The following is a 55,792-nucleotide window of genomic DNA, read 5'->3' as shown; positions in this document are numbered from 1 at the left end:
TGCCGCTTGACTTGGGTCCCCCGCCCGGCGCAAGTCAGGGCCAGAAAACAGGAGCCCGCCATGACCGACAAGCTGATCCTCCGCGCGCTGAAGGGCGAGGTGCTGCCCACCCCGCCGATCTGGATGATGCGTCAGGCCGGGCGCTACCTGCCGGAATATCGCGCAACGCGGGCCGAGGCGGGGGATTTCCTGAAACTCTGCTACAACCCGGATCTCGCCGCCGAGGTCACCTCGCAGCCGATCCGGCGCTTTGGGTTTGACGCCGCGATCCTGTTTGCTGATATCCTGCTGATCTGTCAGGCGCTTGGTGCCGATCTGTGGTTCGAGACCGGCGAAGGGCCACGCCTTTCCACCATTACCACGCGGGCGGAACTGGATGCCTTGAAGCCGGTCGATGCGATCCATGACACGCTTGCCCCGGTCTATCAGACCCTGCGCATCCTGGGCCGCGAATTGCCGCGCGAGACCACGCTGATCGGCTTTGCGGGCGCGCCCTGGACGGTTGCGACCTATATGATTGCCGGGCGCGGCAGCAAGGATCAGGGCGCGGCCCATGCGCTGAAATCCGCAGATCGCGCGACTTTTGCCGCGCTGATCGACCGGATCACCGAGGCCACGATCGAATATCTGTCCGAACAGGTGAAGGCGGGGGCCGAGGTGGTCAAGCTGTTCGACAGCTGGGCCGGCAGCCTGAAAGGCGATGATTTCACCGATTTCGCGATGAAACCCGCCGCGCGCATCATCGCGGAACTGAAATCGCGCCACCCCGAGCTGCCGATCATCGCCTTCCCGCGCGAGGCGGGGCAGGGCTATGTCGGCTTCGCCAAGGCCACCGGGGCCGATTGTGTGGCCATCGACAATTCGGTGACCCCGGAATGGGCGGCAGAGCATGTCCAGCCCGGCGGCTGCGTGCAGGGCAATCTGGCCCCGGGCCATATGGTGACCGGGGGCGACGCGCTGGTTTCCGAGACCCGCCGCGTGGTGAATGCCTTCCGCAAGGGGCCGCATATCTTCAATCTCGGCCATGGCATCACCCCCGATGCCGACCCCGAGAATGTGCGCCTGATGATCGAGACAGTGCGGGGGATGTAATCCATGCTGCTGCCGCTTTGGGCATGGTCCGCATTGGCGGCGGCCTTGGCGCAGACCGGGCGCAATGCCACGCAAAGCGGGCTGACCGCGCGGCTGGGCACGCTGGGCGCGACCAATGTGCGCTTCCTGTTCGGGCTGCCCTTTGCCGGCGTGTTCCTGCTGGCCGGGTTGCATCTGACCGGCGAGGCATTGCCCGATATGACGCCGCGCGCCGTAGGGTTTACCTTTGGCGGGGCGCTGGCGCAGATCGGTGCGACCGCGCTGATGCTCCAGGTCATGCGCTCGCAATCCTTCGGGCTGACCACGGCCTGGCTGAAGGTCGAGCCGGTGCTGGTGGCCCTTGTCGGCTGGCTGATCCTTGGCGATGCGCTGACCCTGCCGATGCTGGGAGCGATTGGGGTGGCGGTGCTGGGGGTGTTGATCCTGACGCTGAAACCGGAGCTGGGCCGCGCGATGCTGACCGGCACCGGGCCTGCGATGATGGGGCTGCTGGCGGGACTGGCCTTTGGCCTGTCGGCCATCGGCTTTCGCGGCGCGATCACCGCGCTGCCTGAGGGCAGTTTTCTGATCCGGTCGCTGACCATCCTTGCACTGTCACTGGCGATGCAGACTGCCATGTTGGTGGTCTGGCTGGGCGCGACCAACCGCCCGGCGCTGACGGGCAGTTTCGCGGCCTTCGCGCCGTCGCTGGCCGCAGGGTTCCTTGGCGCGCTGGCCTCGGCCTTCTGGTTCATCGCCTTTTCGCTGACCTCGGCCGCCAATGTCCGCACCCTTGCGCTGGTCGAGGTGATCTTTGCCCTGATCGTTGCGCGTGTCGCCTTCGGCCAAGGCGTCAATGCCCGCCAAGGACTTGGCATCGCCGTGCTTCTGGTCGGCGTCGCGCTGCTGTTACGGGTTTCCACCTGAAAAATCAGGTCAGCCTTGTTGACTTGATCGTGATCCGGGCGCAGGTTTGCCCGCGAGTCGGTTTGGGAGGCAGACATGGACTGGTCAAAGGTGCTGGCGACGCGCAGCACGCGGATGAAGGCGTCGGAAATCCGGGAGCTTCTGAAACTTCTGGATCAACCTGATATCATCTCTTTCGCGGGCGGCATTCCCGACCCGGCGCTGTTCCCGGCGGAGGCCTTTGCCTCAGCCTTTGCCGATGTGATGGCCGACAGCGCCGCAAGCGCGCTGCAATATTCGGTCTCCGAGGGTTACAAACCGCTGCGCGACTGGCTGGCGGTGGAAATGGGCAAGATCGGCATCCCCTGTGACGCCGACAATATCCTGATCACCTCCGGCTCGCAGCAGGCGCTGGATTATCTGGGCAAGCTGATGATTTCGCCGAAAGATACGGTGATGGTCGGCTGGCCCACCTATCTGGGCGCGCTTGGGGCCTATAACGCCTATGAGCCGCGCTATTCCCGCCTCGATCCCTTCTCCAACGCCGCTCCCGCTGCGGTGCAGGCCGAGGCTGCCGAGGCCGGTGGCCGGGTGAAATTTGCCTATCTTTCCGCCGATTTCTGCAACCCGACCGGCGAGACGATCAGCCGCGCCGGGCGCGAGGCACTGCTGGCGCAGGCCGATGCGCTGGATATCGCCATCGTGGAAGATGCCGCCTATCAGGCGCTGCGCTATGATGGCGAGGCGGTGCCGCCGATCCTTGCGCTGGATATCGAACGCTCCGGCGGAATCGAGAATACCCGGACAATCTATTGCGGATCCTTTTCCAAGACGCTGGCACCGGGCCTCCGCGTGGGTTGGGTCGTGGCCGCGAAAGAGGTGATCTCGCGGCTTGTGCTGCTGAAACAGGCCGCGGACCTGCATTCCTCGACGCTGAGCCAGATCGCCACCTATCGCGTGGCATCGGCGCAGTTTGACAGCCATGTCGCCAAGCTGCGCGCGGTTTATGGCGGGCGGCGCGACCGGATGGTGGCGGCGCTGGAACGCGAGATGCCGGAAGGTGTGCGCTTCACCCGGCCCGAAGGCGGCATGTTTGTCTGGTTGACCCTGCCGGAAGGCATGGACGGAGCCGAGCTGCTGGCGCGCGCCATTGCCGAACAGCGCGTGGCCTTTGTGCCGGGCGGGGCCTTCTTCGCCGATGGATCGAACCGCAACACGCTGCGCCTGTCATTCTCTTGCGCCTCAGATGAACAGATCGACGAGGGCATTGCGCGGATCGGTCGCTTGTTGCGCGGCTGATCCGGGGGCCGGTCACAAGCAGGGGTTTTCGGCGGGGCGCTTTCTGGGCGCCCCCTTTTTCGTTGTTTGGCACCCCTTCAACGTCTGCCTCACCGTTACAGAGATGCAGCCAGCCTTGTGCCCTGATCGATGGCGCGCTTGGCATCCAGCTCTGCTGCGACATCGGCGCCGCCGATGATGTGACATTGCAGGCCAAGCGCCGCGATCCCTTCGGCCAGACTGCGCTCGGGCAACTGGCCCGCGCAGATCACCACGGTATCGACGGGCAGGATCTGCGCCGCACCGTTCACCGTGATCGCCAGCCCTTCGGGCAAAACCTCATCATAGCTGACACCGCCTATCATCTTTACCCGCTTCATCTGCAAGGTGGCGCGGTGGATCCAGCCGGTGGTCTTGCCCAGTTTCCGTCCCGGTTTTTCGGGCTTGCGCTGCAACAGCCAGACCGCGCGGGCCGGTGCCTCGGGGCGGGGGCCTTCGGGGGCGATGCCGCCGCGCGCCTGATCCGGGTCGGTCACGCCCCATTCGCGCCGCCACAGCACGGGATCAAGCGCCGGGCTGGTGCCGTGATGGGTCAGATATTCGGCCACGTCAAAGCCGATGCCACCCGCGCCGATGACCGCCACGCGCGGTCCCACGGGCGCGCCGCGCAGCACCTCGCGATAGGATAGCACCTGCGGCGCATCCTCGCCCTTGATGCCTGCAGCGCGGGGGGTGATGCCGGTGGCCAGCACCACCGCATCGAAACCCGCCAGATCATCCGGCGTCACCTCGTGATTCAGCCGCAGGGTCAGGGGCGCGCGCGAGACCATGGTTTTGAACCAGTCAATCAGCCCCAGAAATTCTTCCTTGCCCGGCACTTGCGCCGCCAGATGCAGCTGCCCGCCAACCTGGTCCGCACGGTCGAACAGCGTTACGTCATGGCCGCGCCCGGTTGCCGTCAGCGCGGCCGACAGGCCCGCAGGGCCTGCGCCGACAACCGCAATCCGGCGCGGGGGGGCGGCGGGCGCGATCACCAGCTCTGTCTCGTGGCAAGCGCGCGGGTTCACAAGGCAGGAGGTCAGCTTGCCACTGAAGGTGTGATCCAGGCAGGCCTGATTGCAGGCAATGCAGGGCGCGATTTCGGCCGCACGCCCCGTGGCCGCCTTGGCCACGAAATCCGGGTCGGCCAGAAAGGGCCGCGCCATCGACACCATATCGGCCATGCCGCTGGCGATCAGGCCCTCGGCCACCTCTGGCGTATTGATCCGGTTCGAGGTGATAACCGGGATGCCGACCTCTGGCCGCAATTGCCCGGTCAGATGGGCGAAGGCCGCGCGCGGCACCGATGTGGCGATGGTGGGCACCCGCGCCTCATGCCAGCCGATCCCGGTATTGAGGACAGAGGCCCCGGCGCGTTCCACCGCGCGGGCCAGCGTCACCACCTCGTCCCAGCTTGATCCATCCTGGATCAGGTCGATCAGCGAGATGCGATAGATCAGGATTGCGTCTCCAATGGCCGCGCGCACCCGGCGCACCACCTCAAGGGGCAGGCGCATACGGTTCTCGTAACTGCCGCCCCAGCGATCCGTGCGCCGGTTCACATGGGTGACGAGGAACTGGTTGAGGAAGTAACCCTCGGACCCCATCACCTCCACTCCGTCATAGCCGGCTTCGATCGCGCGGGCGGCGGATGTGGCAATGTCGGCGATCTGTTTTTCGATCCCGTCTTCGTCCAACTCCTTGGGCGGAAAGGGTGAGATCGGCGATTTCACCGCCGATGCGGATACACAATCCGGCCCATAGGCATAGCGCCCGGCATGAAGGATCTGCATGGCGATCCGCCCGCCCGCCTCATGCACACGGGTCGTGACGATGCGGTGATGCGCAATATCCTGCGCCGTGAACAGGCCCGCAGCACCTGGAAACACGCCACCTTCGCGGTTGGGGGCCATGCCGCCGGTCACCATCAACCCGACACCACCGCGCGCCCGTGTGGCATAGAACTCGGCCACGCGGTTCCAGTCGCCGGTTTCCTCCAGCCCGGTATGCATCGACCCCATCATCACCCGGTTGCGCAGCGTCACGGCCCCCAGTGTGATCGGCTGCATGAGATGCGGGTAATGCGGAAGATCGGATGGCATGGCGCAGGCTCCCCCTTGGTTTGGATGCAGACTGGCAAAGGGGGGCGGCCCTGTCATGGACAACGCTGCGTCACGGGAAGAGCCCTGTGGCAAAGGGGGGGCGCATTTTCCGCTTGCGTGGCCAGCACTTCGGCCTATCTTCGCCCGCACCTCGGGGTGCCTGATGGCTGAGATGCGGCAACGCGAACCCGTAGAACCTGAACCGGTTAGGACCGGCGGAGGGAAGGTGTCAGGGCCCTCACGCCCAGCTCCATCTCCGCCCGTTCGTGAAATGGAGCAAGACTATGAAATCGCTTTATTTTGCTGCGGGTTTTCTGACCATTGCCGTTCCGGCCATGGCGGAGACCCCAGTGTTGGATGTGCTGACCTATGACAGCTTCGTCTCGGAATGGGGGCCGGGGCCAGCCATCAAGACGGCGTTCGAGGCCGAATGTGGCTGCACCCTGCGCTTCACGCCTGCGGGCGACGGTGCTGCGCTGCTGGCGCGGCTGCAATTGGAGGGCGCGAAAACCACCGCTGACGTTGTGGTCGGTCTGGATACCAACCTGACCGCTGCCGCCCGCAAGACCGGCCTTTTCGCGCCCCATGGCCAGACCCCCGACCTGTCGCTGCCGGTGCCCTTCGCGGATGCCGAATTTCTGCCCTATGACTGGGGGTGGTTCGCCTTCGTGCACAACAAGACGCTGGAGGCACCGAAAGATTTCAAATCCCTTGCCGCGTCGGATCTGAAGATCGTCATTCAGGATCCGCGCTCCTCGACCCCCGGCCTTGGGCTGCTGATGTGGCTGAAGGACGCCTACGGCGATGAGGCCGCGACGATCTGGAAAGATCTGGCCGACAATATCGTGACCGTCACCCCCGGCTGGTCCGAGGCTTACGGCATGTTTCTGGAAGGCGAGGCCGATCTGGTGCTCAGCTACACCACATCGCCCGCCTATCACCTGATTGCCGAGCAGGATGACAGCAAGACGGCGGCGGTTTTCTCTGAGGGCAACTACCTTCAGGTCGAGGTGATGGGGAAACTGGCCTCCAGCGATCAGCCAGAGCTGGCCGACCGTTTTCTGGCCTTCATGCTGAGCGATGCCGCTCAGTCCATCTTGCCCACTACCAACTGGATGTATCCGGCGCATACCCCGGCGGCGGGCCTGCCTGAAGGGTTCGAGACGCTGGTGCAACCCACAAGATCATTGTTGCTCAATGCAGATGAGGCCGAGGCGCTGCGCGCCCCGGCGCTGGACGAATGGCGCGCCGCGCTGGCGCGCTGATCGCGGCGGGGCTGGCGGCGCTGACGCTGGTTCCGGTTGCGGTGGTGATGATGCAGGCGGGCGGGCGCGGGGTTTCCGCGCCTGACCTTGCCGCCTTGCGGTTCACGCTGGTGCAGGCGGCCTTGTCGGCGCTGGCATCGGTTGCCTGTGCTGTGCCTTTGGCACGGGCGCTGGCGCGGCGACGTTTCCCGGGACGTGCGGTGTTGATCGTGATGCTGGGTGCGCCCTTCCTGCTGCCGGTGATCGTGGCGGTTCTGGGTCTGCTTGCGGTCTTTGGTCGGGCAGGGGTCTTCAACAGCGCGCTGCGCGGCATCGGCCTGCCGGAAGTGTCGATCTTCGGTCTGGGCGGCGTGGTGCTGGCGCATGTCTTTCTGAACATGCCGCTGGCGACCCGGATGCTGTTGCAGGGCTGGCAGGCGATCCCGGCTGAGCGGGTGCGTCTGGCCGAAAGTCTGGGCTTTGGCCCGCGCGACCATTGGTGCCATATCGAAAGGCCGATGCTGCGGGCGGTCTTGCCCGGCGCCTTGCTTGCGATCTTTGCCATCTGCCTGACCAGTTTCGCGGTTGTGCTGGTGCTGGGCGGCGGGCCATCGGCCACGACGGTGGAGCTTGCGATCTGGCAGGCGATCCGGTTCGAGTTTGACCTGCCGCGCGCGGCCTCGCTGGCCGTTTTGCAGGTGCTGGCCTGTGGTATGGCTGTGGGCGTGGCGGGGCTGTTCACCAGCGCCAGCGGTTTTGGTGCCGGGTTGGACCGGGCGATGGACCTGCCCGCGCCGGGCGGTTGGCGGCGGGGTGTCGATGCGGCGGTGATCGCCATGGCCGTGCTGTTTCTGGCCGCCCCCATGCTGGCGGTGTTGCAGCGGGGGGTGCCGGGATTGCTGAGCCTGCCCGCCTCGATCTGGTCTGCGGCGCTGGCCTCGCTGATCGTTGCGCTGCTGGCCGCCCCCATGGCGGTGGGGGCGGCGCTGGCGCTGGCCTTGGGGCGCGCGCAAGGCAGCCGCTGGCTGGAGCCTATGGCGATGCTGCCCATGGCCGGATCGCAGCTGGTGCTTGGCACCGGGTTGTTCCTGATCGCCTTTCCCTTCATTGCGCCACCCCGGATCGCGCTGCCGATCACGGTTCTGGTGACGGCGGTGATGGCGCTGCCTTTCGCCTACCGCATCCTTGCGCCGCAGGCGCGCAGCCTGCAGGCCGATTATGGCCGCCTTGCCGCCTCGCTGGACTTGCGCGGCTGGGCCGCGCTGCGGCTGTTGATCATCCCGCGCCTGCGTCGCCCGCTGGGCTTTGCGCTCGGGCTTTGTGCGGCGCTGGCGGCGGGGGATCTGGGGGTGGTAGCGTTGTTTGCAACCGAAGACGGGGTGACGCTGCCGCTGGCAATATCGCGGCTGATGGGGGCTTATCGGATGACGCAAGCCGCCGGGGCGGCGCTGGTTCTGGTGGCGCTGGCCTTCGGGCTGTTCTGGATCTGTGACAGATGGGGGCATGGTGGAACTGCGGATTGAGGGCCTGCGCATCACGCAGGATGATTTCACGCTGGTGGCGGACTGGGCGCTGGCGGCAGGAGGGCGCGTCGCGGTGATCGGCCCGTCAGGGGCAGGCAAATCCACGCTGCTGAACGCGATTGCGGGCTTCTTTCCGCTGACCGGGGGGCGTATCCTTTGGGACGGCACCCGGATCGACACCCTGCCTGCGGGGCAGCGGCCATTGTCGATCTTGTTTCAGGATCAGAACCTTTTCCCGCATCTGACCGTGGCGCAGAATCTCGGGATTGGCCTTGATCCTGCCTTGCGGCGGGTGGATTGGCAGGCGGTGGACCGGGTGCTGGACCGTGTCGGGCTGACGGGGCTTGGCGGGCGCAGGCCTGCGCAATTGTCGGGGGGGCAGCAAAGCCGGGCGGCGCTGGCGCGCGCGCTGCTCAGGGCACGGCCAATCCTGCTGCTGGATGAGCCTTTCGCGGCGCTTGGCCCCGCGCTGAAATCCGAGATGCTGGATCTGGTGGCGGAGCTCGCGGGCGGGGCGTTGGTCCTGATGGTCACGCATGACCCGAATGACGCGCGCCATTTCGCAAGCCAGACGGTGCTGGTGGCGGATGGCAGGGCAGAGGAACCGCAGGAGACGGGGGATCTGTTCGCCCATCCGCCCCCGGCGCTTGCGGCCTATCTGGGGGCAACCTATCCGACGTAAGGCAAAGGGTCCGCGGGCATTTGTTGCCTTTCCGCGGGATATCCGTCCAGAAATGGCCGATCTCGCATTGGCCGGTTTAGCACAGGCCAGTCTCGCATTGGCCAGTCTCGCACAGGCCAATCTCGCACAGGCCAATCTCGCACAGGCCAGTCTTGCATAGGGCCGGTCTCGCATCGGTCGGACCGGGGGGCGGCCTGTCTGGGTCAAGGCGAAGGGGCGGCAGGTGATCCCGCCGCCCCTTCCCATGTCATCAGATAAAGCGGTTCCAGAGGTTTTCCAGCCGTTCCTGACGGCCCGAACGCGGCTGCGGCTCCAGCCCCTCGGCGCTGACACGCGCAGCCGCCTGCTCTAGCGAGCCTTGCAGCATGGTCTGCGCGGCCGGGCTCTGCCAGCCGGCGTAACGCGCATCGCGCTGCGCCTCCAGGCTGCCATCTTCCAGGCAGGCCACGGCGGCCTTCAGCGCGCGGGCGCAGGTATCCATGCCGCCGACATGGGCCAGAACCAGATCTTCCGGGTCCAGCGACTGACGGCGCACCTTGCTGTCGAAATTGGTGCCGCCGGTGGTATAGCCGCCCGCGCGCAGGATCTCGTAGAAGGCCAGCGCCTTTTCGGCGTGGTTGTTGGGGAACTGGTCGGTATCCCAGCCGGATTGGTAATCGTTGCGGTTCATGTCGATGGACCCAAAGATCCCAAGCGCGGAGGCCAGCGCGATTTCATGCTCAAAGCTGTGACCGGCCAGAATGGCATGGCCTTGCTCGATATTCAGCTTCACTTCCTTTTCCAGCCCGAACTGCGCAAGGAAGCCGTAAACCGTCGCCACATCGTAATCATACTGGTGCTTGGTCGGTTCCTGCGGCTTCGGCTCGATCAGGATCGCGCCCTTGAAGCCGATCTTGTGCTTGTATTCCACCACCTGCTGCAAGAAGCGCCCGGCATGTTCGCGCTCGGCCTTCATATCGGTGTTCAACAGGGTCTCATACCCTTCGCGCCCGCCCCAAAGGACATAGTTCGCGCCGCCCAGTTTCAGCGTTGCATCCATATTTGCCTTCACCGACGCTGCCGCATAGGCATAGACATCCGGATCGGGGTTGGTGGCTGCCCCCGACATCCAGCGGCGATGGCTGAACATATTGGCGGTGCCCCAAAGCAGCTTGGTCTTGTGGCCTTCCTGCTTCTCGGCGATGTAATCGACGATTTCCTCAAGATTGCGCAGGGTCTCGGCGAAGGTCGCGCCCTCGGGCCGGGCATCGGCGTCGTGGAAGCAGTAGAAGGGCGCATTGAGGATATCGAACATCTCAAAGGCCACATCGGCCTTGAGCCGCGCGAGTTTCATGTCATCGCCGAACCACGGGCGTTCGAAGGTTTGGCCGCCGAAGGGGTCGCCGCCCGGCCAGGCAAAGCTGTGCCAATAGGCGACAGCAAAGCGCAGATGGTCTTCCATCCGCTTGCCCATCAACACCTCATCGGGGTTGTAATGGCGGAAGGCGAATTCGTTGGTCGAATCCGGGCCTTCGTATTTGATCTGCGGGATACCCTTGAAGAAGTCGGTCATGGTTCGTCCTGTCTGGTGGAACGCCCCGATCCCGCAGGATCGGGGCGCGGAAAGGGAAGGTGGGTCAGTAGGCCTGAGGCGGCTTCTTGCCCATGATGATCATGCCAAGGATGTCATCATCGGTGACCTCGGGCACATTCACGGTGCCGACGCGCTGGCCGTTCTTCATGACCACGGCGCGGTCACAGAGATCCATCACGGCATGGATGTCATGCTCGATCAGGAAGATGCCGAGGCCCTGTTTCTTCAACTCCTGGATCAGCTCGGCGACCATCTGGGTCTCGTGCGGGCCAAGGGCTGCGGTGGGTTCATCCATGATGAGGATGCGGGCGTTGAAATAGACCGCCCGCGCGATGGCCACCGATTGCCGCTGACCGCCCGACAGCGCCGAAACCGGCACGTTGAACTTGCGGAAATTGGGGTTGAGGCGCGCCATGATCTTGCGCGTCTCGGCCTCCATCGCGGCCTCATCCAGAAAGCCGCCCGGACCGACCAGCTCGCGCCCGAGAAACAGGTTCGAGGCCGCGTCGAGATTGTCCGCCAGCGCCAGCGTCTGGTAAATCGTCTCGATATTATAGGCGCGGGCGTCGCGCGGGTTCTCGATCACGGCCTTTTCGCCATTGATCAGGATCTCGCCGCTATCGGCGCGGTAGGCACCCGACAGGCATTTGATCAGCGTGGACTTGCCTGCGCCATTATGGCCCAGAAGCCCCACGACCTCGCCCGGATGCAGGTCGATCGAGACCCGATCGACCGCCTTAATTCCCCCGAAGGAAATCGAGATGTCACGCATCTCGACCAGCGGTGTTCCCTGTTGCTGGGTCATACCTTTTCCCCCGTGCGCTTGCGATACTGGATGTCGATCCAGACGGCGAGGACCAGCACAAGACCGACCACGATGTTCTGGAAGGGCGCGTCGACGCCGACCATGGCCATGCCCGATTGCAGCGATTGCATGATCAGCGCGCCAAGGATCGCGCCATAGATCGTGCCGACCCCGCCGGCGAGGGCGGTGCCGCCGATCACGGCGGCGGCGATCACGCGCAGCTCGTCCAGCGTGCCGATGTCGTTGGCGTGATTGGCCAGACGGGCCTGCGCCACCATGGCCGACAGGCCGCACAATGCGCCCATCAGCGCAAAGACCTTGACCGTCAGGAACTTGGTGTTGATGCCCGACAGTTCTGCCGCGTCAGGGTTGCCGCCGGTGGCAAAGATGTAGCGACCCAGCCGGGTGCGACGCGCCACCAGCGTCATCACGATGGCGATCACGATCAGGATCAGCACCGAGATCGGCAGGCCGTAATATTCGACATAGCCTTCCGGCAGCGCCTCGCCACGGGCCTCAAAGGCGCGCTTGATGCGGCCAATCGGCACTTCATAGCTGTTCAGGATGGTGATGAAGCCCATGATCGCGGCAACCGAGACCGCCATCAGCACGCCTTCGGCCCAAAGCGGCTTCACCGGAAACTCATGCGAGATCTTGGCCTGACGCCCGCGCCAGATCGCCCAAAGCGCCGCGGCAGACATCAGCAGGCCAAGGATCCAGGACAGGGTGGTGCCAAGCGTCCCTTCGACGCCGCCCAGCAGCAGGAAGGTCTGGTCCAGCGGCCCAAGCGTCTGGCCATCGGTCAGATACCAGCCGACATTGCGCCAGACCAGCAGCCCGCCCAGCGTGACGATGAAGGCGGGGATGCGCTGGTAACCCACCAGCCAGCCATTGAACCCCCCGATCAGTGTGCCGACCAGCAGCCCGCCCAGAATGGTCAGCGGCGCGATCAGCGGATGGCCGAGGCCAAGCCAGCTTGGCAGCATCTGCACCTGCAACACGCCCATCACCGCTGAACAGGTCGCAAGCAGGGCGCCCACGGACAGGTCGATATGGCGTGTCACGATCACGAAGACCATGCCGGTCGCCATGATGGCGACGGAGACGGTCTGGATCGACAGGTTGAAAATATTGCGGGCGGTCAGAAACCGGCCATCGGTGATGAAATTGAACACGAGGCAGATCACGACAAAAGCGCCGATCATGCCCAACAGGCGGGTGTCAATTTCAAGGGTTTTCAGAAACGAGGTTTTCGGCCCCGCGGGGGATCGTTCCGCATCACTCATGGAATATCCTGTGGCTGCACGCCGGAAAATTGCGCGCCATGAAAAAGGGGATGCCGCCCATGACGGCATCCCCGGTTGCGGAAATCAGTTGCAGGGGGCGGGGCCTGCGGAAACGCCCTGGCAGAGCGCATCCTTGGTGATCCAGCCTGCATCGACCACGACATTCAGGTTGTCCTTGGTGATCGGAACCGGCACCAGGAACTTCGCGGTCATCGCGGTGCCGGCGGGCGAAGTCCATTCGACTGCGCCGTCAACGCCCTTCATCTCGGTGCCACCGGCAAGCGCCACAGCGATCTCTGCCGCTGCCTTGCCCAGATCGCGCGAGTCCTTGAAGACCGACACGGTCTGGGTGCCAAGCGCCACGCGGTTCAGCGCGGCGTGGTCGGCGTCCTGGCCGGAAACCGGCACGACAAGGCCCTGCGCCGAAAGCGCGGCGATCGCGCCGCCAGCGGTGCCATCATTGGCCGCAACAACGGCGTCCACCTTGTTGTCATTGGCGGTCAGGGTCTGTTCGACAAAGCGCTGGGCGTTGGCGGGCAGCCAGCCATCGGTATAGCTTTCGCCGACGATCTTGATGTCGCCCGAGTCGATCGCTGCCTGCAGGATCTCTTGCTGACCGGCGCGCAGGAAATCTGCGTTCGGGTCGGTCGGTGATCCCTTCACGATGATGTAATTGCCCTTCGGTGCAACCTTGAACACCTCACGCGCCTGCATCCGGCCAACCTCGATATTGTCGAAGGTCAGGTAGAAGGCGCGGGGGTCTTCAATCAGCCGGTCATAGGCGACGATCGGCACGCCCTCGTCGGCGGCGGCCTGCACGGCCGGGCCGATGGCGGCAGCATCCTGCGCCAGCACGATCAGCGCATCGACGCCTTGAGCCATCAGGCTTTCGATATCGGCCAATTGCTTGGCCGAGGACGATTGCGCATCGGCGGAGACATATTTGGCGCCTGCGGCCTCCAATGCGGCCTTGATCGCGGCCTCATCGGTTTTCCAACGCTCTTCCTGGAAGTTCGACCAGGACACGCCCACGGTCAGACCTTCGGCGAGCGCTGCAGACGAGAAGCCAGCCGCCGCGATCACCGCGGCGAGGAAAATCTTTTGCATTCTATCCTCCCTGTTGCGGCCCGCCTTCCGGGGCTTCCCGGCGCGGGCCTGTCCGACATCGAGTCGGCACGGCCATAAAGTTGCCTTCAATAAATTCAGTTGTCAAAATAATATTGGTGGGTGAAGCTAAGAATGCTACGATATTGGACAGCAATCTTGCCGTATCGCAGCAATGCAGGCGCAGAACAGGGTGCAATGGCCTGTTTTTAGTTCAGGAGGCGAAGATAATGGCGCAAGAGCCGCCCACAGGCCAAGAAGCGGTTGCGCCGAAAGGGGTCGGGCCTTTGATCCCGCCGCTGTCGGAGACGCAGCGCCCCCTGCGCCAACAGGTATTCGAACGCGTGCGTGCGGCGGGCCTGATTCCGCGGGTGCAACTGGCGCGCGAGCTTGCGGTCTCGCCCGCCTCGGTGACCACCGCGACGGGCGAACTGATCGAGGCGGGCTTGATCGAAGAAATCGCGGCCCCGCGTGACGGTGAAAACAGCGGTCGGGGCCGCCCGGCTGTGGCCCTGGGCGTGCGGCCCGGTGCCCATCTGGTGGCGGGCATGAAGCTGTCAGACCGCGAGCATACCGCCGTTGTGGTTGATTTTGCTGGAAATCTTATCGCCGACGATGTGATCTCGCGCCGCCCCGGCCCCATGAGCATCGAAGAGATGATGGAGGCGGTGGACCTGTTGCTGGGCCGGGTTTGCACCAAGGCCGGGCTGGACCGTCGCGCGCTTTCCGCCATCGGGATGGGTGTGCCGGGCTTTGTGGATGTGGCCGAGGGAAGGGTGATGTGGTCCTCGGTTCTGGCAGAGCGGCAGGTGCCGCTGGCGCAGATCGTGTCGGATCGATTGGGCGTGCCGATCTATGTCGACAATGACGCAAATCTGGTGGCCTTGGCCGAATTGTGGTTCGGCGCAGGGCGCGGCCTTGGCGATTTTGCCGTGGTGACCATCGAGCATGGCGTCGGCATGGGATTTGTGATGAACCACCGCATCTATCGCGGCGCGAGGCGGCTGGGAATGGAGCTTGGCCATACCAAGGTGCAGCTCGACGGGGCGCTGTGCCGCTGTGGCCAGCGCGGCTGTCTGGAGGCCTATATCGCCGACTACGCGCTGGCGCGCGAGGCCTCGACCGCGTTGAACTGGGGGCATCACGAGGGTCAGCCGCTCAGCGTCTTGCTGGAAAGCCTTTATGATCATGCCAAGGCGGGCGATGCCATCGCACGGTCGATCTTTCGGCGCGCCGGGCGTTATCTGGCGGTCGGATTGGCCAATGTTGTCAATCTGTTCGACCCGGAACTCATCATCCTGTCGGGCGAGCGGATGCGCTATGACTACCTCTATGCCGCCGAAACGCTGGCCGAGATGGACAGCCTTGCCATTCGCAGCGGGCGGCCACGCCTGCCCATTGAAATCCACGCCTGGGGGGATCTGCTCTGGGCGCATGGCGCGGCGGCGCTTGCCTTGTCAGAGGTGACAGAGCGCCTTCTTTTGCCCCCCACGCGCGAAATGGCTGCGCAATAGATCAGCGCATCTCAGCCAGACGGACCAGCGCCGTCATTGCCGCATTCAGCGGTGCGGGCAAACCAAGCGCCTGCGCCTGCCGGGCGATTTCGCCGTTCAGATGTTCGATTTCGCTGGGGCGGTTGCGCGCCAGATCCTGCGCGGTGGAAGAGGTCTGGGCGGGCATGGTTTCCGCAATGCGCCAAAGCTGGTCCCAAAGGTCATCTGGCAGGGTGATGCCGCGCGCCTGCGCAACGGCGCTGCATTCGGCAACCAATCCGCGCATCAGATCGGGCACGCCCTCGGTTGCGATGATGTGGCCATAGGGTTGCTGTGTGACTGCGGAAATCGCATTCAGCGCACAATTTATGACCAGTTTTGTCCAGAGCGCGGTTTCCGCCTGATCGGAGACTTCGGTGGGGATGCCCGCCTTGCGCAGCCGGGCCGCAATCGCTTCGGCCTGCGGTGCGGTGCCCAGAACCAGCTCGCCCCGGCCGCGATGCAGCACATGTGCCGGCCCCATCATGGTGGAGGCGACATAGACCACGGTCGGAATCGCGCGGCGCCCCAGAACCGCCGACAGGCGGGCCGCGTTGGTGACGCCGTTCTGCAGGCTGAGGATCTGGGCCTCGGGCGCAAGATAAGGCGCGATCTGCGCGGCGGTCGCTTCGGTATCGGGGGATTTCACGCAAAACAGCACAAGATCCGCGCCCGCTACGGCAGCGGGGTCGGTGCTGGCCTGTGGATGGGTCAGGATCTTTTCCCCGGATTTTTCCAGCAGCAAACCACTGGCTACAACACCGTCACGCAGGGCAGGGCGGCCGATCAGAATCACATCCTCGCCCGCAAGTGCCAGCATCGCACCGTAATAGCAGCCGACCGCCCCCGCCCCCATGATCGCGATGCGCCCCGCCATGTCGACCTCCTGCTTGTTTTCGGACAGGACCATGGCGGGATTGGCGGCTGGGGGCAAGATGGGGGGCTAGGTGCATGGCGCGGCAGGGGGGGCCAACCGGCGGGACTGCGGCGGGAACCGATCTGGCATTCCCTGCGTTGAAATCCCGACGGCATCGCTTTCCGTCGTTTTCCCTGACTGTCCCAAACTGGCCCCGTCACAATCTGTGGCGGGGCTTCTTCAATGGGCGATGCGAGGTGCGGCGTCTGCTAAAGCCCTTCCTTGCGCAGCAGCTCTTCGACATAGGCGGCCTTGTCGGTGCCAAGTTCACCCGCCGCGCCGATCTCGGCCAGAAGATCATAGCCTTGCGTGGCGGCGATCAGCACCAGCGACAGGCGGGAAACATCCATATCTGCGGGAAAGATGCCTGCGTGCATCCCATCTTGCAGCGTCTGGATGATCTCGTCGCGCATCTTGCCGATGCCTTCGGCGATGGATTCGCGCACCGCAGGCTCGCGGCGGATATCCCATGCCTCTTTCCATAGCCGTTCGGCCACCAGCATGACCGGCCCGATCTCGTCGGCAAAGGCAGAACAGCAGCCCGACAGCATCGTGACCAGCCGCTCGCGCGGGGGAAGGCGATGCAACAGGGCAACGAATTGCGGCTCGAGGCGGCACCAGACCTCGCGCACGGCTTCGGCGCGCAATGCGTCAGCCGAGGAAAAATGATGGTGGATCTGGCCGGGCGAGCAATCAAGGGCCTGCGCAATGCGGCGCACCGTGGCCGCCGCCAGCCGTTCCCGGGCCACGATCTCCACCACCGCGTTCATGATCTGCCCGCGCCGCTCATCGCGCGCCATATATGCCACGCCGTTGCCTCCTGATTCAGCAATCTGGTGGATGTAGCACAGATAGCTGCAAAATCAAACTGGACGACCGTTCAAGTCGGGCATATGGGCCAGATACAATCTGCTCCTCTCTTTCTCTTGTTGCGGAACCCCCATGTCCGCCCAATTGATCTGCCGTCTTGCCACAACCGTGCGCCTGACCCGACCTCTGGCTGCCGCGCACTTGATTGGCCATCATGTGATGACCAGTACGGCGGTTGCCCTCCTGATCCTTTCGGGCACCGCCAGGGCGCAAGACGGCGAAACGCCGGCGCATGGGGCGGGCGTCATCGTGATCGAGCCCGAGTGCCTCGCCGTGACCTCGGATCGGCCCGGGCGGGCCTTTGCGTTTTCGGGCCTTTGAAACTTCGTGCAGGCCGTTGGACGGGCCGTTGTCACATGCGGGCAATATTCAGGCGGGCGTCAATGCGCCGCAGCCCAGTTCGGGCCGCGCCCGGCATCGGCGGCCAGATGTACCGACAGTTTCACCGCGGGCTCCGATGCCGCCTCCATCACCGCGCGGGCGGCTTCGGTCAGGCGGTCGGCCTGATCCTCGGCCACCTCGAACAACAATTCGTCATGCACCTGCAACAGCATCTTCGCATCGATCCCGGCAATGGCTGCGGGCATACGGATCATCGCGCGGCGGATCACATCGGCGGCGGTGCCCTGGATGGGCGCGTTGATCGCCGCACGCTTGGCGAAGCCCGCCCCGGGGCCTTTGGCGTTGATTTCGGGCGTGTTGATCTTGCGACCGAACAAGGTCTGCACATAGCCATGCGCCTTTGCGAAGGCCACGGTTTCATCCATATAGGCGCGGATGCCGGGGAAGCGTTCAAAATAGCGGTCGATAAACCCCTGTGCTTCCGCCCGCGGGATCCGCAGGTTGCGCGCCAGACCAAAGCCCGAAATGCCGTAGATGACGCCAAAGTTGATCGCCTTGGCCTGGCGGCGGATCATCGGGTCCATGCCTTCGACCGGCACGCCGAACATTTCCGATGCGGTCATCGCGTGGATGTCGAGCCCGTCCTTGAACGCCTGTTTCAAGGCCGGGATATCGGCGATATGGGCCAGAATCCGCAGCTCGATCTGGCTATAGTCAAGGCTTACCAGAACCCGGCCGGGTGCGGCCACAAAAGCCTCGCGGATACGACGGCCCTCATCGCTGCGCACAGGAATGTTTTGCAGGTTCGGATCGGTCGAGGCGAGGCGTCCGGTATTCGCCCCCGCGATGGAATAGCTGGTATGGACGCGGCCGGTATCGGGGTTGATATGGTCCTGCAAGCTGTCGGTATAGGTCGATTTCAGTTTGGCGATCTGGCGCCAGTCCAGCACCCGCGCCGCCAATCGCGCACCCTGCGGATGGGCATCCTGCATCGTGGTGATGTCTTCCAGCACATCCGCCCCGGTCGCATAGGCGCCGGTCTTGCCCTTTTCGCCGCCGGGCACCTGCATCTGGTCAAACAGGATCTCGCCCAATTGCTTTGGCGATCCCACGTTGAACTTGGAGCCTGCGATCTCGTGGATCTCTTCCTCAAGCTGCACCAGCTTTTGCGCGAAGGCGTTGGACATGCGCGCCAGCACGTCGCGGTCCACCTTGATCCCGGCCATTTCCATATCGGCCAGCACCGGCACCAGCGGGCGTTCCAGCGTCTCATAGACCGTGGTCACCTGTGCGCGGTGCAGTTGCGGGCGGAACAGTTGCCATAGGCGCAACGTCACATCGGCGTCTTCGGCGGCGTATTTCACCGCATCTGCAATCGCCACCTTGTCAAAGGTGATCTGGCTTTTGCCGCTGCCCAGAAGATCCTTGATCGGGATCGGGCGGTGGCCGAGATATTTCTCCGAGAGCACATCCATCCCATGGCCGTGCAGACCGGCGTGCATCGCGTAGCTTTGCAGCATGGTGTCCTCGATCGGGGCCATGCGGATGCCATGGCGTGCCATGATCTTGAAATCATACTTGATATTCTGGCCGATCTTGAGGATTGCATCATCCTCCAGCACCGGCTTCAGGGCGGCCAGCGCCACCTCCAGCGGCAACTGGCCTTCGGTCAAGGCGTCTGATGCGAACAGATCGCCGCCCCCTTGACGATGGCCCAGCGGGATATAGCAGGCGCGCCCCGCATCCACCGCCAGTGAAATGCCGACCAGATCGGCCTGCATTTCATCAAGGCTGGTGGTTTCGGTGTCGAATGCCACATGCCCTGCCGCGCGGATACGGGCGATCCAGGCTTCCAGCGCCTCGGGCGTGCTGATCGCCTCGTAATTGGCATGATCGAAGGGCAGGGCGGTGGCGGCTTCGGCCACTGGCGCGTCAGCGGTGACCGGAGCGGCCGCAGCCACCGGGGCTGCCACATTCATCCTGTCGGCCACCCGCTTGGTCAGGGTGCGAAACTCCATTGCGTTCAGGAAGCCCATCAGCACCTCGGGCTCGGGTGCTTTCACCTCCAGGCTTTCCAGCGTGAAATCCAGCGGCGTGTCGCATTTCAGCGTGACCAGATCGCGCGAGATGCGGATCTGATCGGCGAAATTCACCAGCGTCTCGCGGCGCTTGGGCTGCTTGATCTCGCCCGCCCGCGCCAGCAGCGTATCCAGATCGCCATATTCCTGAATGAGCAGGGCCGCGGTCTTGATTCCGATCCCCGGCGCGCCCGGCACGTTGTCAACGCTGTCGCCCGCCAGCGATTGCACATCGACCACACGTTCTGGCCCGACGCCGAATTTCTCGACCACCTCGTCACGGTCGATGGTCTTGTTCTTCATCGCGTCGAACATCACCACGCCATCGCCGACCAGCTGCATCAGATCCTTGTCGGAGGAGATGATGGTGACCCGCCCGCCCGCATCGCGCGCCTGAACAGAAAGGGTCGCGATGATGTCATCTGCCTCATAGCCCTCGGTCTCGATGCTGGCGATGTTGAATGCGCGGGTGGCCTCGCGCGTCAATGGGAATTGCGGGCGCAGATCCTCGGGCAGTTCGGGCCGGTTGGCCTTGTAGGCGGGAAAGAGGTCGTTGCGGAAGGTCTTCGACGAATGGTCGAAGATCACCGCGACATGGGTCGGCGCGTCGGGACCCTTGTTGCCTTCGACATAGCGGAACATCATGTTGCAAAAGCCCGCGACCGCGCCCACCGGCAGTCCATCGGTCTTGCGCGTCAAGGGGGGCAGCGCGTGATAGGCGCGAAAGATGAAGGCCGATCCGTCGATCAAATGCAGGTGGCAGCCTTTGCCGAATGTCATCTTGGTTCCTCCGCGCTTTGGCGGCAGATATGGCATGATCCGGCCGGGGTGTCACGGCATCGCGGCGCTTGTGCGCGTCGACCGGCGGGGGTCAGCCCTCGGTCAGCACCGCGCCGCGATCCAGCAGAAAGCGTTGCGCCAGCGGAATGGCTGCAGCACCCAGGCTGCGCGCCTCTGCCCCCACCGTGCCCTCGCGGATCAGCGGAGGGTCGATCCCCGACAGGTCCAGCCGCAGGAAGGCCGCATTCACCCGTGCCGTCAGGGCCGCGCGGATCCGCGGCGGCATCCAGCCATCGATCAGCACCGCGCCCAGTTCCAGCAGGGTCGAGGCGGAGAGGATCGCCGAGGCCAGCGCCTGCGCGGCTTCCTCCAGCCATTGATCCAGCACCCCCTCGCTGATTTGCCAGTTTTCGGGGCTTTCCCACAGCCCGTCCGAGGGCTCACCCGCCGCATCCATTGCCTGCGCAAGCGTGGAAAGCGACGCGACCGTCATCAGGCTGCGCATCCGTCCGTCGGGGCCGGGCACCGGCATTGGCCCCACGCCGGCCGCGTTGCCGGTGCGCCCGGTATGCAACTGCCCGTTCAGGACCAGCCCGCCCCCAATGAAGGTGCCAAAGTAGAAATACAGGAAATCATTGGGCTTTTCGCCGGTGCCAAAGACCAGTTCCGCCCCGCAGGCTGCGGTTGCGTCATTCTGGACCGTGACGGTCAGCCCGCCCGCGATGGCGCTGAGTTCGGCCTGAATGTCGCGGTTGCGCCAGGCGTCCATTTCGGCCTGCGGGGCCCCGATATAGGCCACCCAGGACCAAAGCTGAAACGGCATCGCGACACCGAGGCCTGCGATCCTGGGGCGCAATTCCGGGGGCAGGGCCAGGGTCAGATCCGGCAAAGCCTCGGCCACGAAGGCCAGCACATTGTCCGGCGTCGGATAGCGGTAAACCTTGCGACGGATGTCGCGCAGCGCGCCGGTGAAATCGACAAGGCACAGATCGGCCGAGCGCCGCCCGATCTTCAACCCCAGAAACAGCGCGCCATCGGCGGCCAGAGACATGGGCACAGAAGGTTGACCAATCCGGCCGCGCATCGGCGTGCCGCGCGCGAGCAGCCCGTCCTGTTCCAACGCCCGCATGATGACCGATACCGTCTGCGCCGAAAGCCCGGTCATGCGCGCGATATCGGATTTTGCCAGCGCCCCATGCTGGCGCACCAGCGTCAGCACCAGCCGTTCATTATGCGCCCGCATCCCCGACTGGTTGGAGCCAAGCAGGCCCGCGCCCTGAGGCGTGGCCTCGGGTCCGGTCCGGTCCTGGATGTCTTCGGCGTTGCGCAAGCTATCCTCCCCTGTCGCCCGCAGCCCTCATTTGTGTTTTCGCAGCTGACCGCAAGGGTCAGCCCATGTCCCCCGCGCGAATGACACCCTTGCGCAACAGCACATTGGCGAAAAGCGCCGCTTCGCTGGTCGCGATGATCGTATGGGCCGCGCGGATGCGCGGGTAAAGGTCGGCCCCCGCCAGCGGCTGCACCCGGACACCGCGCGCGGCGGCCAGCGCATCGATGCGCTGATGGATCGCGCCGCTTTGCGCGGGGTCGTTGTTCAGGCTGGCGCGCAGGATCGGTGCGGGCACGTCCTCATCCAGCGGCAGCACGGTCAGAATCGCCTCCAGCACCGCCTCCAGCCCGTGACCATCGGCGCGCAGCAGGCGCTGCGCATGGGCCTGTGCCGGGTAATTGCCATCCACCAGCGCGATCTCGTCGCCATGCCCCATCGCCCGCAAAGTAAAGAGCAGCTCTGGCCCCAGAAGGGGCGGAATGCCGATCAGCATGATGGTGCCTCGTCCTTGCGCGGGAATGCCCGGATTTCGGGCGATCTGCGGATTTCATCCCGCCAGATTGTGAGGCGGGCGCACGGCTGTCAATATTAAATCAGACTGATTTATTTATCTTGACGCGCGGCGGGGAATCGGTTTCCCTTTGCCCTGATCGCGACGAGAGAGGCGGCGCGGTTCATTTTGATGACGGGGTGTGCCCCTGCATTTCCTTGGGAGGAAAACATGAAACTGAAAGCAAAAGCCCTTGCGGGTGTGGCCGGCCTGGCAATGATGGCTGCGGCCCCGGCATTGGCGGATGGCGTGTCCGCCTGCCTGATCACCAAGACCGACACCAACCCCTTCTTCGTGAAGATGAAAGAGGGTGCCGAGGCCAAGGCCGCCGAGCTGGGCGTGACCCTGAAGGCTTATGCCGGCAAGATCGACGGCGACCACGAGGCGCAGGTTGCCGCCATCGAGGCCTGCATCGCGGATGGTGCCAAGGGGATCCTGATCACCGCCTCGGACACCAAGGCCATCGTGGATTCGGTGAAGGCGGCCCGCGATGCGGGCATTCTGGTCATCGCGCTGGACACCCCGCTGGATCCGGTGGATGCGGCAGACGCGACCTTTGCGACCGACAACTTCAAGGCGGGCGAGCTGATCGGCCAATGGGCCAAGGCCACGCTGGGTGACAAGGCCGCGGATGCCAAGATCGCGCTGCTGGATCTGAACATCTCGCAGCCTTCGGTGGACGTTCTGCGCGACCAGGGCTTCCTGCAGGGCTTTGGGATCGATCTGGCAGATCCGAACAAATGGGGCGACGAAACCGATCCGCGCATCGTCGGCAACGAGACCACCAATGGCAACGAAGAGGGCGGCCTGAAGGCCATGGAAACCCTGCTGGCCAAGGACGCGGACATCAACGTGGTCTATACCATCAACGAGCCGTCGGCTGCCGGTGCCTATGAGGCGCTGAAGGCCGTGGGCCGTGACAAGGACGTGCTGATCGTCTCTGTCGATGGTGGCTGCCCGGGTGTGGCCAATGTGAAAGATGGCGTGATCGGCGCGACTTCGCAGCAATACCCGCTGATGATGGCCTCGCTGGGCATCGAGGCGATTGCCAAATTCGCTGCCGATGGCAGCAAGCCGGCACCGACCGAAGGCAAGTCCTTCTATGATACCGGCGTGACCCTGATCACCGACAAGCCCGCCGCCGGCGTCGACTCGATCGATACCGTCAAAGGCACGGAGCTGTGCTGGGGCTGATATTGCCTGCCCGGCGCTGCCCTTATCGGGCGCGCCGGGTCTGTTAGGGTCTTCGGGCCAGTGCCGGGTCAGTGACAGTCTGTGTTCTGGGGCGGCACCTTGACCCGGAGGCGCCGCCCTGCCGCTATCTGTATTCGTCTGCTCGCAAGGTCGATCCCCGTTCACCGGACCGCCATCCGCCAAAGCGCCCCTGTGGCGCCGGAACGGTCCGGGCCGAAGACCGTTCCGGCCCGCGCATCACCGCCAGAAACCCGCTTCAAAAGGGTTCGTAAGGGGGAAATCCACATGCCATCCGACGTCAAACCGGCAAACACGTTTGAAGAGGGCCTGAAGGGCGCCTCTGAACGGGTTGCCGAATTCCAAGAAGAGAAGGGCCTGCTGAAGCGGGTTCAGCACTGGTTGCACCAGACACCTTCCGCCGTGCCGCTGTTCGTGCTGATCGTTGCACTGGTGGTTTTCGGCTTCCTGTCGCCCAACTTTTTCAAGGCGGCGACGCTTTCAACCATCCTGCAACAGATCGCCATTGTCGGCATTCTGGGCTGTGCGCAATCTCTGGTCATCCTGACCGCCGGGATCGACCTGTCGGTCGGGGCCATTGCGGTCTTTTCCTCGGTGCTGATGGGGCAGATGTCGTTCCGCTATGGGATCCCGGCACCGCTGGCCATCGGGATCGGGTTGCTGCTTGGCACCGCGATGGGCTTTGTAAACGGCTGGCTGGTCGCCAAGGTGAAACTGCCGCCCTTCATCGTCACGCTGGGCACATGGCAGATCCTGCTGGCCTCGAACTTCATCTTTTCGGCCAATGAAACCATCCGCTCCTCCGATATCGCGAAGGATGCGCCCGCGCTGCAATTCTGGGGCCAGTCGATCCAGCCGGGCGGGATCAAGGTGCTTTATGCCGTCTTCCTGATGGTCGCGCTGGTGGCGATCCTGGCTTATATCCTGCGCCACACCGCCTGGGGCCGCCATGTCTATGCCGTGGGCGACGATCCCGATGCGGCCGAACTTGCGGGCGTGCGCACCAAGCGCGTGCTGATCGAGGTCTATGCCTTGGCAGGGTTCTTCTGCGCCATTGCGGGCTGGGTGATGATCGGGCGCTTCGGGTCGGTTTCGCCGACCGCCTCTACCGGCCAGCTTGGCAATATCCAGTCGATCACCGCCGTGGTGATCGGGGGGATCAGCCTCTTTGGCGGGCGCGGCTCCATCGTCGGCATGTTCTTCGGGGCGCTGATCGTGGGGGTCTTCGAGATGGGCCTGAAAATGGTCGGCACCGATCCGCAATGGACCTTCTTCCTGATTGGTTTGCTCATCATCCTCGCTGTGGCGGTGGATCAATGGATCAGAAAGGCTTCGGCATGACGCAAGAACCTCTTCTCAAGGCGCGTGGTCTGGTCAAGCGTTACGGCAAGGTGACTGCGCTCGACCATTGCGACTTCGATCTGATGCCGGGCGAGATTCTGGCGGTGATCGGCGACAATGGCGCGGGGAAATCCTCGCTCATCAAGGCGCTGTCGGGGGCCGTGCAACCCGATGAGGGCGAGATCACGCTGGACGGCAAGCCGGTCAGTTTTGGCAGCCCGCTGGATGCGCGCGCCCATGGTATCGAATGCGTTTATCAGACGCTGGCCATGTCGCCCGCCTTGTCGATTGCCGATAACATGTTCATGGGGCGCGAGCTGCGCAAACCCGGGATCATGGGCAGCCTGCTGCGCAAGCTCGACCGTCCGGCGATGGAAAAGTTTGCCCGCGAAAAGCTGAATGAGCTGGGTCTGATGACGATCCAGAACATCAACCAGCCGGTCGAGACGCTTTCGGGCGGCCAGCGGCAGGGGGTGGCGGTGGCGCGGGCGGCGGCCTTCGGCTCCAAGGTGGTGATCCTGGATGAGCCGACGGCGGCGCTTGGCGTCAAGGAAAGCCGCCGCGTGCTGGAACTGATCCGCGATGTGCGCGCGCGGGGCATTCCGATCATCCTCATCAGCCACAACATGCCGCATGTCTTCGAGGTGGCCGACCGCATCCATATCCACCGGCTGGGCCGCAGGCTCTGTGTCATCAAGCCGGGCGATTATTCGATGTCGGATGCCGTGGCCTTCATGACCGGGGCGAAATTGCCCGAAGGCGTGAGCGAGGCGGCATGACACCGGAAGATCTGGCCGCGCTGATCCGTCAGCGGGCCGAAGCCATGGGGCAGGGCCAAAGTCGGGGGCGGTTCATCACCGCCCTTGCCGGCCCGCCCGGCGCGGGCAAGTCGACGCTTGCCAGCGCGGTGGTTGCGGCACTTGGTGCCGGTGCGCGCGTTGTGCCGATGGATGGCTTCCATCTCGACAATGCTGTGCTGACCGCGCACGGGCTTTTGCCGCGCAAGGGCTGCCCGGAAAGTTTCGATGCGGGGGGCTTTGTCCATCTGATCCGCCGCTTGCGGGCCGAGGATGAGGTGGTGATCCCGACCTTTGACCGCAAGCTGGATCTGGCCCGCGCGGGCGGCGACGTGGTGCGGACTGATGACCGGATTCTGGTGGTCGAGGGCAATTATCTGCTGCTCGATGCCGACCCTTGGGCGCAGGCGCGCGGGCTTTACGATCTGACCGTGGCGCTGGATGTGCCCGAGGCGGAGCTGGAACGGCGGTTGATCCGGCGCTGGCTGCATCACGGGCTGGACCTGCCCGCCGCCAAGGCGCGGGCGCTGTCCAACGACATTCCCAATGCGCATCGCGTGGTGCGGGGCAGCGTGGCGGCAGAGATCACGCTGCGGCAATGACCGGCTGCTTCGGCCCCCGGTTTTTGCCCCCCTCCATTTCCGCGCTGTATGGCTTCACCCTTGCCATCGCGCCCCTGCGGTTTCATGTAAGGGAAAATGAGAAGGGGCGCGCGATGACAGCGGATACACGCATACCGGAAGTGCAGATCATCTGGGAAGACGGGGCCGACCGTGATCTGCCGCTGCCCAGCTATGAAACCCCCGGCGCGGCGGGGGCCGATCTGCGCGCCAATCTGCCCGAGGCCGATCGCGCCACCGGCATCACCCTTGCGCCCATGGAACGCCGTCTGATCCCCACCGGCATCCGGATCGAGATCCCGGCAGGCTATGAGGCACAGGTGCGCCCGCGTTCCGGCCTGTCGCTGAAACACGGGATTTCGATGCCCAATACCCCCGGCACCATAGACAGCGATTATCGCGGCCCGCTGGGGGTGCCGGTGATCAACCTCGGCGCCGAGCCCTATACCCTGCAGCATGGCGACCGCATCGCGCAGATGATCGTGGTGCCGGTGGTGCAGGCGCGCTTTGCCGTGGTCGAACATCTGAGCGAGACCGCGCGCGGTGCGGGTGGCTTCGGCTCCACCGGCAAACGCTGACCGGGCGATGATCCCGGTTCTTGCCGCCTTTGCCGCAATCTGGTTCATCGGCCGCATCATGGCTGTGCCCGCGCGGCAACGGCTGGGGCTGATCGGGGTTCTTTGGGCGGCCGTGGTTCTGGCGCTTCTGCTGCTGCCCGAGGGTGGCTTGCGGCAGGCGCTTGGGGGCGATGCGCGCTATTGGCTGGTGCTGGGCGGCCTTGCGGCAACGGTGCTGGGCTACCGTGCCGCCCTTGCCACACTGCGCCGCCGCTCGGCCCCGCCGGTCGAGGCCACGCCCGCGCCGCTGTTCCGCGAGGCAGAGGTCAATCGCTATTCCCGCCACCTGCTGATGCGCGAGATCGGCGGACCGGGGCAGGCGCGGCTGAAGGCCGCGCGGGTGCTGGTGCTGGGGGCGGGGGGGCTTGGTAGCCCGGTCTGCCTTTACCTTGCCGCCGCAGGCGTGGGCCGCATCACTGTGGTCGATGATGATGGCATCGACAGTTCCAACCTGCAACGTCAGATCATCCATCGCGATGCCGGGATCGGCAGCCCCAAGGCGCTGTCGGCGGCGGCGGCGATGCGCGCCCTGAACCCGTTTATCGAGGTCACCCCGCTTGTGACCCGGCTGGAGGAAAGCGGCGCGGCGGCGGCTCTGGCAGACCACGATCTGGTGCTGGATGGCAGCGACAATTTCGCGACCCGCTATCTGCTGAACCGTCTGGCGGCGCAGGCGGGCATTCCGCTGATTTCCGGCGCGATGACGCCCTGGGAGGGGCAGGTGTCGCTGTTCGACCCCGCGCGCGGCACGGCCTGTTACGCCTGCGTCTTTCCCGAGGCCCCGCCGCCTGGAACGGTGCCCGCATGTTCCGAGGCTGGCGTTGCAGCCCCCTTGCCCGGCATCATCGGGTCGATGATGGCGATGGAGGCCGTGAAACACCTGACCGGCGCCGGCCAGACTCTGGCCGGGCGCCTGCTGATGCATGACGCGCTGAACTGCGAGACGCGGGTGATCAAGGTGAAGCCGCGTGCAGGGTGTCCGGTTTGTGGTGGGGGAGTGACGGTGGCGCGCGCGTGAGGGAGGAAGAGCCCTAGCGGACGGTCTGAGGTCCGTCCAAGTCATAATGCCCCATCAAACCTCCTTCAACCTGCCTAGCAAGGTCTTCAGTTTTGCGCTCCCCGTTCAGACGTAACACCGGAGCAGATTGCTTGCTCAGCCAGTTCTGGTGCTGTGCAATATTTCGTCCGCTGAACCCCGGGTCGTCGTAGCGTGATGCCCAATCCCGAAACGCCATGTGGGCCTCATACATATCGCCACCCGGCAAAATGCGAGGTCCATGGCGTGCCGCCTCTCGTTGGTCGAGGCGCTGGAGGCGCATATGGGTTGGGGTATGCAGGAATACGATCAGATCCACATCCTGAATGAGTGCGTCACCCCATCCGATGAATGATCCCGTAAGAACCCAGCCCGCGCGCGTATCCTGACGATCTTGTATCAGTCGGACCCGCTCTTCTGGGGGGCGTTTCGCACTGAACGGCGGATCGGTCGGCATCCAATAGTAATCGTCCACATCAATTTGCGGGACATTGAAACGTTGCGACAGCGCGCCGCCCAAAGTCGAAACTCCTGAACATGACGCCCCTGTCAGATAGACGCGCGGCTTTTGTGACATCGTCCGCCCCTTATCGTAGCTCAGTGTGATTGCTCATTGCTATGACCCGCACAGTGCGTGCATGGCAGCTCTCACTAACCTATACTAGATCCGCTTGCAGGGGGGGCGTCGTGATCGACGCATTGCACCCTTGGCCACCCCTTGCCACAATGGAACCGCACGGAGATCGCATATGAGACAGAAGGGCCGGTTGGTGAGGGGACCTGCAGATTACATACTCCTCGCTATGCAATGGGTTATCCTGCTCTGGGGGATTTTCACGGCTTTAATGGCGCTACACCTTTATACTATCGAAAACGCTTACCTTTCAGCACTTCCACCAGCCCCTCCCAATGTGGATTATTTCTTGCCGCCGACCGCGCACAGATTGGTTGTCGGCCTCTGCACCGGGTTCGCAACGATGGGCATCGGGGGCATACTCTTCTATTTGCGGCGGTTGTATCTCGCACGCTGACTGTCCAGCCTGTCCGCAGAGCAGACATCCGCCTTTACTCTTGCAAGCAAGACCAGATCGGCCTGCGGGCTTGGATCCACGGGCTTCCCTGTTCTATGCCGGCGAGACCTCAGGGTCGTATCAAACGCGTACCGACCACTCCGCTCATATCGCGAAAACGCTCCAAGCCCCACCTCCACTTGCCACCGACCTGACGCAGCGCCATAGTCGCGCGCAAATGCTCTGTGACAGGGGGACCCCGATGAAACTGACCGCAGCACTGCCTGCCGCTTTGGCCACCCTTGCGCTTGGCCTGACCGCAACCGCAACACTGGCCCAAGGCCTGCCCGATCTTGCCGGGCGCGAGGTGGTGGTGGTGACCGAAAACGCCTATCCTCCGCTGCAATTCATCGATGCCGAGGGCAAGCCGGTCGGTTGGGAATATGACGCGGTGGCGGCGTTGGCCAAGGCGCTGAACTTTACCGTGAAATATGAAAACACCAGCTGGGATGCGATGATCCCCGGGGTTTCCACCGGCCAGTATGACATGGGGATGACCGGCATCACCATCCGCGAGGACCGCAAGGAACAGGTCGATTTCTCGACGCCCTATATGACCTCGGAAATGGTCATGCTGGTGCGCGGCGACGAGACGCGGTTCTCGGATGCCAAAAGTTTTGCCGCCGATGCCGATCTGCTGATGGCGGCACAACCCGGCACCACGCCCTTCTATGTCGGCGTCTATGAGGTGCTGGATGGCAATGAGGCCAATCCGCGCATCAAGATGTTCGAGACCTTCGGGGCCGGTGTCGCGGCACTTCGGGCGGGCGATGTCGATCTGGTGCTGACCGACAGCACCGGCGGCAATGGCTATGTCGCGGCCTCGGACGGCGCGCTGAAGATCGTGGGCGAGAAACTGGGGGCGGAAGAGTTCGGCTTCATCTTCCCCAAAGGCTCCGATCTGGTGGCCCCGATCGATGCGGGCATTGCGGCGCTGCGCGCCGATGGCACGCTGGATGCGCTGAACCAGAAATGGTTCGTTGATTACACGATGGGGCAATGAGGGGTTTTCTGGCCTCAAAGGTATGAAGACCCAAGATAAACCGGATTTTCCGTGGTGGCTCGTCGTGCTCTGTGCGGCGGGCCTTTGGCTGTTCTATGAGGTTTGGGCCAGCCCGCTTTACGCCCAGATCATGCAGAAACTGGCCAAGGGGATCGGCATCACCCTGACGGTCACTGTATTGGGCTTCACCGCCGCCGCAGCCCTTGGGCTGCTGCTGGCGCTTGGGGCAGGATCGCGGTTTATCGTCATCCGGCAGGCCGTGCGGCTTTATGTCGAGGTGGTGCGCGGCGTGCCGATCATTGTCTTGCTGCTCTATGTGGCCTTTGCCGCTACCCCGGCACTGGTCTGGTTGTGGAATGCAGCGGGTCTGCCCGAGGCGCGGGCGCGCGACGTGCCGCTGCTGTGGCGGGCGGGGATCGCGCTGACCATCGCCTATTCCGCCTTTCTGGCCGAGGTGTTCCGGGCGGGCCTCGCCTCGGTCGACCGGGGCCAGATCGAGGCGGCCGAGGCGCTTGGCCTGAATGGCTGGTTGCGCTTTCGGCTGATCGTGTTTCCGCAGGCCTTTCGGACCATCCTGCCGCCCTTGGGCAATGATTTCGTGGCGATGGTGAAGGACAGTTCGCTGGTCAGTGTGCTGGGCGTGGCGGATGTCACCCAATTGGCCAAGGTGACCGCGGCCGGGAATTTCCGCTATTTCGAGACCTATAATATCGCGGCACTGATCTATCTGACGCTGACAGTGGGGCTTTCGCTCATCCTGCGGCGGCTGGAACAGCGGCTGCGCGGACCCGAGCGGCGATAGGCCAGCGATCTGGTGTTCAACGCTGGACCTCGGCGGCGCGGGTGATAGGCTGCCGCCAAAGGAGACCCGCCTGATGACCAATCCGCTGCTTGCCCCCTGGACCGCCGCCTTCGAGATGCCGCCCTTCGCGGAGATCCGCGACACGGATTTCGCGCCTGCCTTTGACGCGGGGCTGGCCGAGGCGCGCGCGGCGATCGCCGCGATTGCCGACAATCCCGAGGCACCGAGTTTCGCCAATACCATCGAGGCGATGGAGGCGGCGGAGGCCACGCTCGACCGGGTGTCGGGCGTGTTCTACAATCTGGCCAGCGCCGACAGCACCGAGGCGCGCGAGGCGCTGATGCGTGATCTGGCCCCGAAGATGAGCGCGTTTTCATCCGAGGTCACCAATAACGCCGCCCTTTTCGCGCGGATCGAGATGCTCTGGCAGACCCGCGCAGACCTGGGTCTGAATGATGAACAGGCCCGCGTGCTGGAGCTGTATCATCAGATGTTCGTGCGGTCCGGTGCCCGTCTGCAAGGGGCGGAGGCCGCGCGACTGACCGAGGTGAAGGCGCGTCTGGCCGTGTTGGGCACCGCCTTCAGCCAGAACATTCTGGCCGAGGAACGCGACTGGTATATGGAACTGGCCGAGGCCGATCTGGCTGGCCTGCCCGATTTCGTGGTGGATGCGGCCCGCGCGGCAGGGTCCGAAAAGGGTCTGAACAGCCCGATCATCACCACCAGCCGCTCGCTGATCGTGCCCTTCCTGCAATTCTCGCCCAAGCGGGCCCTGCGCGAAAAGGCCTATGAGGCCTGGGTGGCGCGCGGCGCCAATGGCAATGCGCATGACAATCGCGCGGTTGCGGCCGAGATCCTTGCGCTGCGCCATGAGCGGGCGCAGCTACTGGGCTATGCCAGCTTTGCCGATTTCAAGCTGGAGCCTGAAATGGCCAAGACCCCTGCGGCGGTGCGCGATCTGTTGCTGCGGGTCTGGACACCTGCCCGGGCCAAGGCCGAAGAGGACGCGAAGATCCTGGAAGCCATGTTGCATGCCGATGGCGTGGCGGGGCCGCTGGAGCCCTGGGATTGGCGCTATTATTCCGAAAAGCGCCGCAAGGCCGAGCATGATTTGGATGAGGCCGCGCTGAAGCCCTATCTCAGCCTTGACGCGATGATCGCCGCCTGTTTCGACTGTGCGCATCGCCTGTTCGGCCTCGATTTCACGCCGCTGGACGGCGCGCTCTATCACCCCGATGCCCGCGCTTGGGATGTGCGGCGCGACGGCAAGCATGTCGCGGTCTTCATCGGCGACTATTTCGCGCGCGGGTCCAAACGGTCTGGCGCCTGGTGCTCGGCGATGCGCAGCCAGAAGCGTGCGGGCGGGCAGGAGATCACGCCCATCGTGGTGAATGTCTGCAATTTCGCCAAGGGCGATCCCTGCCTGCTGTCCTATGACGATGCGCGTACGCTGTTCCATGAATTTGGCCATGCGCTGCATCAGATGCTGTCCAATGTGACTTATGGCTTCATCAGCGGCACCTCGGTCGCGCGCGATTTCGTGGAACTGCCAAGCCAGCTTTACGAGCATTGGCTGGAAGTGCCCGAGGTGCTGGAAGACCATGCCCGCCACTGGCAGACCGGCGCGCCGATGCCGGCCGATATGCTGAAACGCCTGCTGGATGCGGGCACTTATGATCAGGGCTTTGCCACCGTGGAGTTCGTGGCCAGCGCCATGGTCGATCTGGCTTTCCACGAAGGCCCGGCCCCGGCCGATCCGATGCAGAAACAGGCCGAGGTGCTGGCCGGGCTGGGCCTGCCCCATGCGATCCGGATGCGGCACGCGACCCCGCATTTCGCGCATGTCTTTTCGGGCGACGGCTATTCCTCGGGCTATTACAGCTACATGTGGTCGGAGGTGATGGACGCCGATGCCTTTGCAGCCTTCGAGGAAACCGGCAATGCCTTTGACCCGGACACGGCGGCCAGGTTGGAGCGGTTCATCCTGTCCGCGGGCGGATCGCGCCCGGCAGAGGATCTGTATCTGGCGTTTCGCGGCCGGATGCCGGGTGTCGAGGCGCTGCTGAAAGGACGTGGCCTGCTGGACGCGGCCTGAGCGCGGTCAGCGCGGGGGACTTCACGTCCCCCGCACCCCCTGTGGAGTATTTTCACAAGCAGCAATGCAGGGGCGGGGTGATTTGATCAGCCCCTTGGGCGCAGGCTGCTGGGCGGGGCACCGAAAGACCTTGTGAAGGCGCGGGTCAGAGTGGCGGCGCTGGTGAAGCCGGTACGCAGCGCGATTTCGGCCAGCGGGTGGCGGGTGTCGGTCAGCAAGCGGCGCGCGGCTTGCAAGCGCAGCGACAGGCCATAGGCACCGGGTGTCAGGCCGAGATTGATGCGGAAAAGCTGCTCCAGGCGGCGAGGGGACAGGTTCAGCGCAGCGGCTGTGTCAGCGGCGGATTCTGGCGCATCCAGCCGTGCCTCCATCCGTGCAATCGCTTGCGCCACGCGCGGATCAAGGCGCGGGTCGGGGCGGGTCGCGGTGATCTGCGGCTCGGATGCGGGGCGCGGGGTGGTCACGAAGCTGGCAGCCACTTGCAAGGCGACGGCCGCGCCCTGACGGCTGCGGATCAGATGCAGCATGAGGTCGGTCGCGGGGGCGGCACCGCCTGCGGTGAAGTAGCGATCCGACAGGATGAAGCGGTCCGGCACCACCTCGATCTCCGGATGGCTGGCGGCGAAATCCTCCAGATCCTCCCAATGCACCGTGGCGCGCTGGCCATCGAGCAGGCCCGCGCGCGCCAGCACCCAGCCGCCGGCATCAATGCCGCCAATGGCGCGAAAGCGCGGGGCAAGCCGGCGCAGGTCGCGCAGTAGGGGCTTCGTTGCGACCTCGGACTGGCGATAACCCGCGATGACGATCAGCGCCTCGGCCCCTTCGGCGGCGCGCAAGGGCCCGGAGGCAGGCAATTCGATCCCGCAGGTCAGCGGCACCGCCTGACCCGAGGGCGAGACAACGCGCCAGCGATAGGCCTCGCGCCCTAGATGCCGGTTGGCGGCGCGCAAGGGATCCAGCGTCGCCGCAACCTCAAGGATCGAGGATTGCGGCAGGACCAGCAGGGCGAGGCTGAGCACCTGCTGCGATGCGGCGAAGATCGTTGCGGTTTTCGACATGCCTCTTTCGTAAATTGCAAAGCTGCGCCCGTCCAGCACGATAAGCTGGCCGCAACAGAGGAGATCCATGATGCCCTTGGCCATGAACCGCGAAGTCTTCATCACCTGCGCCGTGACCGGCTCTGGCGGCACACAGGACCGCAGCCCGCATGTGCCGCGCAGCCCGGCGCAGATTGCCGAAAGCGCGATTGCGGCAGCCAGGGCGGGGGCGGCGGTCGTGCATTGCCATGTGCGCGATCCCGAAACCGGCAAGCCCGCCCGTGACCCGGCGCTGTATCGCGAGGTGACCGAGCGCATTCGTGACAGCTCGGTCGATGTGGTGCTGAACCTGACCGCCGGGATGGGGGGCGATCTGCTGTTTGACGGCACCGAAAACATGACCCGGATGTCACCGCGATCCGATATGGCGGGGGCGGAAGAGCGCGTCGCGCATGTCGTCGAATGCCGCCCCGAGATCTGCACGCTGGATTGCGGCACCATGAACTTTGCCGAGGCCGATTATGTGATGGTCAACACGCCGGGCATGTTGCGCGACATGGCCGCGCGCATGGTAGCGGCAGGCACAAGGATCGAGATCGAGGCCTTTGACACCGGCCATCTGTGGTTCGCCAAGCAATTGGCGCATGAGGGGATCATCCCCGATCCGGTGCTGGTGCAGCTGTGCATGGGCGTGCCATGGGGCGCGCCGGATGATCTGAACACCTTCATGGCGATGGTGAACAATGTGCCCTCTCATTGGAACTGGAGCGCCTTTGCCATTGGCCGCAACCAGATGGCCTATGTGGCGGCGGCGGTGTTGGCGGGCGGCAATGTGCGGGTCGGGCTGGAGGACAACCTGTGGCTCGACAAGGGGGTGCTGGCCACCAATGCGCAGCTGGTGGAACGCGCGGTCTCCATCATCTCCAATATGGGCGCGCGGGTGCTGACACCGGCCGAGGTGCGCACCAAGCTGAACCTGGAAAAACGCGCGCCGCTGGCGAAGTGAGGGCATGATGGCAAGAAAAGCGGCAATCATCGGCGGTGGCGTCATTGGCGGCGGCTGGGCCGCGCGCTTCCTGCTCAATGGCTGGGATGTGGCGGTGTTCGATCCCGATCCGCAGGCGGAGCGCAAGATCGGCGAGGTTCTGGCCAATGCCCGCGCGGCGCTGCCCGCGCTGTCGGATGTTCCGATGCCTGCCGAGGGGCGGCTGTCCTTCGCGGGCACCGTGACCGAAGCCGTGGAGGGTGCCGAATACATTCAGGAAAGCGTGTCGGAGCGGCTGGACCTGAAGCACCGGGTCTTTGCCCAGATCCAGCAAGTGGCGCCGGGCGTGTTGATCGGGTCATCCACCAGCGGGTTCAAGCCGTCGGAGCTGCAACAGAATGCCCCCGATCCGGGGATGATCTTCGTGGCCCATCCTTTCAACCCGGTCTATCTTCTGCCCTTGGCCGAAGTGGTGCCAAGCCCTGCCAACCCGGCAGAAGCAATTGAAAACGCCAAGGAAATCCTGCGCGAGATCGGGATGTTCCCCCTGCATATCCGCAAGGAGATCGACGCGCATATCGCCGACCGTTTCCTTGAGGCGGTCTGGCGCGAGGCGCTGTGGCTGGTGAAGGATGGCATCGCCACCACCGAGGAGATCGACGAGGCGATCCGCATGGGCTTTGGCCTGCGCTGGGGACAGATGGGCCTGTTCGAGACCTACCGCGTGGCGGGGGGCGAGGCGGGCATGAAGCATTTCATGGCGCAGTTCGGCCCCTGCCTGCAATGGCCCTGGACCAAGCTGACCGATGTGCCGGAATTCAACGATGAGCTGGTCGATCTGATCGCGGGCCAGTCGGATGCGCAATCGGGGCATCATTCGATCCGCGAGCTGGAGCGCATCCGCGACAGCAACCTGATCGGCTTCCTGCGCGCGCTGAAGGATCGCAACTGGGGCGCGGGCCGTGTGCTGCGCGACCATGATGCCCGCCGGGCCACCGCCTTCCATGAAGCCGGGGCCACAGGCGCGCCGCTTGTCATGGCGCAGATGCAGGTCCTGCCGGGCTGGATCGACTATAACGGCCATATGACGGAAAGCCGCTATTTGTTCGCGGCCTCGGAAACCTCGGATGCCTTCCTGCGGTTGATTGGGGCGGGGATGGATTATGTGGCGGCGGGGCACAGCTATTACACCGCCGAGACCCACATCATGCATCTGGGCGAATGCAAGCTGGGCGACCGACTGACCGGCAGCCTTCAGGTTCTGGCGGCGGATGAGAAGCGGCTGCATGTCTTCATCCGCATCCAGCGCGGCGATGAGGTGGTGGCAAGCCTTGAGCAGATGCTGCTGCATGTGGACATGAAGGCCAACAAGACCTGTCCGGCCGCAGCCGAGGTGCTGGCGCGGCTGAACCCGATTGCCGAGGCGCATAAGGCCCTGCCGCGCCCCGAGGCCGCCGGTCGTTTCACCGGCCAGCGGAAGGGCTGATCCCATGCAGTTTGGATTGACCGACGAACAGAAGATGATCGTCGAGACCACGCGCGCCTTCGTCGAGACCGAGCTTTACCCCTATGAGGCCGAGGTGGAGCGCACGGGCCATCTGCGCATGGACCTGATCCGCGAGATCCAGGGCAAGGCGATGGCGGCGGGGCTCTACGCCGCCAATATGCCCGAAGAGGTCGGGGGTGCCGGTCTCGATACCCTGTCCTGGCTTTTGTATGAGCGCGAGCTGGGCCGGGCGAATTACGCGCTGCACTGGACCTGTGTGGCGCGCCCCTCCAACATCCTGCTGGCGGGCACGGCGGAGCAGCGCGAGAAGTATCTTTTCCCTTGCATCCGGGGCGAGACCTGGGATTGCCTCGCCATGACCGAACCCGGCGCGGGGTCCGATCTGCGCGGCATGACCGCCAGCGCAAAACGCGAAGGCGGCGACTGGGTGCTGAACGGCACCAAGCATTTCATCAGCCATGCCGATATCGCAGGCTTTGCCATCGTCTTCATGGCCAGTGGCGAAGAGGACACCCCGCGCGGCAAGAAGAAGCGCATCACCGCCTTCTTCGTCGACAAGGGCACGCCGGGCTTCACCATCCGTGAGGGCTACCGCAATGTCAGCCACCGTGGTTACACCAATGCCGTGCTGGAATTTGACAATTGCCGCCTGCCGGATGCGCAGGTTCTGGGCGAGGCGCATCTGGGCTTTGAGGTCGCCAATACCTGGCTTGGTGCCACCCGATTGCAGGTGGCCGCGACCTGCCTGGGCCGCGCCGACCGGGCGCTGGGCCATGCCATCTCTTATGCGGCCGAGCGCAAGCAGTTCGGCCAGCAGATCGGCAAATTCCAGGGCGTCAGCTTCAAACTGGCCGATATGGCGATGGAGCTGAAAGCGGCGGAGCTGCTGACCTGGGATGCCGGCTGGCGCTTCGATCAGGGCAATGTGAGTGAGGCCGACATGTCGATGGCCAAGCTGAAGGCAAGCGAGGTTCTGGCGATGATCGCCGATGAGGCCATCCAGATCCATGGTGGCATGGGTCTGATGGATGATCTGCCGCTGGAACGGATCTGGCGCGATGCGAGGGTGGAACGGATCTGGGAGGGCACCTCCGAGATCCAGCGCCATATCATCTCGCGCGAATTGCTGCGGGCTGTGGGCGGCTGAACGGTTGCGCGGGGGGCTTTCTGCCCCCCACGGCCCCTGCGGGGCCTCCCCCCGAGGATATTTTTGAACAGATGATGATCAACGCAATGTTAACCGAATCTTGCGATGCTTCTCATGCGGGACAGGCGGGGACGCCGATGACCGTAACAGGTGAAGATTCCCTGCCTCCTTGGCTGGAGGCAGGGCGTCTCCCTTTCCCCTTCATCTGTTCCCAAATATCCTCGGGGGTCCGGGGGCAGACAGCCCCCGGCGTATGCGGCCCGCGCGGTGGCCGGCCCAGCCGAGAGCTTTCCCGATGACCGAACCCCGCCGCCCCGCGATCACCTTCACCTATTGCACGCAATGCAACTGGATGCTGCGCACGACCTGGATGGCGCAGGAGCTGCTCTCGACCTTCGGGCAGGATCTCGTCTCGGTGACGCTGATCCCGGGCACGGGCGGGATTTTCCAGATCACGCTGGACGGCGCGCTGATCTGGGATCGCAAGGCGCAGGGCGGCTTTCCCGATGTGAAACAACTGAAACAACTGGTGCGCGATCACGTCTGGCCCGAGCGGGATCTGGGCCATGTCGACCGCGCGGGCACCACCAAGGAGGCATGATGCCTGATCTGAGCCGCGTCTTGCGGCCCCGCACCATCGCCGTTCTTGGCGCGGTCTGGGCCGAGAATGTCATCGCGCAATGCCGCAAGATGGGCTTTGCCGGCGAGATCTGGCCGGTGCATCCCAAACGCGAGACGGTGGGCGGCCTGCCGGCCTATGCCACACTGGCCGATTTGCCAGGCGCTCCGGATGCCACCTTCATCGGCGTCAATCGGCACGCCACGGTTGAGGTGGTGCGCGAGCTGGCGGCGATGGGGGCGGGGGGCGCGATCTGTTTCGCAAGTGGCTGGCGCGAGGCGGGCGCGGCGGATCTTCAGGACGATCTGGTGGCGGCGGCCGGTGACATGCCGATCCTTGGCCCGAACTGCTACGGTGTCATCAACTATCTGGACGGGGCGCTGCTCTGGCCCGACCAGCATGGTGGCAGAAGGGTGGCGCGCGGCGTGGCGCTTTTGTCGCAAAGCTCCAACATCATCCTGAACCTGACCATGCAGGCGCGCGGTCTGCCGGTGGCCTATGTTGCCTGTCTTGGCAATGCGGCGCAGGTTGGGCTGGCCGAACTGGCAGGCGCGCTGCTGGCGGATGATCGGGTGACGGCCCTTGGGCTTTATATCGAGGGGATCGACGACGCCCCGGCCTTTGCAGCACTGGCCGAGGCGGCACGGGCCGCGGGCAAGGGCATTGTTGCGGTAAAATCCGGCAAGACCGAGGCGAGCCGGGCGGCGGCGGCCTCGCATACCGCATCTTTGGCCGGTGGCGGCGCGGCCTCCTCCGCCTTTCTGCGGCAAGCGGGTGTGGCCGAGGTTCGCACGCTCTCCGCGCTGGTGGAGGCCTTGAAGATCTTCCACATCCATGGGCCGGGGATCGGCCCCCGGCTGTGTTCGCTGTCCTGCTCGGGCGGCGAGGCCGGGTTGGTGGCGGATCTGGCAGCACCCGCCGGGATCGATTTCCCGCCCGTTCCACAGGCAGCAGCCGACCGGCTGGGCGAGATTCTGGGGCCGATCGTCCATATCTCCAACCCATTGGATTACCACACGTTCATCTGGGGGGACGGGCCGCGCACCACCGATGTCTTCACCACCATGCTCGGCGGTTATGATGCGGGGATCTTCATCATCGACCCGCCGCGCCCGGATCGATGCGACCCGTCCAGTTTCCAGCCCGCGCTGGATGCGATTGCGGCGGCACAGACGGCCACCGGCAAGCCCGCCTTTCCGGTGGCCTCGCTGCCCGAGAACTTTGATGAGGTGCGGGCGGAAGGCTTGATGGCACAGGACATCGTGCCGCTGATGGGGCTGGAGACCGCGCTGGAGGCACTGAAATCCGCGCAGGTGGCGCCGCCCGCACCGGGCTGGCGACCGCTGCCGGGCTTGCCACCGCGCGAGACGGTTCTGCTGGATGAGGCGGAGGGCAAGGCCCTGCTGGCCAAGGCCGGGATATGTGTGCCGCGCGGCGTCACCGCGCCCGATCTTGCGGGGCTTGACGTCTCAAACCTATGCGCGCCCTTCGCACTGAAGGGGCTTGGCTTTGCCCATAAGACCGAGGCCGGGGCGGTGCGGCTGGGGGTGACGCGCCTTGACGATCAGCCCGAGATGCCGGGTGCCACCGGCTATCTATTGGAGGAGATGGTGACGGGGGCGGTGGCCGAAATGCTGCTCGGCCTGCGGCGCGATCCGGTTTACGGGCTAACGTTGACCCTGGGCATGGGCGGCGTCACGGCGGAACTGCTGGCCGATACGGTGACGCTGGTCTGGCCTGCCTCGGAAGATGAGATCGCGACCGCCTTGTGCGGCCTTCGGCTTTGGCCGTTGCTCGATGGCTATCGCGGCAAGCCGCGCGCCGATGTGGCGGCGCTGGTGACGATGGCCCGGCAGTTGGGCGCGCTGATGGAACGGGAGGCCGGGCTTGAGGAGATCGAGATCAACCCGGTCCTGCTGCGCGCCGCAGGTGCCGTGGCGGTAGATGCATTGATCAGGAGGGCGCAGGAATGATGAAGATGCTGACCGAGGGGCCAATTCGCACGCGGCGCGAAGGTGCGGTGCTGGAAGTGACGCTGGACCGGCCCAAGGCCAATGCGATTGATCTGGCGACCAGCCGCATCATGGGTCTGACCTTCCGCGCCTTCCGCGATGATGACAGCCTGCGCGTGGCCATATTGCGCGCCGAGGGCGAGAAGTTCTTCTGCCCTGGCTGGGATCTGAAGGCCGCCGCCGATGGCGATGCAGTGGATGGCGATTATGGGGTGGGCGGCTTTGGCGGTTTGCAGGAATTGCCAAATCTCAACAAACCCGTCATCGCCGCGGTCAATGGAATCTGCTGTGGCGGGGGCTTGGAACTTGCCCTTTCCTGCGATTTGATCCTTGCATCGAGCAATGCGACCTTTGCCTTGCCAGAGATCCGCTCTGGCACGGTGGCCGATGCGGCCTCGATCAAATTGCCCAAGCGCATTCCCTATCATGTCGCGATGGATCTGCTGCTGACGGGGCGGTGGTTCGACGCCGAAGAGGCGCTGCGTTGGGGCATCCTGAAGGAAATCACCACGACCGAGGATCTGCTGCCCAAGGCCTGGGATCTGGCGCGGCTGTTGGAAAGCGGGCCGCCGCTCGTCTATGCCGCGATCAAGGAAGTTGTGCGCGAGGCTGAGGCGCTGCGCTTTCAGGATGCGTTGAACCGCATCACCAAGCGACAGATGGCGACGGTGGACCGGCTCTATTCCTCCGAGGATCAGCTGGAAGGCGCGCGCGCCTTTGCTGAAAAGCGCGATCCGGTCTGGAAGGGGCGCTGAAGCCGCCTCGTCGCGCGGCGGGCAATGCGCTATGTCCGGCCTATTCTGCAAGGAGGGCTGCACATGGCGCATGACTATACGACCCGCGTGATCTGGACCGGCAACCGGGGTGAGGGCACCGCGAACTACCGCGCCTATGACCGCACATGGGATATCGCGGTGCCGGGCAAGCCGGTGGTGCATTGTTCCAACGATCCGCTGCTGGGCGGCGATCCGGCCAGGATGAACCCGGAAGACCTGCTGCTTTCCGCCCTCTCGGCCTGTCACATGCTGTGGTATCTGCATTACGCGAGCGATGCGAAGATTGCGGTGCAGGGCTATGAGGATGCGCCTGTGGGGCGGGGTGAGGTGGGCCCCGGCGGGGCGGGGCGCTTTGTCAGCGCCACGCTGCGCCCGAAGATCACCCTGCCGCAAGGCAGCGACCTGGCGCTGGCCGAGGAAATCCACCACCGTATCCACAAGGTCTGTTTCATTGCGCGATCGGTGAACTTCCCGGTCGATTACGCGCCGGAATTCGTGCTGGCCTGAGCGGCGCTTACTCGGTCCATTTCGGGCGATGCATCTCGAATGTGTCGCCCGTGCGGATATAGCTTGTGGCAAAGCCCCGGCCCAACATGCCAAGCGCGGGGGTGTCGATATGGGCGCGGCCCGCATCCAGCACGAAACGGTCGGCGACATGGATTGCAAGCACCCGCCCCACCACCAGCAATTGCTTGGGGCCGGTCAGCAGGGAGGCATGGGTGACGCATTCGAGGCTGACCGGGCTTTCTGCGACCAACGGTGCCGCGACATGGCGCGCGGGTGCCTCTGTCAAACCGGCCAATGCAAATTCCGACACACCCGGCGGCGCATCGATGGAACTTTGATTCATCGCCTGCGCCAAGCCCTCGGGCACGAGGTTCACCACAAATTCGCCGCTGTCGACGATATTGCGGGCGCTGTCCTTCATCCGCCCCTTGGGGCCCTGATTGATACCTATGGCCACAATCGGGGGCTGGTCGCCCATGACGTTGAAAAAGCTGAAGGGGGCAAGATTGGCCACACCTTCGCCATTGCGGGTGGAGACCCAGGCGATCGGGCGCGGTGTCACGGTCGCCGTCAGCAGCTTATAGACATTGGCGGCGGGCAGATCGGCTACATCAAACAGCATTCTTCACGCTCCTGCGGTCTCGGCGACATCCTTGTGGATGATGACATCGGCCTGCGGATAGGCCAGCAAAATGGTGCGGCGCAGCCCGGCACCGATATCATGCGCCTCGCGCAGCGTCAGGGCACCATCCAGTTCGATATGCAGGTGGACAAAGATGCGGCTGCCAGCGGTGCGGGTTTTCAGGTCATGAAAGCCCAAGACGCCCGGCCAGTTGCGTGCCAGCGTGGCGATGCCCTCGATCACCTCGGGCGGGGCCTGTCGGTCCATCAGCGCGTCCCATGCCCCCTTGAAGATGCGGATGGCACCGACGGCCAGCACCCCGGCGGCGACCAGCGCCACGATACTGTCAACCTGCACAATGCCGAACTGGCGCGAGGCGATCAGCGACAGGATCGCACCGGCCGCAGGGATCAGGTCCCCCAGATAATGCAGCCGGTCGGCGGCGATTACCCGGCTGCCGGTCTTGCGCGCGATCCGTCCCTGCCACCAGACCAGTGCCACGGTCAGCGCCATGGAGATGACCATGACGAAGATCCCGGTGCCCTCATCGCGCAGGGTTTCCGGCGAGGGCGCGATCAGTCGCGCAATCGCGGCCCAACCGATCAGCACGCCCGAGGCCCCGACCAGCAGCGCCTGCGCCAGCGCGGTCAGATCCTCGACCGAGCTATGGCCGAAATTGTGATCCTCATCCGCGGGCTTTGCCGCATAGATCAGCGCGGCCATGGCACCAAGGCTCATCAAGAGATCCATCGCGCTATCGGCCAAGGAGGCGGCGATGGTCAGTGCCCCGGTCGCGCCAAGGGCCCATAGTTTCAAGATCACAAGGGTTGTGGCCACCGTCACCGACGCAATGGCGGCGGAGAGTTTCGCGCGGGTCTGGCTGTCCATGACTGGGCCTGTTCTTATTCGATGATTTCGCCGGGCTCCACGCCCCAAAGCGCCGCCTTGGAGACCCAGCCGCGTTCGCCCTCCACCGTCAGGCGGCACCAATCCTCATTGCATTGCAGCACGCGGGCGATCACGCCCCGCTCGGCGCGCAACACGACCTCGGCATCGGTGTCTGCGCTGGCGCGAAAATCCGCAAGCTCGGCCGAGATGATGACCGAGCGCACCCCCGACAGCAGCGAGTAATGCACCCAGCCGCCCAGGCCCTCCTGATCCTCGACGCGGCGCCAGTTCTCGTATTCCGCCGTCACACGCAGCGGCATCCCGGCGCGGGTAAAGACCCAGTCGATGCGATGCGACAGACCCGGACCGCGCCGGGCATTGCCCTCATCGGTTTTCAACGTGACGAATCGGGGCAGCGGCAGGTTGGTGACCTGCCCGCGTGAAGGGTCGCGCTGCGCGGCCTCTGCCGCTGCATCAGCCGGTGCCGCTTGTGCGGATGTTGCATCCGCCGCCGGCACTGCGTCGCTTGCCGCAGCGGCCTGATCGCGGGTTGCGGCCTCGATCGCTGCGACGACATCTTCCGCATCGACGCGGCCTTCCGGTTCGGTCTGCGCCACGGCGCTGCCTGCGATGGCGGTGGCGATCAGAAAGTTCCGCAGCGTCCGCCCGATATCAATGCCCATTTTCCAGTCCTCGGTCACGCTGGATGGATGCCTTCCGTCCAAAATGCATCTTTGCGCGCAACATTGTTGCGCGGGGTCTTGTGTCTCGCCCCGCCAAGCGGCACTTTGCCGGAAACCGGGGTGATTTGGAAGAGACCGGATCAGCCGAACCAGGGAGGAAGGCATGGCAATACCGCGCCTGAACGTGATCGTGACACGGCGGCTGCCCGATGTTGTCGAAGCGCGCATGAAAGAGCTGTTCAATGTCGAACTGCGCGACCCGGATGTGAAGATGAGCCGCGACGAATTGGTCCAGGCGGTGAAGCGGTGTGATGTGCTGGTGCCCTGTGTCACCGATCAGATCGACGCGGGCGTGATCGGGCAGGCGGGCGACCGGCTGAAGCTGATCGCGAATTATGGCGCGGGGGTCGATCATATCGATGTGGCCACCGCCCGTTCGCGCGGGATCCTGGTGTCCAACACCCCCGGTGTGGGGGCCGAAGATACCGCCGATATGGTGATGGCGCTGATCCTGGGTGTGGTGCGCCGCGTGCCCGAAGGCATGGCCGAGATGCAGGCGGGCCGCTGGAGCGGCTGGGCCCCGATGGATCACCTGGGCGGGCGCATCGGGGGCCGCAGGCTCGGCATCCTTGGCATGGGACGGATCGGACAGGCGGTGGCGCGGCGCGCACGCGCCTTCGGGATGCAGATCCATTACCACAACCGCCGCCGTGTCCATGAGGATATCGAACAGGAGCTGGAGGCGACCTATTGGGACAGCCTCGACCAGATGATCGCGCGGATGGATATCGTCTCGATCAACTGTCCGCATACGCCCTCGACCTTCCATCTGCTGAACGCGCGGCGTCTCAAGCTGATGAAGGCCTCGGCTGTGGTCATCAACACCTCGCGCGGCGAGGTGATCGACGAGAACGCGCTGACGCGCGGCCTGCGTGCGGGGGAACTGGCCGGGGCGGGCCTCGATGTCTACGAAAACGGGCATGAGATCAACCCGCGCCTGCGCGAGTTGTCCAATGTGGTGCTATTGCCGCATATGGGATCGGCCACGCATGAGGGCCGGATCGAGATGGGCGAGAAGGTCCTGATCAATATCAAGACCTTCGCAGATGGCCATCGCCCGCCGGATCAGGTTGTGCCCGGGAATCTGTGAAGGCCGGCAATCTGTGAAACGCGCAACCTGTCAGCAGGGACGCCCAGGCACCCCTGCTCACACCGCGTAATAGTCGCGATACCATTCGACAAAGCGGCGCATCCCCTCGCGGATATCGGTGCGCGGCAGGGTGCCGATCAGCGCGTCGATCAGCCTTGCATCGGCCCATGTCGCGGGCACATCGCCGGGCTGCATCGGCAGCATGACCTTTTCAGCCTGGCGCCCGGTGGCCTCTTCGATGGCCGCGACGAAATCCATCAAGGGCACCGGCGCGCCATTGCCGATATTCACCACGCGCCACGGTGCAACAGGGGACAGGCTGTCAAAATCGCCGACAGGTTCGGTGCCGGGCACGGCGTCGATCAGCCTTGCAATGCCCACCACCAGATCATCGATGAAGGTAAAGTCACGCTGCATGTCGCCGTGATTGTAGATATCGATGGGCTCACCATTCAGGATCGCCCGGGTGAATTTATAGGGGGCCATATCGGGGCGGCCCCATGGACCATAGACGGTAAAAAACCGGAACATCGTCACCGGCAGATCATAGAGATGGGCATAGCTATGCGCCATCGCCTCGGTCGCCTTCTTGGTGGCGGCATAGAAGCTCATCTGGTGATCGGCCTTATGCGTTTCCGCATAGGGCATCTCGGTATTCGCCCCGAAGACCGAACTGGTGGAGGCCAGAAGCATATGCTGGGGGGGAAAGGCGCGCGCAGCCTCCAGAACTTCGAATGTGCCGATCAGGTTGGACTCGACATAGGAACGCGGCGCATCGATGGAGTAACGCACCCCGGCCTGCGCGGCCAGATGCACCACCACATCGGGTCGAAACTCCTCCATCAAGCCGCGCAGCAGGCCGGGTGTCTCCAACAGCCCCTCCACCGCGCGAAAACCCGGCTTCTGGCTCAACATGGCGTGGCGGCGCTGTTTCAGGCGCACGTCATAGTAATCCGAAATTGCATCCAGCCCCAGCACCTCCCAGCCCTCTGCCAGAAGCCGCTGGCACAGGTGAAAGCCGATGAACCCGGCCGATCCGGTGACGAAGGCCTTGCGCGCCATGAAGAAATTCCTTTGCTGATTGTCCAAATACTCCGCGGGTCCGGGGCGCGCAGCCCCGGGGGCGGGGTCTAAAACCGCGTCACCCGGTAGGGGGATACGTCAAGTTCCGGCTGCCGTCCCGCAATCATATCCGCGACGATCCGTGCCGTGATCGGGGCCAAAGTCAAGCCGATATGGCCATGGCCATAGGCATGGATCACGTCGCGCCCTGCCCTGGAGGGGGAAATCACCGGCAGGCTGTCGGGCATGGAGGGGCGGAAGCCCATCCAGTCGCGGGTCGGTGGCCCAAGATCGGGGAAGATCGCCTGCGCGCCCTTGACCAGCCGGTTGATACGGTGGGGCGAGGGCGGGGCCGTCAGTCCGCCCAGCTCCACGGTGCCCGCAACCCGCAAGCGGCCCGTCATCGGGCAGAGATAGAACCCCCGGCTGGTCGGACAGGCCGGGCGGGTCAGGCGCGGGCGCTCCATCTCCCATTCGACGTGATAGCCGCGCTCGGTCTCCAGCGGCACCCGGTCACCCGCCTGCAGCGCCAGCGCCCGGCCATGCGCGCCGGTGGCCAGAACCACATGACGGGCGTGCAGATGCCATCCCGGTGCCTCCACGGTCACCCCCGCCGGGCCGCGTTTCAGGCTTTGCGCCGCGAAGGTCAGATGCGGCACGCCAAGGGCCGCCAGCCGGGCGGCCAGCAGGCCCATCACCGCGCCGGGATCGGACAGGAACACCGCCTGCGGAAAGAAGGCGGCACCGCCTTCCAGCGGTGGCAGGCCCGGCTCCATCGCGGCAATCTCATCCGGGCGCAGCAGCTCCGCCGTGATGCCAAGCGCCTTGCGCGCGGCCATATCCTTTCCGGCGGCGCGGAAGGCGCCCGCGGTTTCGTAAAGGTAAAGGCACCCCTCATGGCGCAAGAGCCGCTCCGCGCCGATCTCGGTCGCAAAACCTTTCCATGAGGCATTGGCGCTGGCCACAAGGGCGGCGATCGCCTGTGCATTGCGGGCGGCTGGTCCCGGCAGGCTTTGGCGGGCAAAGCGCAGCAGCCAGGGTGCCAGCGTCGGCAGCGCGGCATGGCGGATCGACAAAGGCGAGTTGCGGTCGAACAGCAGCGAGGGCAGGTTTTTCAGCACTTCGGGTGTGCCGACCGGCTGCACCGCATAATCGGCAATCGTGCCCGCATTGCCATATGAGGCCCCCATACCGGGCTGACCCGGGTCGACGATCACCACGCGCTTGCCATCCTGCGCCAATTGCAGGGCGCAGGCCATGCCAATAACGCCCGCGCCGATGACGGCGATCTCGCTGCTATGGTGTTCGGTCATCATGTCCCTCGGGCGGGGGCCGGGCGGATCCATTCCGCCCGGCCGCTGCCATGTCACATCCTGCCTTACATGCAGGCGGCAAACAGCGCACGGGTATTTTCGCGCGTCATTTCAATCGGGTTGCCACCGCAGGACGGATCTTCCAGCGCCATCTCGGTCAGCTCGTCCAGGCGTGCGGCCTCGACCCCCATCGCGGTTAGGTTGGCCGGGATGGCAAGTTTGCTGCGCAGATCCATGATCGCGGCGCGGAAACCGTCAAAGCCGCCCGCGATGCCGAGGTAAGCTGCGGCCTTTTCAATCCGCTCCTCGATGGCGCTACGGTTGAAATCCAGCACCATCGGCATGACCACGGCATTGGTGGTGCCGTGATGGGTGTTGTAGACCGCCCCAATCGGATGCGACAGCGAATGGATCGCACCCAGACCCTTCTGGAAGGCAACCGCGCCCATGGCGGCCGCGCTCATCATATGGGCGCGGGCATCAAGGTCGTTCGGGTTGTCATAGACCTTGGGCAGATTTTCAAACACGAGCCGCATCCCTTCCAGCGCGATGCCCTGCGACATCGGGTGGTAGAACGGGCTGCAATAGGCCTCAAGGCAATGGGCCAAGGCATCCATCCCGGTGCCTGCGGTGATGAATTTCGGCATCCCCACCGTCAGCGCCGGATCGCAGATCGTGACCACCGGCATCAGCTTGGGATGGAAGATGATCTTCTTCTTGTGGGTTGCACTGTTGGTCAGCACGCCCGCGCGGCCCACTTCAGACCCGGTTCCGGCGGTGGTTGGCACGGCGATCACCGGCGCAATCGCGTCAGCATCGGCGCGGGTGTACCAATCGTCGATATCCTCCAGGTCCCAGACCGACAGATCGGCGCGCTGATGCGCCATCAGCGCGATCATCTTGCCCAGATCCAGCGCCGAGCCGCCACCAAAAGCCACGACACCGTCATGACCCCCGGCGCGGTAGGCGGCGATGCCTTCGGCCATGTTGATCTCGTTGGGGTTCGGATCGACCTGGCTGAACAGCGCATCGCCCAGACCGGCCGCCTTCAGCACGGCCAAAGCCTCGGCGGTGATCGGCAGGCTGGCCAAGGCGCGGTCGGTCACCAAAAGCGGCTTGGTGATGCCATGGGCCATGCAGTGGCCCGCCAGTTCCGAGATACGGCCCACGCCGAACTTGATGGCGGTCGGATAGGACCAGTTCCGGTTCGGAACATTATGCGCGGTCATTTGGTCACCTTTTTCAGATGGTAGGATTTCGGCCGGGTGACCGAATAGAAGCCAAGAAAGGACAGCGATCCGCCGCGCCCGGTATCCTTGCAGCCGGTCCAGCACAGAGCCGGGTCCAGATAATCGCAGCGGTTCATGAAGATGGTGCCGGTCTCGATCTGCGCGCCGATCTCGGCGGCGGCATCGGCGTCCGCGGTCCAGATCGATGCGGTCAGACCATAGGGGCTGTCATTCATCAGCTTGATGGCCTCGTCATCGCCCGAGACCTTCATGATGCCGACGACCGGGCCAAAACTTTCCTCCATCATGACCCGCATGGAGTGATCGACATTCACCAGGATCTGCGGGGCCAGATAGGCGCCGCCATCATCGGCGGGGAAATTGGCGGGATCGATCAGGGCTTTCGCGCCTGCCGCCACCGCTTCGGCGATCTGGCTACGGACGGTCGCGGCAAAACGCTTGTTCGCCATCGGGCCAAGGGTCGAACCCTGATCGAAAGGATTGCCAAGTTTGAGGGCGTTCACCCAGGCCACGGCCTTTTCCACAAAGGCATCATAAAGCGAGGCGTGGACATAGACGCGCTCGATGCCGCAGCAGCATTGCCCGGCATTATACATCGCGCCATCCATCAGGCTGTCCACCGCCGCATCCAGATCGGCGTCATGGCGAACATAGCCCGGATCCTTGCCGCCCAGTTCCAGCCCGGTGCCGGTGAAGGTGCCGGCCGCTGCCTTTTCAATCGCGGCACCGCCACCGACAGATCCGGTGAAGTTGATGAAATTGAAGGCGCGGGCCCCGATCAGCGCCTCGGTCGTTGCGTGATCCAGCACGACATTCTGGAACACATCCTCTGGCACACCCGCGGCATGGAAGGCCTCGGCCAGACGCTCGCCGACCTTCAGGGTCTGGCTGGCATGTTTCAGCACCACCGTGTTGCCCGCGATCAGGGCAGGGGCCAGCGTGTTGATCGTGGTCAGATAGGGGTAGTTCCAGGGCGCGATGATGAAGACCACACCCACCGCCTCGCGCGCGAGGTAACGGGTGAAGCGGTCGCTATCTTCGACCATCTTCGGGGCCAGCGTTTCGGCCGCAATGTCGGACATGTAATTGGTGCGGTCATTCACGCCGCCCCATTCGCCGCCAAAGCGGGTGGGGCGCCCCATCTGCCAGGCCAGTTCTTCGACCAGCGTGTCCTTGATGTCCATGAGCTTCGCGACACCGGCCTTCACCAGCGCGATACGCTCCTCCAGCGGTCGGGCAGCCCAGGCCTTTTGCGCGGCTTTCGCGCGGGCAGCGGCGGCAAAGGCATCCTCGCGCGACAGCGGCTGACGCTCCAGCCAGACCGAGCCGTCGACCGGCGAGATCAGTTGAATGGGTTTCATGGTCTTCGTCCTTGCATGGCGCGTGTGCCGCGCCGGTTCAATCGTTTGGGGGCAGCCCGGTGGCTGCTTTCCCTGAAGCTCTGTGTCTCAGGCGCGATCAAAGCCGCGCTGGCGTTCCCAATCGGTCACGACGCGGTTCTGTTCAGACAATTCCCACTCCGCCGCGCGGGCATAATGGTCAACCACAGCGTCGCCAAAGGCCGCGCGCAGCATGGCCGAACCTTTCAGCGCCGCCGCCGCCGCCCCCAAAGTATTCGGGATCTCGCGCACGCCTTCGGCCCCATACATGTCGCCCGTCATTTCGGGCTCCAGCTCCATCTTCTTGTCGATACCGTCAAGCCCTGCCGCCAGCAGCGCGGCACAGGCAAGATAGGGGTTCAGATCAGCCCCGCCAATGCGGCATTCCACCCGGACGGCCTTGCTGCCCATACCGCAGACGCGGAAGCCGGCGGTGCGGTTGTCACAGGACCAGACCGCCTTGGTCGGGGCAAACATGCCGACCACGAACCGCTTGTAGCTGTTGACATAGGGCGCGAGGAAATAGGTGATTTCCGCCGCATGGGCCAGTTGCCCCGCCATATACTGCTTCATCAGCGCGCTCATGCCATGGCTGTCCGCCTTGTCCATGAAGGCAGGCTTGCCATCCTGCCAGAGCGATTGGTGGATATGGCTGGAAGACCCGGCCTTGCGATGGTCATACTTGGCCATGAAGGTGACCGAGGCGCCGTGCTTCTGCGCGATCTGCTTGCAGGCCAGTTTGATGATGGCGTGCATGTCCGACGTGTCCATCGCGTCGGAATATTTCGCGTTCACCTCTTCCTGACCGGCATCGGCCTCACCCTTGGAGCATTCGATCGGGATGCCCGCCGCCCAAAGGCTGTTGCGGATCTCGCGCATGATCGGCTCATCGGCAGAGGTGCCCCAGATCGAATAATCGACATTGTGGCGCGCCTTGGGCGTGGGCAGCGGAAAGCCCCGGTCGAACAGATCCGAGAACGTCTCGTCGAACAGGAAGAACTCCAGCTCGGTCGCCATCATGGCGTCAAAGCCCATGGCCTTGGCGCGTTCGACCTGACGTTTCAGCACCGAGCGCGGCGCGTGCGGCACGGGTTCATGGGTGTGGTGGTCCAGCACGTCACACATCACCATCGCGGTGCCCGGGGCCCAGGGCAGGCGGCGCAGCGTCGAAAGGTCGGGCTTCATGACGTAATCGCCATAGCCTGCGGCCCAGGACGTGCTTTCATAGTCCGGCACCGTATACATCTCCATATCGGTGGCGAGCAGGTAATTGCAGCAATGCGTCTCGTCATAGGCATCAAGGAAGTGATGCGCGACGAAGCGTTTGCCCATCAGGCGGCCCTGCATATCCACAAGGCAGACGGCAACGGTATCGATGTCACCGGCGGTGACGGCGGCTTTCAGGGTGTCGAGGGTCAGATTGGCGGGCATAGCGGCCTCTTGATGTCAGAGAAGGGGAAAGCGGTTCAGGCGGGCGCGGATCGATCCGCCGCCGAACTCGGGCTTTCGGGGCCAGCAGCAGGGGCGCGTGACCTTTTCCATCTCTTGTTCCTCCCCCCGGCCCTCAGATGTGGCCAGAATTTGATCATATATTCTGGCGCGGGGGCGCGCAATGCCCGCCCCCGGCCTGTGACGATGGTGTCAGTAGCGGTAGGGCGGGCCCGCCTTGCGCATGACATCGTTATACTGCTTGATGATGGCCACGACCTTGGCCTTGACCTCGGACTCGGCCGCGATCTCGTCCCAGAACACCGATGCGGCATCCTCGACCGTCTTCCATTCCTCGGCGGGGATGGTGGTCAGTTGCAGCTTGCCGCCATTGATCCGCAGATCGGCCTCGCCCGCCCAATACCAGTGCTGGCGATAGTAATGCGACTGCTCGAAACACACTTCCAGCAGCTTTTGCAGATGCGAGGGCAGGGCGTTCCAGCGATCCATATTGGCGAAGAAATGCCCGATCCAGGCGCCGGAAATGTTGTTGGTCAGGAAGTAGTTGGTCACGTTCGACCAGCCCACGGTGTAAACTTCGGTGATGCCCGACCATGCGATGCCGTCCAACTCGCCGGTCTGCATCGCGACTTCGATATCCTCCCAGGGCAGGGTGACCGGCACCACGCCGAACTGGCTGAGGAAGCGCCCGGCGGTGGGGAAGGTGAAGACCCGCTTGCCCTGCAAATCGGCCAGGCTGTTGATCGGATCCTTGGTCGAGAAGTGGCAGGGATCCCACGAGCCCGCCGAGATATGCTTGACGCCGACAGCGGCGTATTCCTCTTCCCAGATCTGCTTCAGGCCGTATTTGTTGAATAGCGCGGGCACATCCAGCGAATAGCGCAGGCCCAGCGGGAAGTAGCCGCCGAACACCGTTACTTCGGTGGGGGACGCCATGCTGTCATCATCGGATTGCACGCAGTCGATGGTGCCGGCCTGCATGGCCTGGAACAGCTCGGCCGTAGGGACCAGCTGGTCGGCATAATACAGCTCGATCTCCATCTGGCCTTGCGCGATCTGGTTGAAGGCCTCGATGGCGGGCTTTACCACCTCTGCCCCAAGGGCGGCCCCCGCATAGGTCTGCATCCGCCATTTGATCGGCGCCTGGGCGCGGACCACGGCAGGGGCGGCAAGGGATGCGGCACCGGCCAGCGCGCCAGTTGTCAGGAACTTCCGTCTTGTCGTCATGATGGGCCTCCGTTGGTGAAAGGGAATGGGATGGAGGCGGTTTGGCCCGCCCCGCCTGGCTTATTTTGTCTTCAGATATTCCGGCAGCCAAAGCGCGATCTCGGGGAACGCACCGATGATGATCAGCGAGATCAGCATCAGCCCGCAGAACGGCAGGGCCGATCTGTAGATATCACCCATGGTAAAGCTGGGTGGCGCAAAGGCCCGCATCAGGAACAGGTTATAGCCGAAGGGCGGCGTCAGATAGGCGATCTGGCAGGTGATGGTGTAAAGCACACCATACCAGATCAGCACCTGATCCTTCGGGATGCCCAGATCGAGCTGGGCCACCAGCGGCACATAAAGCGGTGCCACGATGACCAGCATGGCCGTGTCATCCAGAAACATCCCCATGATGAGGAAGGTCAGCTGCATCAGGATCAGGATCGTCCATGGGCTGAGACCAAGTTCGCCGACAAACAGCGTCTCGATCGCCTTGACCGCACCTAGGCCATCGAACACCGCCCCAAAGGACAGCGCGGCAAGGATGATCCACATGAACATGCAGGAAATGCCAAGCGTGTTGCGCAGCGCGACCTCAAGCACCTTGCGGGTGAAGCGGCGTTTCAGAACGGCGGCGATCACCGTGGTCACCACGCCCAGAACCGAGCTTTCGACAAGGCTGGTCCAGCCCTTGACGAAGGGAACCATCATGGTGGCAAAGATGATCAGCGGCAGCGCCCCTTCACGCAGCAGCGCAATGCGGTGGCCCCAAGTGACACCTGCAAGTTCTTCGCGCGGGACGGGCGGGCCAAGCTGCGGCTGCAACCAGCAGCGCACGGCCACATAGATCAGGAAGATCGCGGCCATCATCAGTCCCGGCATGATGCCGGCAAGCCAGAGATCAGACACCGGCGCGCGGGCGATCATCGCATAAAGCACCAGAACGACCGAAGGTGGCAGCAGGATGCCAAGCGAGGATCCGGCCTGAATGACGCCGGAAATCATCTGCTTGTCATAGCCGCGCCGCACCAGTTCTGGCAAAGCGATGGTGGCACCGATGGCCATGCCCGCGACCGACAGCCCGTTCATCGCCGAGATCAGCACCATCAACAGCAGCGTGCCGATGGCAAGCCCGCCGGGGATCGGCCCGAACCAGACATGGAACATCTTGTAAAGATCTTCGGCCAGCCGCGTTTCGCTCATGACATAGCCCATGAAGACGAACATGGGCAGCGTCAGCATCGGATACCATTTCATCAGCTTCATCGCAGCGGAAAAGCCCATGGCCTGCCCGCCGGTGCCCCAAAGTGCCAGCGAGGCGATGACGGCCACGACGCCAATCACCGCAAAGACCCGCTGGCCGGTAATCATCAGTACCAGCATGGTCGAGAACATCAGAAGGGCGATCATTTCCTGTGGCATCAGGCGGCGTCCTCAGTCTGGGGCTCGGAATGGAGATGCGCGCCGGGGATATGCACCCCGCGCAGCGTTGCGATGTCACGGATCAGAAAGGCCAGTGATTGCAGCAGCATCAGCAAGAAGCCGATGAACAATGTCAGCTTGATCGGCCAGAGCCAGGGCCGCCAGGCGGTGGGGGATCGCTCCAGCCGCCCGATCTGCGGCAGCAGACTACCATCAGGCCATTTCAGTTGCAGCGAATAGACCAGACTGTCCCAGGCACCCCAGATCATCACCGCCAGATAGATCAGCAGGGCGATGACGGTGATCGCATCGGTCAGCGCCTGTCGGCGGGGGCTCCACCGCGCATAGAACAGATCCATGCGGACCTGCTGGCCCATCTGCATCGCATAGGGGCCACCCAGAATGTAATAGGCGACCATGGCAAACTGCGCCATTTCCAGCGTCCAGAGTGAGGGGTTGAACAGCTGTTTGGAGATGGCGGACCACATCAGGATCCCCATCAGGGCGAAGAAAAGATACATCGCCATGCGGCCGATCCGATAGTTGACGGCATCGACGATCCGGACGAAGGCAAGGCACCAGGCGGGCATTCAAGCCTCCTTGAGACGGGCCAGAGCGGCAGAGAGGACAGGGGCGAGGGTGTCAGCCATACTGGCCTCGGCCTCGGGGGTGGCGATCAGGTCGTTGCGGATTTCCAGCATGGCATTGGACAGCCCGTAAGGCGTGGCCTGCAGGCGCAGCGTATGGGTCACGTCATCGGCGGCCGAATAGGGCGCGTTCAGATCGGTGTTCAGGCGGGTTCGGGCGCGGGCCTCGGCGACGATCGATTGCGCAAGCGCAGGATCGGCATCATGGATCACCCCGAACTCCACCGCGCGGGCTACGCCGTGATAGACGGGCGTGAAGCTGTGGACGGTGATGATCGCCGGGCGGCGGCCAAGCGCGATGCGGTCCGCGATTAGATCGTGCAGCGCGGCGTGGAAGGGCTGGTAGACCGCCCTTGTGCGGGCCAGCCGGTCTTCGGGTGAGATCGCGGCATTGCCGGGAATATCATGCACCTCGGATCGGGCGGGCATCGCCCCGGCCATATCGGGGGCGCGGTTGCAATCATAGATCAAGCGGCTGACGGTGGCATGAACGCAAGCCGCATCCATGCGGGCGGCCAGCCCACGCATCAGGCCAAGCGCGCCCGGATCCCAGGCGATATGGGCGCGGCGCTGGTCGTCTGACAGGCCAAGGTCGCCCCAGGGGGCGGGAAAGGCATTGGCGGCATGGTCGCAGACGAGGATGAGATCCCCCCGCCGGTCGCGACCCTCAACCACGGGGGCAAAGCGCCCCATGTTGTCGGCTATCGGTGCAGTCATTGCTGCGAGTCATCCCTGTTGTTGTGTCCAGCGTTCTCTGCCCGCGCGCTTCTGTCAAGATTTTTTCGGCGGAAAGATTTCTGTTACAAAGTTTTCCAAAACCGATGCACAGTAAGACAGCGCGAGGACTGCGCGGATGGGGGAATCGGCATGGCGGCAGGCTCTGATACGGGCGGCGAAATCGGCCCGGCGGTCGGCGTCGAGGCGCATTTGCGCGCGGCGCTGCCGGATCTGACCCGCGCTGAACGGCAATTGGCCACCCATATTCTGAAGAACTACCCCGTCGCGGCGCTCGGCTCCATCACCGCGCTGGCCAAGGCGTCCGAGGTGTCGACGCCGACGGTGGTGCGATTGTGCCAGAAGCTGGGTTTCAAGGGCTATCCCGATATGCAGGCGGCGCTGCGGCTGGAGGTAGAGGCGATGCTGGTCTCGCCTCTGGTCAAGCATGACCGCTGGACCGGCGGGGCCCCCGATACCCATATCCTGAACCGCTTTGCCGATGCGGTGGTGGGCAATCTGCAGGCAACGCTGGGCCAGATCGATCATGCGGAATTTGATGCGGCGGCGGCGCTGCTGGCCGATCCGGCCCGCGCGGTCTATGCGATCGGCGGGCGCATCACCCATGCGCAGGCCGATTACTTCGTCACGCTGATGAAGGTGATCCGGCGCGAGGTGGCGCTGTTGTCGGGCCTGTCCAATACATGGCCGCCCGCGCTGCTGGATATGAAACGCGGCGATGTGCTGGTGGTGTTCGACATCCGCCGCTACGAGAACTCGGTGTTGCAACTGGTGGAACTGGCGGTGGAA

50 protein-coding genes and 1 riboswitch (1 of these 51 cut by a window edge) are annotated in these 55,792 nt (G+C 64.3%); of the genes, 26 read left to right on the top strand and 24 right to left on the bottom strand.

From position 1 onward, the window contains the following. Positions 1-60: 60 nt before the first annotated feature. The 3 genes from hemE (at position 61) to GBJ34_RS03885 (ending at position 3,276) form a co-directional block, all read left to right on the top strand. Positions 61-1,092 carry a uroporphyrinogen decarboxylase gene (gene hemE / locus GBJ34_RS03895; RefSeq protein ID WP_151717935.1) on the top strand — a complete coding sequence of 344 codons (1,032 nt, stop codon included), beginning with the start codon at positions 61-63 and terminating at the stop codon, positions 1,090-1,092. A 3-nt stretch (positions 1,093-1,095) separates the two neighbouring features. Continuing rightward, positions 1,096-1,998 (top strand): DMT family transporter, encoded by a 903-nt coding sequence (locus GBJ34_RS03890; protein WP_151717934.1) that lies wholly within the window; start codon positions 1,096-1,098, stop codon positions 1,996-1,998. Between the two features lie 75 nt (positions 1,999-2,073). Next, positions 2,074-3,276, top strand: coding sequence for an aminotransferase-like domain-containing protein (locus GBJ34_RS03885; protein ID WP_151717933.1), 1,203 nt, complete (start codon positions 2,074-2,076; stop codon positions 3,274-3,276). A 95-nt stretch (positions 3,277-3,371) separates the two neighbouring features. Here the strand turns inward: GBJ34_RS03885 and GBJ34_RS03880 are convergent, their stop codons facing one another. Next, a complete protein-coding gene (locus GBJ34_RS03880; protein ID WP_151717932.1) occupies positions 3,372-5,396 on the bottom strand; it encodes an NADPH-dependent 2,4-dienoyl-CoA reductase in 2,025 nt (674 codons plus the stop codon). A gap of 142 nt (positions 5,397-5,538) precedes the next feature. Further along, positions 5,539-5,637, top strand: a riboswitch (TPP riboswitch). Between the two features lie 43 nt (positions 5,638-5,680). Between GBJ34_RS03880 and thiB the strand changes: the two genes are divergently transcribed. The 3 genes from thiB to GBJ34_RS03865 are packed head-to-tail and all read left to right on the top strand — an operon-like array spanning position 5,681 to position 8,845. Beyond that, complete coding sequence (gene thiB / locus GBJ34_RS03875) at positions 5,681-6,661, top strand: thiamine ABC transporter substrate binding subunit (RefSeq protein WP_151717931.1); 981 nt, start codon at positions 5,681-5,683, stop codon at positions 6,659-6,661. Next, the gene (locus tag GBJ34_RS03870; RefSeq protein WP_151717930.1) at positions 6,637-8,163 is read left to right on the top strand and encodes an ABC transporter permease family protein; all 1,527 of its coding nucleotides are present in this window, start codon (positions 6,637-6,639) and stop codon (positions 8,161-8,163) included. Before thiB ends, GBJ34_RS03870 begins: the two co-directional genes overlap by 25 nt. Beyond that, positions 8,144-8,845, top strand: a complete 702-nt coding sequence (locus GBJ34_RS03865; protein ID WP_151717929.1) for a thiamine ABC transporter ATP-binding protein — start codon at positions 8,144-8,146, stop codon at positions 8,843-8,845. Before GBJ34_RS03870 ends, GBJ34_RS03865 begins: the two co-directional genes overlap by 20 nt. Before the next feature lie 250 nt (positions 8,846-9,095). Here GBJ34_RS03865 and xylA read toward each other — a convergent pair whose 3' ends face one another. The 4 genes from xylA to xylF all read right to left on the bottom strand — a co-directional run bounded on the left by xylA (position 9,096) and on the right by xylF (position 13,616). Then, positions 9,096-10,397: a xylose isomerase gene (xylA, locus tag GBJ34_RS03860; RefSeq protein ID WP_151717928.1), complete on the bottom strand. Its 1,302-nt coding sequence runs from the start codon at positions 10,395-10,397 to the stop codon at positions 9,096-9,098. A 64-nt stretch (positions 10,398-10,461) separates the two neighbouring features. Next, on the bottom strand, positions 10,462-11,223 hold the full coding sequence (locus GBJ34_RS03855; RefSeq protein ID WP_151717927.1) for an ATP-binding cassette domain-containing protein: 762 nt from the start codon (positions 11,221-11,223) through the stop codon (positions 10,462-10,464). Beyond that, positions 11,220-12,509, bottom strand: coding sequence for a sugar ABC transporter permease (locus GBJ34_RS03850; RefSeq protein WP_151717926.1), 1,290 nt, complete (start codon positions 12,507-12,509; stop codon positions 11,220-11,222). Before GBJ34_RS03850 ends, GBJ34_RS03855 begins: the two co-directional genes overlap by 4 nt. Before the next feature lie 84 nt (positions 12,510-12,593). Continuing rightward, positions 12,594-13,616 (bottom strand): D-xylose ABC transporter substrate-binding protein, encoded by a 1,023-nt coding sequence (xylF, locus tag GBJ34_RS03845; protein ID WP_151717925.1) that lies wholly within the window; start codon positions 13,614-13,616, stop codon positions 12,594-12,596. 227 nt (positions 13,617-13,843) lie between these two features. On the opposite strand from xylF, the gene GBJ34_RS03840 reads away from it, so the two are divergent. After that, positions 13,844-15,127: an ROK family transcriptional regulator gene (locus GBJ34_RS03840; RefSeq protein ID WP_151717924.1), complete on the top strand. Its 1,284-nt coding sequence runs from the start codon at positions 13,844-13,846 to the stop codon at positions 15,125-15,127. A 1-nt stretch (position 15,128) separates the two neighbouring features. Here GBJ34_RS03840 and GBJ34_RS03835 read toward each other — a convergent pair whose 3' ends face one another. Together GBJ34_RS03835 and GBJ34_RS03830 are read right to left on the bottom strand one after the other, a co-directional pair. Next, on the bottom strand, positions 15,129-16,022 hold the full coding sequence (locus GBJ34_RS03835; protein ID WP_151717923.1) for a ketopantoate reductase family protein: 894 nt from the start codon (positions 16,020-16,022) through the stop codon (positions 15,129-15,131). Positions 16,023-16,270: 248 nt separating this feature from the next. Next, positions 16,271-16,870 carry a TetR family transcriptional regulator gene (locus GBJ34_RS03830; RefSeq protein WP_151717922.1) on the bottom strand — a complete coding sequence of 200 codons (600 nt, stop codon included), beginning with the start codon at positions 16,868-16,870 and terminating at the stop codon, positions 16,271-16,273. Between the two features lie 133 nt (positions 16,871-17,003). Here GBJ34_RS03830 and GBJ34_RS03825 point away from each other — a divergent pair, with 133 nt between their 5' ends. After that, the gene (locus GBJ34_RS03825; protein ID WP_151717921.1) at positions 17,004-17,252 is read left to right on the top strand and encodes a hypothetical protein; all 249 of its coding nucleotides are present in this window, start codon (positions 17,004-17,006) and stop codon (positions 17,250-17,252) included. Between the two features lie 59 nt (positions 17,253-17,311). Here GBJ34_RS03825 and polA read toward each other — a convergent pair whose 3' ends face one another. From polA to GBJ34_RS03810, 3 genes are all read right to left on the bottom strand, one after another. Beyond that, positions 17,312-20,131, bottom strand: a complete 2,820-nt coding sequence (gene polA, locus GBJ34_RS03820; protein WP_151717920.1) for a DNA polymerase I — start codon at positions 20,129-20,131, stop codon at positions 17,312-17,314. A 91-nt stretch (positions 20,132-20,222) separates the two neighbouring features. Then, entirely contained in the window at positions 20,223-21,461 is a 1,239-nt protein-coding gene (locus GBJ34_RS03815; RefSeq protein ID WP_151717919.1) for an ROK family transcriptional regulator, read from the bottom strand. Positions 21,462-21,519: 58 nt separating this feature from the next. Next, positions 21,520-21,954: an RbsD/FucU family protein gene (locus tag GBJ34_RS03810; protein WP_151717918.1), complete on the bottom strand. Its 435-nt coding sequence runs from the start codon at positions 21,952-21,954 to the stop codon at positions 21,520-21,522. 228 nt (positions 21,955-22,182) lie between these two features. On the opposite strand from GBJ34_RS03810, the gene GBJ34_RS03805 reads away from it, so the two are divergent. The 6 genes from GBJ34_RS03805 (at position 22,183) to GBJ34_RS03780 (ending at position 27,616) form a co-directional block, all read left to right on the top strand. Next, positions 22,183-23,205: a sugar ABC transporter substrate-binding protein gene (locus GBJ34_RS03805; protein ID WP_151717917.1), complete on the top strand. Its 1,023-nt coding sequence runs from the start codon at positions 22,183-22,185 to the stop codon at positions 23,203-23,205. A gap of 285 nt (positions 23,206-23,490) precedes the next feature. Beyond that, complete coding sequence (locus tag GBJ34_RS03800; RefSeq protein ID WP_151717916.1) at positions 23,491-24,564, top strand: ABC transporter permease; 1,074 nt, start codon at positions 23,491-23,493, stop codon at positions 24,562-24,564. Beyond that, positions 24,561-25,343, top strand: a complete 783-nt coding sequence (locus GBJ34_RS03795; protein ID WP_226341031.1) for an ATP-binding cassette domain-containing protein — start codon at positions 24,561-24,563, stop codon at positions 25,341-25,343. The genes GBJ34_RS03800 and GBJ34_RS03795 overlap by 4 nt, the downstream gene beginning before the upstream one ends. Beyond that, entirely contained in the window at positions 25,340-25,963 is a 624-nt protein-coding gene (locus GBJ34_RS03790) for a nucleoside/nucleotide kinase family protein (protein ID WP_151717914.1), read from the top strand. Before GBJ34_RS03795 ends, GBJ34_RS03790 begins: the two co-directional genes overlap by 4 nt. A 113-nt stretch (positions 25,964-26,076) precedes the next feature. Next, positions 26,077-26,559 (top strand): dUTP diphosphatase, encoded by a 483-nt coding sequence (dut, locus tag GBJ34_RS03785; protein ID WP_151717913.1) that lies wholly within the window; start codon positions 26,077-26,079, stop codon positions 26,557-26,559. Positions 26,560-26,566: 7 nt separating this feature from the next. Next, positions 26,567-27,616, top strand: a complete 1,050-nt coding sequence (locus GBJ34_RS03780; protein WP_151717912.1) for a HesA/MoeB/ThiF family protein — start codon at positions 26,567-26,569, stop codon at positions 27,614-27,616. A 13-nt stretch (positions 27,617-27,629) separates the two neighbouring features. On the opposite strand, the gene GBJ34_RS03775 is transcribed toward GBJ34_RS03780, so the two are convergent. After that, positions 27,630-28,211, bottom strand: coding sequence for an ATP-binding protein (locus GBJ34_RS03775; RefSeq protein ID WP_151717911.1), 582 nt, complete (start codon positions 28,209-28,211; stop codon positions 27,630-27,632). A 695-nt stretch (positions 28,212-28,906) separates the two neighbouring features. Between GBJ34_RS03775 and GBJ34_RS03770 the strand changes: the two genes are divergently transcribed. The 3 genes from GBJ34_RS03770 (at position 28,907) to GBJ34_RS03760 (ending at position 32,604) form a co-directional block, all read left to right on the top strand. Then, positions 28,907-29,707, top strand: coding sequence for a transporter substrate-binding domain-containing protein (locus GBJ34_RS03770; protein WP_151717910.1), 801 nt, complete (start codon positions 28,907-28,909; stop codon positions 29,705-29,707). 22 nt (positions 29,708-29,729) lie between these two features. Further along, positions 29,730-30,509, top strand: coding sequence for an amino acid ABC transporter permease (locus GBJ34_RS03765; protein WP_151717909.1), 780 nt, complete (start codon positions 29,730-29,732; stop codon positions 30,507-30,509). A gap of 73 nt (positions 30,510-30,582) precedes the next feature. Next, complete coding sequence (locus GBJ34_RS03760; RefSeq protein WP_151717908.1) at positions 30,583-32,604, top strand: M3 family metallopeptidase; 2,022 nt, start codon at positions 30,583-30,585, stop codon at positions 32,602-32,604. 86 nt (positions 32,605-32,690) lie between these two features. Here the strand turns inward: GBJ34_RS03760 and GBJ34_RS03755 are convergent, their stop codons facing one another. Then, on the bottom strand, positions 32,691-33,764 hold the full coding sequence (locus GBJ34_RS03755; RefSeq protein WP_226341030.1) for a GlxA family transcriptional regulator: 1,074 nt from the start codon (positions 33,762-33,764) through the stop codon (positions 32,691-32,693). Here GBJ34_RS03755 and GBJ34_RS03750 point away from each other — a divergent pair. From GBJ34_RS03750 to GBJ34_RS03720, 7 genes are all read left to right on the top strand, one after another. Beyond that, positions 33,733-34,647, top strand: coding sequence for a BKACE family enzyme (locus GBJ34_RS03750; protein WP_151717984.1), 915 nt, complete (start codon positions 33,733-33,735; stop codon positions 34,645-34,647). The genes GBJ34_RS03755 and GBJ34_RS03750 overlap by 32 nt on opposite strands. Positions 34,648-34,654: 7 nt before the next feature. Further along, positions 34,655-36,112, top strand: coding sequence for a carnitine 3-dehydrogenase (locus tag GBJ34_RS03745; RefSeq protein ID WP_151717983.1), 1,458 nt, complete (start codon positions 34,655-34,657; stop codon positions 36,110-36,112). A gap of 4 nt (positions 36,113-36,116) precedes the next feature. Next, positions 36,117-37,280, top strand: coding sequence for an acyl-CoA dehydrogenase family protein (locus GBJ34_RS03740; protein WP_151717907.1), 1,164 nt, complete (start codon positions 36,117-36,119; stop codon positions 37,278-37,280). A gap of 295 nt (positions 37,281-37,575) precedes the next feature. Next, complete coding sequence (locus GBJ34_RS03735) at positions 37,576-37,881, top strand: SelT/SelW/SelH family protein (RefSeq protein ID WP_151717906.1); 306 nt, start codon at positions 37,576-37,578, stop codon at positions 37,879-37,881. Further along, entirely contained in the window at positions 37,881-39,872 is a 1,992-nt protein-coding gene (locus GBJ34_RS03730; RefSeq protein ID WP_151717905.1) for an acetate--CoA ligase family protein, read from the top strand. The genes GBJ34_RS03735 and GBJ34_RS03730 overlap by 1 nt, the downstream gene beginning before the upstream one ends. Next, positions 39,869-40,666: a carnitinyl-CoA dehydratase gene (locus GBJ34_RS03725; RefSeq protein ID WP_151717904.1), complete on the top strand. Its 798-nt coding sequence runs from the start codon at positions 39,869-39,871 to the stop codon at positions 40,664-40,666. Before GBJ34_RS03730 ends, GBJ34_RS03725 begins: the two co-directional genes overlap by 4 nt. Positions 40,667-40,729: 63 nt before the next feature. Continuing rightward, positions 40,730-41,194, top strand: a complete 465-nt coding sequence (locus GBJ34_RS03720) for an OsmC family protein (protein WP_151717903.1) — start codon at positions 40,730-40,732, stop codon at positions 41,192-41,194. Between the two features lie 7 nt (positions 41,195-41,201). Here the strand turns inward: GBJ34_RS03720 and GBJ34_RS03715 are convergent, their stop codons facing one another. The 3 genes from GBJ34_RS03715 to GBJ34_RS03705 are packed head-to-tail and all read right to left on the bottom strand — an operon-like array spanning position 41,202 to position 43,387. After that, on the bottom strand, positions 41,202-41,816 hold the full coding sequence (locus GBJ34_RS03715) for a flavin reductase family protein (protein WP_151717902.1): 615 nt from the start codon (positions 41,814-41,816) through the stop codon (positions 41,202-41,204). Positions 41,817-41,819: 3 nt separating this feature from the next. Next, positions 41,820-42,704: a cation diffusion facilitator family transporter gene (locus GBJ34_RS03710; protein WP_151717901.1), complete on the bottom strand. Its 885-nt coding sequence runs from the start codon at positions 42,702-42,704 to the stop codon at positions 41,820-41,822. 14 nt (positions 42,705-42,718) lie between these two features. After that, positions 42,719-43,387, bottom strand: a complete 669-nt coding sequence (locus tag GBJ34_RS03705) for an SH3 domain-containing protein (RefSeq protein WP_151717900.1) — start codon at positions 43,385-43,387, stop codon at positions 42,719-42,721. 163 nt (positions 43,388-43,550) lie between these two features. Here GBJ34_RS03705 and GBJ34_RS03700 point away from each other — a divergent pair, with 163 nt between their 5' ends. After that, complete coding sequence (locus GBJ34_RS03700) at positions 43,551-44,537, top strand: 2-hydroxyacid dehydrogenase (RefSeq protein WP_151717899.1); 987 nt, start codon at positions 43,551-43,553, stop codon at positions 44,535-44,537. A gap of 57 nt (positions 44,538-44,594) precedes the next feature. Here the strand turns inward: GBJ34_RS03700 and GBJ34_RS03695 are convergent, their stop codons facing one another. The 9 genes from GBJ34_RS03695 to GBJ34_RS03655 all read right to left on the bottom strand — a co-directional run bounded on the left by GBJ34_RS03695 (position 44,595) and on the right by GBJ34_RS03655 (position 54,961). After that, positions 44,595-45,599: an NAD-dependent epimerase/dehydratase family protein gene (locus GBJ34_RS03695; RefSeq protein WP_151717898.1), complete on the bottom strand. Its 1,005-nt coding sequence runs from the start codon at positions 45,597-45,599 to the stop codon at positions 44,595-44,597. Between the two features lie 68 nt (positions 45,600-45,667). After that, the gene (locus GBJ34_RS03690; RefSeq protein ID WP_151717897.1) at positions 45,668-46,912 is read right to left on the bottom strand and encodes an NAD(P)/FAD-dependent oxidoreductase; all 1,245 of its coding nucleotides are present in this window, start codon (positions 46,910-46,912) and stop codon (positions 45,668-45,670) included. Positions 46,913-46,977: 65 nt separating this feature from the next. Then, a complete protein-coding gene (locus GBJ34_RS03685) occupies positions 46,978-48,141 on the bottom strand; it encodes an iron-containing alcohol dehydrogenase (RefSeq protein WP_151717896.1) in 1,164 nt (387 codons plus the stop codon). Continuing rightward, on the bottom strand, positions 48,138-49,523 hold the full coding sequence (locus GBJ34_RS03680) for an aldehyde dehydrogenase family protein (protein WP_151717895.1): 1,386 nt from the start codon (positions 49,521-49,523) through the stop codon (positions 48,138-48,140). Before GBJ34_RS03680 ends, GBJ34_RS03685 begins: the two co-directional genes overlap by 4 nt. Before the next feature lie 87 nt (positions 49,524-49,610). Then, on the bottom strand, positions 49,611-50,972 hold the full coding sequence (locus GBJ34_RS03675) for a glutamine synthetase family protein (RefSeq protein ID WP_151717894.1): 1,362 nt from the start codon (positions 50,970-50,972) through the stop codon (positions 49,611-49,613). A gap of 210 nt (positions 50,973-51,182) precedes the next feature. Continuing rightward, entirely contained in the window at positions 51,183-52,217 is a 1,035-nt protein-coding gene (locus GBJ34_RS03670) for a TRAP transporter substrate-binding protein (protein ID WP_151717893.1), read from the bottom strand. A 60-nt stretch (positions 52,218-52,277) separates the two neighbouring features. Then, positions 52,278-53,621, bottom strand: coding sequence for a TRAP transporter large permease (locus GBJ34_RS03665; RefSeq protein WP_151717892.1), 1,344 nt, complete (start codon positions 53,619-53,621; stop codon positions 52,278-52,280). Next, positions 53,621-54,211, bottom strand: coding sequence for a TRAP transporter small permease subunit (locus GBJ34_RS03660; RefSeq protein ID WP_151717891.1), 591 nt, complete (start codon positions 54,209-54,211; stop codon positions 53,621-53,623). The genes GBJ34_RS03665 and GBJ34_RS03660 overlap by 1 nt, the downstream gene beginning before the upstream one ends. Beyond that, complete coding sequence (locus GBJ34_RS03655; protein ID WP_226341035.1) at positions 54,212-54,961, bottom strand: N-formylglutamate amidohydrolase; 750 nt, start codon at positions 54,959-54,961, stop codon at positions 54,212-54,214. Between the two features lie 174 nt (positions 54,962-55,135). On the opposite strand from GBJ34_RS03655, the gene GBJ34_RS03650 reads away from it, so the two are divergent. Further along, a protein-coding gene (locus tag GBJ34_RS03650) for a MurR/RpiR family transcriptional regulator (RefSeq protein WP_404811394.1) crosses the window boundary here: on the top strand, positions 55,136-55,792 show its 5' portion. The gene runs 243 nt beyond the window's last position; the window shows 657 of its 900 coding nt (coding positions 1-657); it begins with the start codon at positions 55,136-55,138; its stop codon lies beyond the right edge, outside the window.

Origin of the sequence: Gemmobacter serpentinus (assembly GCF_008973825.1) — a bacterium.
Taxonomy (GTDB): Bacteria; Pseudomonadota; Alphaproteobacteria; order Rhodobacterales; family Rhodobacteraceae; genus Gemmobacter; species Gemmobacter serpentinus.
This window is presented reverse-complemented; position numbering and strand designations above follow the sequence as displayed.

Bases quoted from the DNA above. Each gene is read 5' to 3' on its own strand.
- hemE (WP_151717935.1), top strand. From the start codon at position 61: ATGACCGACAAGCTGATCCTCCGCGCGCTGAAGGGCGAGGTGCTGCCC.
- GBJ34_RS03890 (WP_151717934.1), top strand. From the start codon at position 1,096: ATGCTGCTGCCGCTTTGGGCATGGTCCGCATTGGCGGCGGCCTTGGCG.
- GBJ34_RS03885 (WP_151717933.1), top strand. From the start codon at position 2,074: ATGGACTGGTCAAAGGTGCTGGCGACGCGCAGCACGCGGATGAAGGCG.
- GBJ34_RS03880 (WP_151717932.1), bottom strand. From the start codon at position 5,396: ATGCCATCCGATCTTCCGCATTACCCGCATCTCATGCAGCCGATCACA.
- thiB (WP_151717931.1), top strand. From the start codon at position 5,681: ATGAAATCGCTTTATTTTGCTGCGGGTTTTCTGACCATTGCCGTTCCG.
- GBJ34_RS03870 (WP_151717930.1), top strand. From the start codon at position 6,637: ATGGCGCGCCGCGCTGGCGCGCTGATCGCGGCGGGGCTGGCGGCGCTG.
- GBJ34_RS03865 (WP_151717929.1), top strand. From the start codon at position 8,144: ATGGTGGAACTGCGGATTGAGGGCCTGCGCATCACGCAGGATGATTTC.
- xylA (WP_151717928.1), bottom strand. From the start codon at position 10,397: ATGACCGACTTCTTCAAGGGTATCCCGCAGATCAAATACGAAGGCCCG.
- GBJ34_RS03855 (WP_151717927.1), bottom strand. From the start codon at position 11,223: ATGACCCAGCAACAGGGAACACCGCTGGTCGAGATGCGTGACATCTCG.
- GBJ34_RS03850 (WP_151717926.1), bottom strand. From the start codon at position 12,509: ATGAGTGATGCGGAACGATCCCCCGCGGGGCCGAAAACCTCGTTTCTG.
- xylF (WP_151717925.1), bottom strand. From the start codon at position 13,616: ATGCAAAAGATTTTCCTCGCCGCGGTGATCGCGGCGGCTGGCTTCTCG.
- GBJ34_RS03840 (WP_151717924.1), top strand. From the start codon at position 13,844: ATGGCGCAAGAGCCGCCCACAGGCCAAGAAGCGGTTGCGCCGAAAGGG.
- GBJ34_RS03835 (WP_151717923.1), bottom strand. From the start codon at position 16,022: ATGGCGGGGCGCATCGCGATCATGGGGGCGGGGGCGGTCGGCTGCTAT.
- GBJ34_RS03825 (WP_151717921.1), top strand. From the start codon at position 17,004: ATGTCCGCCCAATTGATCTGCCGTCTTGCCACAACCGTGCGCCTGACC.
- polA (WP_151717920.1), bottom strand. From the start codon at position 20,131: ATGACATTCGGCAAAGGCTGCCACCTGCATTTGATCGACGGATCGGCC.
- GBJ34_RS03810 (WP_151717918.1), bottom strand. From the start codon at position 21,954: ATGCTGATCGGCATTCCGCCCCTTCTGGGGCCAGAGCTGCTCTTTACT.
- GBJ34_RS03805 (WP_151717917.1), top strand. From the start codon at position 22,183: ATGAAACTGAAAGCAAAAGCCCTTGCGGGTGTGGCCGGCCTGGCAATG.
- GBJ34_RS03800 (WP_151717916.1), top strand. From the start codon at position 23,491: ATGCCATCCGACGTCAAACCGGCAAACACGTTTGAAGAGGGCCTGAAG.
- GBJ34_RS03795 (WP_226341031.1), top strand. From the start codon at position 24,561: ATGACGCAAGAACCTCTTCTCAAGGCGCGTGGTCTGGTCAAGCGTTAC.
- GBJ34_RS03790 (WP_151717914.1), top strand. From the start codon at position 25,340: ATGACACCGGAAGATCTGGCCGCGCTGATCCGTCAGCGGGCCGAAGCC.
- dut (WP_151717913.1), top strand. From the start codon at position 26,077: ATGACAGCGGATACACGCATACCGGAAGTGCAGATCATCTGGGAAGAC.
- GBJ34_RS03780 (WP_151717912.1), top strand. From the start codon at position 26,567: ATGATCCCGGTTCTTGCCGCCTTTGCCGCAATCTGGTTCATCGGCCGC.
- GBJ34_RS03775 (WP_151717911.1), bottom strand. From the start codon at position 28,211: ATGTCACAAAAGCCGCGCGTCTATCTGACAGGGGCGTCATGTTCAGGA.
- GBJ34_RS03770 (WP_151717910.1), top strand. From the start codon at position 28,907: ATGAAACTGACCGCAGCACTGCCTGCCGCTTTGGCCACCCTTGCGCTT.
- GBJ34_RS03765 (WP_151717909.1), top strand. From the start codon at position 29,730: ATGAAGACCCAAGATAAACCGGATTTTCCGTGGTGGCTCGTCGTGCTC.
- GBJ34_RS03760 (WP_151717908.1), top strand. From the start codon at position 30,583: ATGACCAATCCGCTGCTTGCCCCCTGGACCGCCGCCTTCGAGATGCCG.
- GBJ34_RS03750 (WP_151717984.1), top strand. From the start codon at position 33,733: ATGCCCTTGGCCATGAACCGCGAAGTCTTCATCACCTGCGCCGTGACC.
- GBJ34_RS03755 (WP_226341030.1), bottom strand. From the start codon at position 33,764: ATGAAGACTTCGCGGTTCATGGCCAAGGGCATCATGGATCTCCTCTGT.
- GBJ34_RS03745 (WP_151717983.1), top strand. From the start codon at position 34,655: ATGGCAAGAAAAGCGGCAATCATCGGCGGTGGCGTCATTGGCGGCGGC.
- GBJ34_RS03740 (WP_151717907.1), top strand. From the start codon at position 36,117: ATGCAGTTTGGATTGACCGACGAACAGAAGATGATCGTCGAGACCACG.
- GBJ34_RS03735 (WP_151717906.1), top strand. From the start codon at position 37,576: ATGACCGAACCCCGCCGCCCCGCGATCACCTTCACCTATTGCACGCAA.
- GBJ34_RS03730 (WP_151717905.1), top strand. From the start codon at position 37,881: ATGCCTGATCTGAGCCGCGTCTTGCGGCCCCGCACCATCGCCGTTCTT.
- GBJ34_RS03725 (WP_151717904.1), top strand. From the start codon at position 39,869: ATGATGAAGATGCTGACCGAGGGGCCAATTCGCACGCGGCGCGAAGGT.
- GBJ34_RS03720 (WP_151717903.1), top strand. From the start codon at position 40,730: ATGGCGCATGACTATACGACCCGCGTGATCTGGACCGGCAACCGGGGT.
- GBJ34_RS03715 (WP_151717902.1), bottom strand. From the start codon at position 41,816: ATGCTGTTTGATGTAGCCGATCTGCCCGCCGCCAATGTCTATAAGCTG.
- GBJ34_RS03710 (WP_151717901.1), bottom strand. From the start codon at position 42,704: ATGGACAGCCAGACCCGCGCGAAACTCTCCGCCGCCATTGCGTCGGTG.
- GBJ34_RS03705 (WP_151717900.1), bottom strand. From the start codon at position 43,387: ATGGGCATTGATATCGGGCGGACGCTGCGGAACTTTCTGATCGCCACC.
- GBJ34_RS03700 (WP_151717899.1), top strand. From the start codon at position 43,551: ATGGCAATACCGCGCCTGAACGTGATCGTGACACGGCGGCTGCCCGAT.
- GBJ34_RS03695 (WP_151717898.1), bottom strand. From the start codon at position 45,599: ATGGCGCGCAAGGCCTTCGTCACCGGATCGGCCGGGTTCATCGGCTTT.
- GBJ34_RS03690 (WP_151717897.1), bottom strand. From the start codon at position 46,912: ATGACCGAACACCATAGCAGCGAGATCGCCGTCATCGGCGCGGGCGTT.
- GBJ34_RS03685 (WP_151717896.1), bottom strand. From the start codon at position 48,141: ATGACCGCGCATAATGTTCCGAACCGGAACTGGTCCTATCCGACCGCC.
- GBJ34_RS03680 (WP_151717895.1), bottom strand. From the start codon at position 49,523: ATGAAACCCATTCAACTGATCTCGCCGGTCGACGGCTCGGTCTGGCTG.
- GBJ34_RS03675 (WP_151717894.1), bottom strand. From the start codon at position 50,972: ATGCCCGCCAATCTGACCCTCGACACCCTGAAAGCCGCCGTCACCGCC.
- GBJ34_RS03670 (WP_151717893.1), bottom strand. From the start codon at position 52,217: ATGACGACAAGACGGAAGTTCCTGACAACTGGCGCGCTGGCCGGTGCC.
- GBJ34_RS03665 (WP_151717892.1), bottom strand. From the start codon at position 53,621: ATGCCACAGGAAATGATCGCCCTTCTGATGTTCTCGACCATGCTGGTA.
- GBJ34_RS03660 (WP_151717891.1), bottom strand. From the start codon at position 54,211: ATGCCCGCCTGGTGCCTTGCCTTCGTCCGGATCGTCGATGCCGTCAAC.
- GBJ34_RS03655 (WP_226341035.1), bottom strand. From the start codon at position 54,961: ATGGGGCGCTTTGCCCCCGTGGTTGAGGGTCGCGACCGGCGGGGGGAT.